55 protein-coding genes and 1 other RNA gene (1 of these 56 only partly in view) are annotated in these 57,671 nt (G+C 49.4%); 25 read left to right on the forward strand and 31 right to left on the reverse strand.

What is annotated here, in order from left to right; translation table 11 throughout:
- Window positions 1-168 precede the first annotated feature (168 nt).
- From H6750_07960 to H6750_07980, 5 genes are all read right to left on the reverse strand, one after another.
- Window positions 169-1,488, reverse strand: coding sequence for a hypothetical protein (locus H6750_07960; GenBank protein MCB9774247.1), 1,320 nt, complete (start codon window positions 1,486-1,488; stop codon window positions 169-171).
- Window positions 1,485-2,093 carry a prepilin-type N-terminal cleavage/methylation domain-containing protein gene (locus tag H6750_07965; GenBank protein ID MCB9774248.1) on the reverse strand — a complete coding sequence of 203 codons (609 nt, stop codon included), beginning with the start codon at window positions 2,091-2,093 and terminating at the stop codon, window positions 1,485-1,487. The genes H6750_07960 and H6750_07965 overlap by 4 nt, the downstream gene beginning before the upstream one ends.
- A gap of 14 nt (window positions 2,094-2,107) precedes the next feature.
- The gene (locus H6750_07970; protein ID MCB9774249.1) at window positions 2,108-2,524 is read right to left on the reverse strand and encodes a prepilin-type N-terminal cleavage/methylation domain-containing protein; all 417 of its coding nucleotides are present in this window, start codon (window positions 2,522-2,524) and stop codon (window positions 2,108-2,110) included.
- Window positions 2,524-2,985, reverse strand: a complete 462-nt coding sequence (locus tag H6750_07975; protein MCB9774250.1) for a GspH/FimT family protein — start codon at window positions 2,983-2,985, stop codon at window positions 2,524-2,526. The genes H6750_07970 and H6750_07975 overlap by 1 nt, the downstream gene beginning before the upstream one ends.
- A gap of 77 nt (window positions 2,986-3,062) precedes the next feature.
- Window positions 3,063-3,836 carry a prepilin peptidase gene (locus H6750_07980; GenBank protein ID MCB9774251.1) on the reverse strand — a complete coding sequence of 258 codons (774 nt, stop codon included), beginning with the start codon at window positions 3,834-3,836 and terminating at the stop codon, window positions 3,063-3,065.
- 125 nt (window positions 3,837-3,961) lie between these two features.
- Here H6750_07980 and H6750_07985 point away from each other — a divergent pair, with 125 nt between their 5' ends.
- Window positions 3,962-4,222: a response regulator transcription factor gene (locus H6750_07985; protein ID MCB9774252.1), complete on the forward strand. Its 261-nt coding sequence runs from the start codon at window positions 3,962-3,964 to the stop codon at window positions 4,220-4,222.
- A 14-nt stretch (window positions 4,223-4,236) separates the two neighbouring features.
- Here H6750_07985 and rlmB read toward each other — a convergent pair whose 3' ends face one another.
- The 21 genes from rlmB to H6750_08090 form a co-directional block, all read right to left on the reverse strand.
- The gene (gene rlmB / locus H6750_07990; GenBank protein ID MCB9774253.1) at window positions 4,237-5,001 is read right to left on the reverse strand and encodes a 23S rRNA (guanosine(2251)-2'-O)-methyltransferase RlmB; all 765 of its coding nucleotides are present in this window, start codon (window positions 4,999-5,001) and stop codon (window positions 4,237-4,239) included.
- Window positions 4,976-6,511, reverse strand: a complete 1,536-nt coding sequence (locus H6750_07995) for a cysteine--tRNA ligase (protein MCB9774254.1) — start codon at window positions 6,509-6,511, stop codon at window positions 4,976-4,978. The genes rlmB and H6750_07995 overlap by 26 nt, the downstream gene beginning before the upstream one ends.
- Before the next feature lie 3 nt (window positions 6,512-6,514).
- Entirely contained in the window at window positions 6,515-7,126 is a 612-nt protein-coding gene (locus H6750_08000) for a DedA family protein (protein ID MCB9774255.1), read from the reverse strand.
- 5 nt (window positions 7,127-7,131) lie between these two features.
- Window positions 7,132-7,980 carry a 5'/3'-nucleotidase SurE gene (surE, locus tag H6750_08005; GenBank protein MCB9774256.1) on the reverse strand — a complete coding sequence of 283 codons (849 nt, stop codon included), beginning with the start codon at window positions 7,978-7,980 and terminating at the stop codon, window positions 7,132-7,134.
- Between the two features lie 149 nt (window positions 7,981-8,129).
- Complete coding sequence (locus tag H6750_08010; protein ID MCB9774257.1) at window positions 8,130-9,482, reverse strand: ferredoxin oxidoreductase; 1,353 nt, start codon at window positions 9,480-9,482, stop codon at window positions 8,130-8,132.
- 43 nt (window positions 9,483-9,525) lie between these two features.
- Window positions 9,526-10,287, reverse strand: a complete 762-nt coding sequence (locus H6750_08015) for a 2-oxoglutarate:ferredoxin oxidoreductase (protein MCB9774258.1) — start codon at window positions 10,285-10,287, stop codon at window positions 9,526-9,528.
- A gap of 55 nt (window positions 10,288-10,342) precedes the next feature.
- On the reverse strand, window positions 10,343-10,666 hold the full coding sequence (locus tag H6750_08020; GenBank protein ID MCB9774259.1) for a pyruvate ferredoxin oxidoreductase: 324 nt from the start codon (window positions 10,664-10,666) through the stop codon (window positions 10,343-10,345).
- 25 nt (window positions 10,667-10,691) lie between these two features.
- Window positions 10,692-11,426 (reverse strand): 2-oxoacid:acceptor oxidoreductase family protein, encoded by a 735-nt coding sequence (locus H6750_08025; protein MCB9774260.1) that lies wholly within the window; start codon window positions 11,424-11,426, stop codon window positions 10,692-10,694.
- 69 nt (window positions 11,427-11,495) lie between these two features.
- Window positions 11,496-12,386: a ferredoxin oxidoreductase gene (locus tag H6750_08030; GenBank protein ID MCB9774261.1), complete on the reverse strand. Its 891-nt coding sequence runs from the start codon at window positions 12,384-12,386 to the stop codon at window positions 11,496-11,498.
- 409 nt (window positions 12,387-12,795) lie between these two features.
- The gene (locus tag H6750_08035; protein ID MCB9774262.1) at window positions 12,796-13,698 is read right to left on the reverse strand and encodes a M23 family metallopeptidase; all 903 of its coding nucleotides are present in this window, start codon (window positions 13,696-13,698) and stop codon (window positions 12,796-12,798) included.
- Window positions 13,699-13,883: 185 nt separating this feature from the next.
- Window positions 13,884-14,210, reverse strand: a complete 327-nt coding sequence (locus H6750_08040; protein MCB9774263.1) for a divalent-cation tolerance protein CutA — start codon at window positions 14,208-14,210, stop codon at window positions 13,884-13,886.
- A gap of 221 nt (window positions 14,211-14,431) precedes the next feature.
- Entirely contained in the window at window positions 14,432-15,184 is a 753-nt protein-coding gene (locus H6750_08045) for a hypothetical protein (GenBank protein ID MCB9774264.1), read from the reverse strand.
- Window positions 15,185-15,508: 324 nt separating this feature from the next.
- Window positions 15,509-16,129 carry a bifunctional phosphoserine phosphatase/homoserine phosphotransferase ThrH gene (thrH, locus tag H6750_08050; GenBank protein ID MCB9774265.1) on the reverse strand — a complete coding sequence of 207 codons (621 nt, stop codon included), beginning with the start codon at window positions 16,127-16,129 and terminating at the stop codon, window positions 15,509-15,511.
- Between the two features lie 167 nt (window positions 16,130-16,296).
- Entirely contained in the window at window positions 16,297-16,944 is a 648-nt protein-coding gene (locus tag H6750_08055; GenBank protein MCB9774266.1) for an HAD-IA family hydrolase, read from the reverse strand.
- Entirely contained in the window at window positions 16,941-17,495 is a 555-nt protein-coding gene (locus tag H6750_08060; protein MCB9774267.1) for a hypothetical protein, read from the reverse strand. The genes H6750_08055 and H6750_08060 overlap by 4 nt, the downstream gene beginning before the upstream one ends.
- Before the next feature lie 83 nt (window positions 17,496-17,578).
- Window positions 17,579-18,055 (reverse strand): response regulator, encoded by a 477-nt coding sequence (locus H6750_08065; GenBank protein MCB9774268.1) that lies wholly within the window; start codon window positions 18,053-18,055, stop codon window positions 17,579-17,581.
- Window positions 18,056-18,117: 62 nt separating this feature from the next.
- On the reverse strand, window positions 18,118-18,807 hold the full coding sequence (locus H6750_08070) for an outer membrane lipoprotein carrier protein LolA (protein MCB9774269.1): 690 nt from the start codon (window positions 18,805-18,807) through the stop codon (window positions 18,118-18,120).
- A complete protein-coding gene (locus H6750_08075; GenBank protein MCB9774270.1) occupies window positions 18,804-21,185 on the reverse strand; it encodes a DNA translocase FtsK 4TM domain-containing protein in 2,382 nt (793 codons plus the stop codon). The genes H6750_08070 and H6750_08075 overlap by 4 nt, the downstream gene beginning before the upstream one ends.
- An 80-nt stretch (window positions 21,186-21,265) precedes the next feature.
- Window positions 21,266-22,081 (reverse strand): ribosomal RNA small subunit methyltransferase A, encoded by an 816-nt coding sequence (gene rsmA / locus H6750_08080; GenBank protein MCB9774271.1) that lies wholly within the window; start codon window positions 22,079-22,081, stop codon window positions 21,266-21,268.
- Window positions 22,082-22,139: 58 nt separating this feature from the next.
- A complete protein-coding gene (locus H6750_08085; GenBank protein ID MCB9774272.1) occupies window positions 22,140-22,457 on the reverse strand; it encodes a hypothetical protein in 318 nt (105 codons plus the stop codon).
- 81 nt (window positions 22,458-22,538) lie between these two features.
- Window positions 22,539-23,522, reverse strand: coding sequence for a methionyl-tRNA formyltransferase (locus tag H6750_08090; protein ID MCB9774273.1), 984 nt, complete (start codon window positions 23,520-23,522; stop codon window positions 22,539-22,541).
- 222 nt (window positions 23,523-23,744) lie between these two features.
- Between H6750_08090 and H6750_08095 the strand changes: the two genes are divergently transcribed.
- Window positions 23,745-24,500 (forward strand): YebC/PmpR family DNA-binding transcriptional regulator, encoded by a 756-nt coding sequence (locus H6750_08095; GenBank protein MCB9774274.1) that lies wholly within the window; start codon window positions 23,745-23,747, stop codon window positions 24,498-24,500.
- Window positions 24,501-24,769: 269 nt separating this feature from the next.
- Complete coding sequence (ruvA, locus tag H6750_08100; GenBank protein MCB9774275.1) at window positions 24,770-25,381, forward strand: Holliday junction branch migration protein RuvA; 612 nt, start codon at window positions 24,770-24,772, stop codon at window positions 25,379-25,381.
- Between the two features lie 960 nt (window positions 25,382-26,341).
- On the opposite strand, the gene H6750_08105 is transcribed toward ruvA, so the two are convergent.
- Window positions 26,342-27,526 carry a VCBS repeat-containing protein gene (locus H6750_08105; protein MCB9774276.1) on the reverse strand — a complete coding sequence of 395 codons (1,185 nt, stop codon included), beginning with the start codon at window positions 27,524-27,526 and terminating at the stop codon, window positions 26,342-26,344.
- Between the two features lie 265 nt (window positions 27,527-27,791).
- Between H6750_08105 and H6750_08110 the strand changes: the two genes are divergently transcribed.
- Window positions 27,792-28,109 carry a hypothetical protein gene (locus H6750_08110; GenBank protein ID MCB9774277.1) on the forward strand — a complete coding sequence of 106 codons (318 nt, stop codon included), beginning with the start codon at window positions 27,792-27,794 and terminating at the stop codon, window positions 28,107-28,109.
- 482 nt (window positions 28,110-28,591) lie between these two features.
- Here the strand turns inward: H6750_08110 and H6750_08115 are convergent, their stop codons facing one another.
- Window positions 28,592-30,118 carry a fused MFS/spermidine synthase gene (locus H6750_08115; GenBank protein ID MCB9774278.1) on the reverse strand — a complete coding sequence of 509 codons (1,527 nt, stop codon included), beginning with the start codon at window positions 30,116-30,118 and terminating at the stop codon, window positions 28,592-28,594.
- Between the two features lie 208 nt (window positions 30,119-30,326).
- Between H6750_08115 and murJ the strand changes: the two genes are divergently transcribed.
- From murJ to H6750_08145, 6 genes are all read left to right on the forward strand, one after another.
- Window positions 30,327-31,946 (forward strand): murein biosynthesis integral membrane protein MurJ, encoded by a 1,620-nt coding sequence (gene murJ, locus H6750_08120; protein MCB9774279.1) that lies wholly within the window; start codon window positions 30,327-30,329, stop codon window positions 31,944-31,946.
- A gap of 72 nt (window positions 31,947-32,018) precedes the next feature.
- The gene (locus H6750_08125) at window positions 32,019-32,516 is read left to right on the forward strand and encodes a D-tyrosyl-tRNA(Tyr) deacylase (protein ID MCB9774280.1); all 498 of its coding nucleotides are present in this window, start codon (window positions 32,019-32,021) and stop codon (window positions 32,514-32,516) included.
- A gap of 55 nt (window positions 32,517-32,571) precedes the next feature.
- Window positions 32,572-33,135: a hypothetical protein gene (locus tag H6750_08130; protein MCB9774281.1), complete on the forward strand. Its 564-nt coding sequence runs from the start codon at window positions 32,572-32,574 to the stop codon at window positions 33,133-33,135.
- Window positions 33,136-33,589: 454 nt separating this feature from the next.
- The gene (locus tag H6750_08135; GenBank protein MCB9774282.1) at window positions 33,590-35,110 is read left to right on the forward strand and encodes a GGDEF domain-containing protein; all 1,521 of its coding nucleotides are present in this window, start codon (window positions 33,590-33,592) and stop codon (window positions 35,108-35,110) included.
- 55 nt (window positions 35,111-35,165) lie between these two features.
- A complete protein-coding gene (locus H6750_08140) occupies window positions 35,166-36,086 on the forward strand; it encodes an isoaspartyl peptidase/L-asparaginase (GenBank protein ID MCB9774283.1) in 921 nt (306 codons plus the stop codon).
- A gap of 113 nt (window positions 36,087-36,199) precedes the next feature.
- Window positions 36,200-36,643 carry a VOC family protein gene (locus H6750_08145; protein MCB9774284.1) on the forward strand — a complete coding sequence of 148 codons (444 nt, stop codon included), beginning with the start codon at window positions 36,200-36,202 and terminating at the stop codon, window positions 36,641-36,643.
- 40 nt (window positions 36,644-36,683) lie between these two features.
- Here H6750_08145 and bcp read toward each other — a convergent pair whose 3' ends face one another.
- Both bcp and H6750_08155 read right to left on the reverse strand, forming a co-directional pair.
- Window positions 36,684-37,355 (reverse strand): thioredoxin-dependent thiol peroxidase, encoded by a 672-nt coding sequence (gene bcp / locus H6750_08150; GenBank protein ID MCB9774285.1) that lies wholly within the window; start codon window positions 37,353-37,355, stop codon window positions 36,684-36,686.
- Between the two features lie 537 nt (window positions 37,356-37,892).
- Window positions 37,893-38,279 carry a hypothetical protein gene (locus H6750_08155; protein MCB9774286.1) on the reverse strand — a complete coding sequence of 129 codons (387 nt, stop codon included), beginning with the start codon at window positions 38,277-38,279 and terminating at the stop codon, window positions 37,893-37,895.
- A 304-nt stretch (window positions 38,280-38,583) separates the two neighbouring features.
- Here H6750_08155 and H6750_08160 point away from each other — a divergent pair, with 304 nt between their 5' ends.
- The 7 genes from H6750_08160 to H6750_08190 all read left to right on the forward strand — a co-directional run bounded on the left by H6750_08160 (window position 38,584) and on the right by H6750_08190 (window position 46,641).
- Window positions 38,584-39,042: an Rrf2 family transcriptional regulator gene (locus tag H6750_08160; GenBank protein MCB9774287.1), complete on the forward strand. Its 459-nt coding sequence runs from the start codon at window positions 38,584-38,586 to the stop codon at window positions 39,040-39,042.
- Window positions 39,043-39,143: 101 nt separating this feature from the next.
- Window positions 39,144-41,654 carry a sulfurtransferase TusA family protein gene (locus H6750_08165; GenBank protein MCB9774288.1) on the forward strand — a complete coding sequence of 837 codons (2,511 nt, stop codon included), beginning with the start codon at window positions 39,144-39,146 and terminating at the stop codon, window positions 41,652-41,654.
- Between the two features lie 6 nt (window positions 41,655-41,660).
- Complete coding sequence (locus tag H6750_08170) at window positions 41,661-42,377, forward strand: phosphoadenylyl-sulfate reductase (GenBank protein MCB9774289.1); 717 nt, start codon at window positions 41,661-41,663, stop codon at window positions 42,375-42,377.
- Window positions 42,378-42,456: 79 nt separating this feature from the next.
- A complete protein-coding gene (locus H6750_08175; protein MCB9774290.1) occupies window positions 42,457-42,870 on the forward strand; it encodes a DsrE/DsrF/DrsH-like family protein in 414 nt (137 codons plus the stop codon).
- A gap of 14 nt (window positions 42,871-42,884) precedes the next feature.
- Window positions 42,885-43,973 carry a hypothetical protein gene (locus tag H6750_08180; GenBank protein MCB9774291.1) on the forward strand — a complete coding sequence of 363 codons (1,089 nt, stop codon included), beginning with the start codon at window positions 42,885-42,887 and terminating at the stop codon, window positions 43,971-43,973.
- Window positions 43,970-44,770 (forward strand): sulfate adenylyltransferase subunit 2, encoded by an 801-nt coding sequence (locus tag H6750_08185; GenBank protein MCB9774292.1) that lies wholly within the window; start codon window positions 43,970-43,972, stop codon window positions 44,768-44,770. Before H6750_08180 ends, H6750_08185 begins: the two co-directional genes overlap by 4 nt.
- 2 nt (window positions 44,771-44,772) lie before the next feature.
- Window positions 44,773-46,641, forward strand: a complete 1,869-nt coding sequence (locus H6750_08190; GenBank protein MCB9774293.1) for a GTP-binding protein — start codon at window positions 44,773-44,775, stop codon at window positions 46,639-46,641.
- A gap of 193 nt (window positions 46,642-46,834) precedes the next feature.
- Here H6750_08190 and sugE read toward each other — a convergent pair whose 3' ends face one another.
- Window positions 46,835-47,155, reverse strand: coding sequence for a quaternary ammonium compound efflux SMR transporter SugE (gene sugE / locus H6750_08195; protein MCB9774294.1), 321 nt, complete (start codon window positions 47,153-47,155; stop codon window positions 46,835-46,837).
- Between the two features lie 410 nt (window positions 47,156-47,565).
- Here sugE and ssrA point away from each other — a divergent pair.
- The 8 genes from ssrA to H6750_08235 all read left to right on the forward strand — a co-directional run.
- Window positions 47,566-47,894: a transfer-messenger RNA gene (gene ssrA / locus H6750_08200) on the forward strand.
- A gap of 348 nt (window positions 47,895-48,242) precedes the next feature.
- Window positions 48,243-48,695: an LAGLIDADG family homing endonuclease gene (locus tag H6750_08205; protein MCB9774295.1), complete on the forward strand. Its 453-nt coding sequence runs from the start codon at window positions 48,243-48,245 to the stop codon at window positions 48,693-48,695.
- 796 nt (window positions 48,696-49,491) lie between these two features.
- A complete protein-coding gene (locus H6750_08210; protein ID MCB9774296.1) occupies window positions 49,492-51,606 on the forward strand; it encodes an N-6 DNA methylase in 2,115 nt (704 codons plus the stop codon).
- Window positions 51,603-52,742 carry a restriction endonuclease subunit S gene (locus tag H6750_08215; GenBank protein MCB9774297.1) on the forward strand — a complete coding sequence of 380 codons (1,140 nt, stop codon included), beginning with the start codon at window positions 51,603-51,605 and terminating at the stop codon, window positions 52,740-52,742. The genes H6750_08210 and H6750_08215 overlap by 4 nt, the downstream gene beginning before the upstream one ends.
- A gap of 23 nt (window positions 52,743-52,765) precedes the next feature.
- Window positions 52,766-54,868, forward strand: coding sequence for a hypothetical protein (locus H6750_08220; GenBank protein MCB9774298.1), 2,103 nt, complete (start codon window positions 52,766-52,768; stop codon window positions 54,866-54,868).
- A gap of 179 nt (window positions 54,869-55,047) precedes the next feature.
- On the forward strand, window positions 55,048-55,338 hold the full coding sequence (locus tag H6750_08225) for a nucleotidyltransferase family protein (protein MCB9774299.1): 291 nt from the start codon (window positions 55,048-55,050) through the stop codon (window positions 55,336-55,338).
- The gene (locus tag H6750_08230) at window positions 55,331-55,678 is read left to right on the forward strand and encodes a DUF86 domain-containing protein (GenBank protein ID MCB9774300.1); all 348 of its coding nucleotides are present in this window, start codon (window positions 55,331-55,333) and stop codon (window positions 55,676-55,678) included. Before H6750_08225 ends, H6750_08230 begins: the two co-directional genes overlap by 8 nt.
- An 11-nt stretch (window positions 55,679-55,689) precedes the next feature.
- Window positions 55,690-57,671, forward strand: the 5' portion of a protein-coding gene (locus tag H6750_08235; protein ID MCB9774301.1) for a type I restriction endonuclease subunit R. Its footprint extends 1,246 nt past the window's final position; the window shows 1,982 of its 3,228 coding nt (coding positions 1-1,982); it begins with the start codon at window positions 55,690-55,692; its stop codon lies off the right edge, out of view.

Below are 57,671 nucleotides of genomic sequence, written 5' to 3' on the forward strand. Positions count from 1 at the left end.
AATCAAAAGTCTCAGAAACGATGTGGTAAAAGGGGAAGTTTACGAAAACATTTTGCCCGAAAAAGTAAACTCAACTAGAAACTGGATGTGAGAGGAATTATGGAGAGGAAATCTTGCAAGCGAATTTTTGAGATTTATCAGTCGAGAAATAGAAAAGTCTTAGAGTGTTTAGAGAAGTTGTTGCCAACTGAGGGTCGTAACCGGAAGCACCCGAAGGGACGCGGCAATCGGACAGGTATCCAGAGTCATCTTCACCTCGCCATTCAGTATCTGCACCTGGTCCGCCAAGAGCGCACCCTGAATGACTGAACTCCCAATTCCACCATCAAACGTCACTTGCCCAGAGACAATGATGAGCCCTTCCCAATGAAAAGGCGCGGAAATGTTTAGATTTCCCATTACCAACAGTATGCCATATCCATTGAAATTCTGAGCGGAAAGTCGGCTCAAAAATCCCCCTGCAAGCGATTCGGTGTACAATAGGGCAGGATTCCCAGGCACCCCAAGATTCAGACCGAGAAGATCTCCTGAAATGACCTGGGCGCCTCCCTTCAGGCCATCTAAAGCCTTGACCAAATCAAGGATTTCCGTGCCCACTTGTGGCGTCGGAGGATTTCCTGTGAAAGTGGCAGTTCCTGTCAACGCACCTGCAGGCCCCAGCTGCACTGGGGGCCGGCCCCCTTCCAGGAGCCCACAATTATCAAATCCTTCTATAACTGCAGTTCCGCCAGCGAATACAACCTGACTATTCGCATATACGGGTGCCAACAATGGGGGGCCAGACGGGTGTGCCACCTCCACTTGAATCAGGGAGGTGGCACCTTCTACCTGACCCTGGCTGATGATGATTTCGACCGGGGAATATGGTGTTGGAGTTGCTGACGTAAATGAGGTGGGAATGAGTCCATTTTCTGATGCAAATCCAAAGTAGACTAAACTTCCTCGGTTACCTATTGAATGTGTCGCGGTACTTCCATCCCCATCTTGATAGTGAGGGGTCAGAGAACTGTGTCCCGCCTGTTCCGCATCATACTCGGTTTTATGACGAATTTTAGTCCAGTACGGAAGAGCAGTTTGCACACTATTTGGAAGAACTGCCATATTGGTGAGATTTCCACTCAAAGGAAAATAGTTGGTGAAAACCCCTGAATATTCAGGATCATCCTGTAGTTTCCACTCAGGGGAGGACAACACATAGGCGGACCAATTTGCTTGCAGGCTGGGAGAAGGATCGCCGAGATACCCTGGATTTGAAAAAGAAGATCCACTTAAACGAACGACAGTTTCTGCGATGCCCGCCTCTGCGGCATAGAACGTAGCCATCGCCCTTCGGAAATTTCCACTGATTTGTAAATCGGTGGATGTGGCAAACAGAATCGTCGCACCCATAATTGTGGAAATAGCGACCAACAACAAGGCCGCAATGAGCGCTCCACCATTGGAATTGCGACAAAGGCTTCTTCCTACCTGGCTATTGAATCCGATCATGATTGGATATTTCTCATCGTGATCCGGGAATGGAGAGTCAGCGTTCGATATCCACCGTTTTTGGCATACTGTGGATCAGGCTGTGACGTCCGGGCTGTAACCGAAATTTTCACTTGTCGAATAGCTCTGGAATCTGTGGTCGGGCTCCCACGCTGATCAAGGTAGTCTATGACAAACGCTTCAATGTTCTCACCAAATGGTTGATTGCCTCCACCTGTATTACGCCGAAGCATGTGGGTTGTGGCATCATAGACAAAAACAATCGATTCATTGGCATCGCTGGTGATGCCATTACCATTCATATCCGCCTTGATAGAGAGCTTTTTGGGATCATACGTAATCCCCTCAAAATCATTGGTAAGATCGGCATCACGATTCACTCCACGAGGGTCATAACCGGCCATCAGAATTTCCCGGGTCACCAAATCCACCACCACGCGAGCCTGTTGCTGCATGTCCAAAATATGCTCTCGCACGCCCTGGGCTTTGAGTTCTTGAATATACAGGGCATAGACCACACTCACTGTCAGGAGACTCAGGCCCAGGGCCACCATAACCTCAACAAGTGTATACCCCTGAGGGGACCCTATCGAAACATGTGACATCCGCGCATTCACTTTTACTTTGTGAGATAAGTGGTAAGTGTGGTGGTATGCGCATCGTGATCCCACCGCACTTCGACCGTGACAGTGTGTAACCCGGATATTGGAAAATGCGGTTGAATAGTGAGCGTTCGTTGATGATGACTCGCACCGGCAATGGAGCCATAGGGTTCCGTGTTAATCCATACACCCGTTAGCGAATTGGGCATTCCATCCCGGCGCACGTCTTCCAATTTTTCCTGGGCGAGGGTGACGGCTCTGGTCATTTTTTCGCTGGCGGTGATGCCGGTATGGGCAACAACGGAATAACCTGCAAATCCAAGGAGCGCCAGGAAAACCACCACCAGAGCCATGAGCACTTCTAACAAAGAGAACCCTCGGTTATTTCGCAGACAACTCGTCAGTCGATATCCCTCACGAATCATGATGTTCATTAAGACTTCACTTTTACCCGCCCGGTTATGCTCACCGTAATGATCCGTTTCCCGGCTGAATTGGACAAGGTAATAGATGCCAGGCTGGACGCCGTTCCTCTTGGCAGGAAGGAAGGATTGTTGGATGCCGTCATCATGACATCTCGATAACTCTCCTGAATATCGCGAGCTATAAGATGTTCGCCCGGGTCGGACTTTCCATTATTATTATCATCATCCAATAACACATACCGATGATTATCCTGAAAGAAGACTCGTTGCCTATTCCGCTCAATCACAGCCTTCATTTTTGCCCCTAAAAGGTCAGAGGTCACCTGCCTGGCTGCTCCATTCAATCGCCAATGAGGTAATTGGGACACCACCCAGGTCTGAGCGAACATCAAGATTACCCCGATAATGCCAAGCACGATGATTAATTCAGTGAAGGTAAAACCTCTGGTACATAAAAGAAATCTCTTCAATCGTCTTATCCTTGTCTCAGTAAGGTCTTCAACCGACTCCGTGTGATCGCACCTGCCTTCCTGAATTCGTTGGGTACTTATAGCAAGCCATGAAAATACCAGTGCCATAATTCCGTTCCCCATACCACCGCGATCAGGCCCCCAAGCGCTAAATAAGGTCCGAAAGGAATGTATTGGCCTTTTTTAAGGACCTTCGTCGCAAGTAAGATTATCCCGACAACCGCTCCCACCACTGATCCCACCATCAAGGTAAGTATGGCCTGTTGCCACCCCAAAAAGACTCCCACCATGGCCAAAAATTTAATATCACCACCCCCAATGCCTTCTTTCCCGAACAAGAAGGGACTGACCCACGCGAGAGCTAGCAAGACCCCGCCTCCCACCAACAGTCCGATAAGCGAATTGACCCAGCCCGTCGGTAGTAGAAAGGATGCGCAAAAAAAGCCAACCACTATTCCAGGTAATGTAATCACATCTGGAATAATTTTGTGGTCCCAATCAATCCAAGCCACTACAAGGAACACCGACACCAATCCCGCATACACGATCGTGGGCCATGTGAGTCCAAACCGCCAGACCACCAGCAGATAGCCTAAGCCATTTGCCAACTCAATAACGGGATACCTTCGCGGAATACGCGAATGGCAAAATCGACACCTCCCCAGTAGCCAGATAAAACTCAAAAGAGGAACATTGTCATACCAGCATATCTGCCTGCTGCAATGAGGACATGCCGACCGAGGAGCCACCACAGATTGTCCCTTTGGCACTCTGTACACACATACCGTCAAAAAACTTCCAATGACCGCTCCCAGAATAAAGACGCTCGGCCAAACAATCCAGTGAGACATAAAGGTCACATATTCCGTAGTTAATTCGACTAGGGTGAGTTTACGTATTCTTTCGGTTTACAATCCTAAAATGACCTGATATTCTCCCTTAGATAATTCGCCTAGAGAAAATGCCTGAGGTACCCATGACCAACCAACTAAAGCCGGATAAATTGGACATGCCACCTATTAAGCGAAAACGCCCAGAGGCCCTGACTCAACGCGAGCAAGAAATCCTACAACTCATCTGGTCAGGGTTGAAGAATAAAGAGATTGCACAGCAATTAAAAATTAGTGTCAAAACCGTCGAAGCCCACCGGGCTAATATGATGAAGAAGGTTCGGGTTTCTAATGCCGCCCAACTGCTCAATGCCGCAATTCAAGAAGGCCTGATTCAGATAAAATAATTTCCGCAAGGCTCTTATAGCTTCTGAGTGCGTTGCCGAACTGCTTCAAAGAGTGTCACTGCTACGGCAACTGACAAATTAAGCGAGTTCAGCCTTCCAAACATCGGAATCTTTACTTGTTGATCGCATTTTTTTAGGACAATCGGCCGGATCCCTTCTCCCTCACTTCCAAACACCAGCGCAACGGGTTCTGTGAGGTCTACCTCTGTATAGGATTCAACTCCTTCCGGGACTAATGCGACAGTCCTGATGGCCCGCTTCCGACATGTTTCAAGAAACTTTCCCGTATTGGCTACTCGGGCAATGGAAATATGCTCTAAAGCCCCAGCCGATGCTTTGGCCACTCCACCCGTCAGACCCACGGCACGGTGCTTGGGGATGACAATCCCATCTCCACCGGCCGCCTCTACCGAACGGACAATCGCGCCCAAATTATGTGGATCCTGGATTTGGTCTAACACCACTAATAAAGCAGAGATCGGGTTAAGAGAAAGTTGGTCCAGCAACTCCTCTCCCTCCAGATATTCCTTGGCGGAAACTTGAGCCACCACGCCCTGATGATGTCGATCGCCGGCTAAGCGATCTAATCGTTCCCTTGATTCGACAGCCAGGGAAATACCACGCTCCCTTGCCAATTTCACAATGGGAAGAAATCGACCATCAGCCCGAAGAGTCCAAATTCGTTGGACGGGCCGAGACTGCGAATGGAGAGATTCTAGAACCGCATGAAACCCGTACACCGTTGCCTGGGATTCATCGTTTCCATCGTGTGGTGCCATCGTGTCGGTCTTCCAGAATGATGCCTTGTTCGGCTAATTCATTTCTGATGGTATCAGCGGTAGAAAAATCTTTCTGAGCACGAGCTTCATTGCGAAGGCGAATTTTTTCCTCGATCCAATCCGAACTTACGAAACGAGAGGTCTCCACAGAACCACCACCACTTATTATTGTAGAACCGTAAGCGGTTTTCGTTCCTTCTGCCTTCAAAGAACCGCCACCCCCTATCGTTGCAGAACCGTATGCAACAAACGGCCATTCTTTAGGATTCAACTGGAATAACCCGAGCGGTTCGCCGAACTTTTTCAGTGCCTCTTTGACTTTTTGTTTAGCCTGGCTGGACAACCCCTTTCCCAATAATTTATTGATCTCTCCTCGAAGTTCGTGAAAAGCTCCGAGCACCTTGGGCGTATTGAAATCATCATCCATACTTTCCTGAAATTTTTTGGCAAAATGATTCGAGACGCGCCCCCACTCTTCGTGACCTTGATTATCCGCTTGAGTATCGAATTCCTCCAGTCGCCGAATGAGTCCATAGATGGAATCCATAGCCGATTTGGCTTCGGAAATCGATTGGTCAGAAAAATTGATATCGCTCCGGTAATGCGTGGAGAGGAGGTAATAGCGAAGACATTCCCCGGTTACGATTTCTGAATATGGTGACTTCTCAAAGATCTCTCGAATCGTAAAAAAATTTCCCAATGACTTGGACATTTTCTCTTGATCAATTGTCACAAACCCGTTGTGAATCCAATACCGCGCGAATTCCTTCCCCGTATAGGCACAAGACTGAGCCACTTCATTTTCGTGATGCGGGAAAATGAGATCCTTCCCTCCCCCATGGATATCGAATGTTGGACCCAAGTGCTTGATCGACATGGCCGAACATTCGATATGCCAACCCGGTCGACCTTTACCCCAAGGGCTCTCCCACCCTGGCTCATCCGGCTTTGCTGATTTCCAGAGAGCAAAATCCATGGGATCTTTTTTCCGATGGTCGACTTCAACGCGAGCACCGGCCAATAATTCTTCCAGATTCCTACCGGATAATTGGCCATACTGACTGAACTTTCTGACTTCGAAATACACGTCACCTTTCACCTCATAGGCAATGCGCTTCTCAACTAATCCGGCAATCATGTCCACGATATCCTGGATATGGTGAGTCGCTCGAGGCTCTATTGTAGGGGGAATAATTCCCAATCGCCCCATGTCTCGATAAAAGGCTTCGATATATTTTTCCGTCACCTGAGTCCAGGGAATACCTTCTTTGTGAGCTCGTTGGAGAATTTTATCGTCCACATCGGTAAAATTTCTGACATAGGTGACCTGGTAACCGCTGTATTCCAAATACCGCCTGATGGTATCGAAAACTAACGCGCTCCTGGCATGTCCAAGATGACAATCATCGTATACCGTGACTCCGCAAACATACATTTTAACCTGATTCGGCGTCAGCGGGAGAAACAGTTCTTTCTTTTTTGTTCGGGAGTTATACAGGGTGAGAGGCATAACTTACTGTTCTCGAGTGGGTGCGGGATGTGTGATTTTTTTTCCATGATGTTGGACCAGCCAAAATCCAAGAACCAACATCACCACAAAGATGATGGAAAATATGTTGAAATACTTCTCTATGAGTTCTTTGACCCATGGGCCCATGAATTGGATAGCACCTGCAACGAGAAAAAACCGACCGCCCCGACTGATAAGTGAGGCCACCATAAATGTTCGAAAGTTCACATAAAACGCTCCTGCCCCAATGGTAAAAATTTTGTACGGAATAGGGGTGAACCCTGCGATAAGAATAGCCCAGGCTTCATACCGTTGAAAATACTGATGCACCAAATCCATTCTGGCTTGCCCCATAAACTTAAGCAGAAGAGGCCGCCCCCCAAACCATCCGATTCCATATCCAAATGCTCCTCCAAGCACAGACCCCATCGTCGCGACCGTTGCGTACCACCAGCCCAGGCTTGGATTGCCAAGAGTAAGCGCAATGACTAGCACATCAGGAGGCAGTGGGAAAAATGAAGATTCGGCGAAAGCCAGACAGAATAGGGCAGGAACTCCATAGGGAGAGTCAGACCACGATAACATCCACTCGTATAATTGTTTGCCCAATTCCATATTTTTCAGGAAAAATTGCTCGCACTCCGTCGCTTACCTTTCCTAGAAACCATTTTGGGTTTTTGCAAGGGTTGTGTTGGGGCAGACAAATCCTTCTCCCACCCCTTAAGCGCCTGCATCGCAGAATAATCGGTTAGATCCAAATGAAGTGGAGAAATTGAGACCATTTGATTGGAAACGGCGTCATGATCAGAATGCTTCCCTCTAGCCCATGATTCTCGCTGGCCCGCAATCCAAAAATATCGATTCCCCCTAGGATCTGTCTTTTCGACTACGGGATTGAGATAACGACGTTGGCTCAAACAAGTTATTTGAATACCGGCAATGTTCTCCAATCGACGACTCGGAACATTCACGTTTAATATGGTCTCTTCAGGAACCCCGTATTCTAAAACCCGTTTCGCAACCAAAAAGGCAAAATGGCCGGCGACGGCATATTGGCATTTTGGTAAGTCTTCCAGGGAAATAGCAATAGAAGGGATACCATGAAGCATACCTTCAATAGCACCGGCAACCGTTCCGGAATTAGTCACGTCATCACCCAAATTCCATCCCTTATTAATTCCTGACACCACCAATTTTGGCAGGCACATCGGTAGAAGATGACACACGGCTAGTGTCACACAATCCGCTGGGGTCCCATTAACGGCATACCATCGTTTTTTCAGAGCACGCAGCCTCAATGGTTTATGCAATGTCATAGACCGCCCAACGGCATTTTGGGCCTTTTCTGGGGCCACAACCCAAACTTCCCCCAACGGGCTCAGAGCCTCAGCCAACACCTTGATGCCAGGAGCACTTATTCCATCATCATTGGTAATCAAGATTAGTGGTCTGGCAGAAGAAACGATCATTTAAACCTGTTACTTTACCAGGAGCTTCTACTAACCGACAGCCTTCCCCTTAATCAATCCTCAAACTTTTCCTGATGGCAAAGAAAAGCCCGCCCCAATTTTTTTGGGACGGGCTTTTGGTCTTCCTATTCTTCGCTATTGTACCGATCCTAAATGCTCTTCATAAAATGAGCAACTGCTGCCGGATCCACGGTTCCCATTATATGAGACTCTGGAACAGTGTTCGACTTCTTACCGGTCAACCCACATTCCACTTCGTCAGTAATCATCTCAACCGGCATGGACATTCCTCCATAGACATGTGGACCGGCCACAATTTTTGCGTTGGAAAACCCATAAATTGCCGTGGCCACATCTTTGGCCAACCATCCAACATAATTAAATTCGGGAATAACAATAAGCTTGGCTTTGCCGCAAAGCTCCCTTAGTTCGTTTGTTGGAAATGGTCGCAAGGAACGAATTTTGATTAATCCTGCCTTGATGCCCTTTTCTTTACATTGGCGGACCGCCTCGCGGGATTGCGCCGCAGCACTCCCGGAAGCAATAAGGAGAACATCTGCGTCTTCCACATCCTGAGCTTCTAACAATCCATCCATATACTGATTAATATATTTCCGTGATCGTTCCACGCCAGCCCATACTTCCTGTTGCCACACAGCATGAATGTTGTAGGCCATAAAATTAGATTTTTGAACTGGAGCATCACGAGACAATCGAGCTGGAGGGTTCTCCGCATCTAAAACTGGCACTGACCCTCTGTAAGGATCTCGAGGTGGAAGCTTGAGCCCACGATCCTGCATTGCACAATATCCTCGAGCATGTGTCACAAAAAACCCATCACAACAGACACCTACTGGCAGGGTCACATCATTTTTTTCGCTGATGATAAAACCTTTCATAATAAAGTCGAACAGGTCCTGTTGATTTTCTGCATGGAAGACCAACATTCCGCTGTTCAAAAGGTAGGCAATTTCAATATTATCCGGTTGGATGGCCAAGGGAGCATTGACGACCCTGCACGTAAACATGCAAACAGCGGGAAGGCGGTGACCGGCCCACGAGACAATGGGCTCAAGACCTCGCAATGTTCCAGGACCAGCTGTGGCAGTAAACGCTCGAACACCTGCGCGAGATGCGCCAGCAATTGCCGACATGACGCCATATTCTTCTTCGCCTCGATAGAATTCCTTCACATACCCTTCCCCATACAATACTCCGATTAATTGCAATGTTTCACTTTGTGGGGTAATAGGATATGCCACGGACATATCTACATTTGAGCGCCTCACCGCCTCTTTTGCACATTCACTCCCCGTAATGAATTCGCGTTCACGAGGAGCCTCAAAAAACATATACTCTGGAGAGACAATCCTCTGCCGTTTGGCTTCTCCATGAGGGTCCTTTCTTCCCTTTTCGCTGTCAACTGCTGGTGCAGCGGGTGCGCTCGTAATTGGATCACCTTGAGGATTGGTTTTAACTTCTGATTCAAGGGCTTCGCTCATGGTTTGACCCCCCTATAACTTAAATAAAATTTCACGAATATACTCATGCTTCCTTTTGCATATGTTCTGCTTTATGACCAAACGCTGCCGCATTTCCATCAACCGGGCTTTCAATACTAAAATCCAGGGGATTGGTGTGTGTTTTGCCACCATGGACCTTTGACTGTAGTCCAGTAAAACGAACATTATTGCCATTTTCTGGTAATTTTATCCCCATTTCTTCTCGGACCCTCTTAAACACTGCCGCAACCCGACGGATCTTTGCAGCATCAGAATCTCGAACCGTGAACATGGCATCCTCATGCCCTTGTTCCGCACAAATTGCAGATGTCCAACAATTGGTTCCAGCGCGAATCATTTTGAGTGTCAGATTAGCGTAGTGACAATGGACCCCGATAAAAATACAGGCTTCAATCTTATTCCCCCATATTGTCAAATTGGGATGATTCGGGTTGATCACTTCCTCCGGTTCAACCTTCGGGTACTTGGGGCGATAATCCGGCATTGGGATGACGAGCACATCGGGTAATTGAGCTGCAAGCTCTAATACAGCCTTAGCCTTTTCCGCTGCATGATCATTCCAATTCCATAACACCATCGGACCAGGGAAAATGGTTGCATTCTTTCGAGTCAACATTGCACGCGCCATGGCTTCCATTGCCAGCTCTTCCGCAACTACATGGCCAAATTTCAAACCAAATCCGACTTCAGGCGTCAGTACACCAAGCTCCGCAGCCGATGGTGGATGAAAACCTTGTGGCCCTGGTGCCACGATTGCTTCTTCTAGCTCTTTCGTTAATTCCACGTTAGACTCCGATTGATGAATATGAAAAGGCTAAAAAATAGAAAAACTTTTAAAATTATCCCCTTAGCGGGTTGGCAAGGACCGCTTTGGTATTTTTTTCCACATAAGAAATATTTTCAGTGAGTGCGGCATCCCCGATTTGATCGATCATTTCCATTTTAATGGCATGATGCTTCGCCATATTGTCACACACCCATACGCATTGCGCACAACCCTTACAACGATCGACGGCGACATAGGCCGATCCATACTTTAAGCCCCTGTCCTTCCCCGCTTCCGTATCATATTGAATCGTATTGGCTTCCGGACAGTACTGTGTGCACAATTTACAGCTGGTTGCCGCGCATATGTTTATATCTATATTTGCAACAAGATACATCCCTCACCCCTTTCAATTTCCTTTTTTAGACCGAAACCTTAGCTGCTTTATTTGCGGCATTAGTTGTCTGGTCAGCCATTGAGGAAGCTCCCAATGTCCACCCATTATCGACCGCATAATCCCACCCAGCTTTTACAACTGCTAGGTTTTTCTCAATCAATTCTGCCTTTTTCTTGAATTTTCTTTCCACCACACTATCCAGTGCGGCAGTTCCACCTGATACCACAAATCCTTTTCCGAGAAATCGATCCTTTACCGCTGTACCCGTAGCCTCTATAGTCGAGAGTCCCGTAATTGCGCCGATGGCTCCAACCATAGCCATATTGGTAGCTAAATCGATTCCTGCCACATCCAGGGACATTTGGGTAGCTGGGAGGTAATATATTTTGGCACCCAGGTCTTTCAATTCAGCCGCTTGATCCGGTTCAAGATTCATTGGAGTATTGCTATTGATAAGAACGACTCCCTCTTTTTTTAACCCATAGTAAAATGGATTTGTGTAGCTCTTTCCGTGAGTAATGCACTGTGGATGAAAGACCATGAGGATATGGGGAAAGGTAATTTCTCCAATTTCATAAATTGGTTCATTTGAAACACGGACATAACTTTCTACCGGAGCCATTCGCTTTTCAGACCCATAAAACGGAACGATGGTGCTCTCCCCCCCAGCATTGATGACTGCTGTGCTAAAAATATGGGATGCAGTCACCACACCCTGACCACCAACGCCTGCCATACGAATGTTATAACGAATAGCCATTTTCAACCTCCTCCATTTTCATCCCTTTAAGAGCATCACAACCAAGCACGCAAAATATCTGGGAGACAACTACCCTTTTGTTACTGCAGCTGCAGGCTTCGGGAGATATTCTTTGTACCCATACAATTCCCCTAAATACTGCTTGGCTTCGTCTGTAAGATATTCAGAAAATGCATAACGATCATTCTCGACATCTTTGGCATCTTCCATCACTTTATCTGTTGGAATCGCATATTCAATATTACATGAGGTATAGGCTTGGATATATGTTGGGCCTACTTCTCGCGCAATCAAAACGGCCTTCTTTATGACACTTTCTACTCTTCTAGGGTTGTTGGGAACCACTGTTGCCACATACGCACACCCTGCAACCTTGGCCATTCCTAACATATCCATCTTTTCAAATTTTTTCCCTAAGGGTGCCATCTTTAAAACCTGGCCCTTGTTGGTCATACCACTTTCTTGACCGCCAGTATTCCCATATACTTCGTTATCCAACATGATGGTCGTAAATTTTTCTTTTCGAAACCACGAATGTAAAGTTTGAGCAAAGCCGATGTCTGCCATTCCCCCATCTCCCGCCATCACTACAACATCTTTGGGGCGATCTCCAAACCTCAAGCGAAGTCCACGTGACAACCCACTTGCAACCCCATTTTGATCGCCGTAATTTCCATAAACAAATGGGATAGCTGCCTGAGAAATGGCTAGACGCCCGCATCCTGCAGTACCAACTGTAATCGTGTCTTCTGGATTAGGGAATGCAATAATAGCCAAACGGATAAATAAGGTCATCGCACATCCCGCACACATAGGATGTTCCTCTAAGATTTCTTTAAACGTTCCCACTTGCGAAACAGATGTTTTCTTACCAAATGGACCATGCTCGACCATATCCCTATATTCTTTGGGCATAAATTTTCCGAAACCTGGCGTGAATTTTACATAATCGAGACTCATATCGGGCCTCCTCCTTGGTTAGAAGCAAAAGTAACCATTACCATTAATTTTTTGAACCAACTTTAAGCTAGGTAAAATACCCCAGCAAAACAAGAAACTAACAAAGAAAACAAATTATTGTCAATTTAACCGATCCGATAGGATTAAATTTCCAGCAATGTCTTAATCATTTCCAAAATTTCACACAAACCAAAATTCCTTCGACGCCTTCCGTGCTAATTTAGGCAATTTTTTTTGATAATTCAACACAAAAGAAGGCCCACCCTTTATAAAAGAAGACCCAGTCTCGAATCATACAGCTTAGGTCTTTTGTCCCAGAATTTTCAAGGGAAGGTGAAAGTGGAAGTGAAGCAAGAACACGATCAGGCCTGGCAGATGACTAAAAATCTCCAAGGCCCGACAGGGCAGGCTAATCCAAAATGTAATGAACAGGATCTACAACTCTATCGTTCACAGCCACTTGATAGTGAAGATGGGGTCCAGTTGAAAACTTCCCCGTGCTCCCCACAAGCCCGACAAGATCACCTCTACGAACCTTGTCACCATACTTCACATGGATTTTTGACAAATGCCCGTAGGTCGTCTCAATGCCATATCCGTGATCGATGCGAATAAATTTCCCCATCCGACCATCATATGCGGCGACAACAACTTTCCCTGCCGCAGGAGAACGAACTTCTGTACCAGTAGGAGCACCGATATCAATACCTGCATGCAAAGCTTTTTTACCTGTAAAGGGGGAGACCCGTGGACCAAACTTTGAGGTTAAAGCACCTTTTACCGGCCAGATGGAAGGGATGGAGGCCCATTGATCAGCTTTTTGCTGAGCGGCGGCTGAAAGCTCTTCCAAAATTTGGCTTTCCAATTCAGTTTGTTGGTTTAGCCACTCTAGCCCAGCCTTAATCTCGCTTATTTTTCGATCCATGGTTGATTTTGAACCAGAGACCTCTGGGGATATCCCGGTTTTTTCAATTGAAGACTTTAACTCCGAGGAGCCCTCTTCCTGTAACCCATCGTATGGCATCTCCTCATAAGGCAATTCCTCTCCTCCCTGACCAGGCAGACCAGAAGGCAACCCCTGAATCTCATCCGCCTCAAGACCAAACATGGTTTGTAGCTTACGATTGAGGGTCTCCAACACCAACATCCGCTTTTTCATTCCATCTACTTCTGTTGAAAAATTGCTGGTTCGAGCACGCGAGGTCGTTAATTCTTGTTTTATTTCTCCTAACTCACTCAGTTGGCTCCACTGGTAAACATAATGCGTAATAACCCCACCCTGAACGAGCAGCAACACAAACCCCACAATCATTGCATACTTCACAAGAGATTTTCGGAATTTTAGGCGCCAGGGATTCGATCGGGCTCCACGAAAGATTATGACCGTCAACGTATCTTCAGACTCTTTCATAATTCACCAAAATTATAAAATTAAGAGCATCTAAGGTTTTTATTTATGACCATTCGGCCCAAAAACACCTTGCCCGTACCCTCCAGTCATACCGATTCGATCTTAATTGCATCTCGAATCCAGTCTAAATATTCTTCGCTCCCAAACTGAATTGGGAGAGCAATGATTTCAGGAACCTGATAACTATGATGGGCTTTCACCGCTGAAAGCAATTGGTCATAGGCCCGTCTCACAGTTTTGGCCAATAGCAAAAATTCCTGTTCCTCAGCAATTTGCCCATCCCATTGGAAAATTGATCGCACGCCCGGGATGATATTAACGCATGCGGCCAATCCGTTCTTCACTAACATCCTTGACAGATTTACAGCCTCTCCTTCGGAACCTACCGTCACCATTACAACGATTTCTTCCATTTAAACATAGCACCAAGTGCTTGAAATCTTGCATGAAAGAAAAAGATCTCATGAATTCATGAGAGACAACAACGAACGTCCTTGCAAGATATCAGTGTTTCCTAATCATTATCGGCCGTTTTTTCAGCTCCTGAAGTTTAAAATAATCTTCTGCTTACTAAATATCAACCAGATATTTCATAATTTTTTACGATTCTTCACATGACAATAAATTCAATCACTTAGCGTGGCATTAGCCGGGTTGGGTCCTCGTTGGCCAAGCCGATTAAATCTGCAATTGCGGGTTTTAAGGCTTCTTGCATGGCCTCAGGATAACTTTCGACAGCATTCTCAAGACCATAATATGGTCCATCAAGCTGCTTCCCTTCAAATTCCATTGTCATATTCCATAACACCTGCGACGGATCATTTATGGGTGTTAATCGAAGATCAAGCTCAAGAGCAGTGGTGGTTTCACTCATGGGAAGACCTAACATCCAAAAAACCACTCCCACGGGAGCTAATAGATACGAGTACAATCGACGGTTCCAGTCAGTAGAGCGGAGACGACCTCGAAAGGCCACATCCGCTGGCTGTTGCCCTTCGTCTTTGGCAAAACTAACCGAGGAAAAAATTGCTGCATGCTTTAATTCCGCAACAATGGATTGAGCAAGATCATTAGTCGGATCAAATTTGACGACATCGACCTCCTCAGGGTTTGGTGCGGCCTCAGGGCGTTGATATCGAGTGTCCCCATAAGGAACCAGAGGGATAGCGGCCTTCCAATATTCCTCTTTTACCTCATTTCCCCTCAAATCTTCTAAGGGCAGAACAATGGCTTTAGCCGGGATGGGGGCGGCGGCTTTTTCACTCAGAAATGACCCCGTAGAGGCTGGGGGGTATTGCCATTCCCGTTTCCCAAGACAGCCCGTTAGGGTAGTGAGACAGAGAATTGCTGTTACCAATAGAGACAGGCGAATGCGAGAGACCCTCATGTAAATGCTCCTTTCAAGTTTGTCAGTGCTCTTGGGATAAAAAATTTGCAGCCAACAGTCCCAGAGGATCCAGAAAAATTTTCCGGAAATTTTTTGAGGATTACATCTCTTTTCTTCAAAAAATGATTCTTTGACACTTTTTTCCCTTTATCATCAGGACTTTTCTTCACCCACCTATAAAACGCCATACATCTAACAAGTACAATTCGGAAACGCAACAATGGTTTTCTCTCAGAAAAACCTCCATAAATTTTGGCATTAGCCAGAGGCCTCTTGAACGAAAACAGGGGGAAAGGAATTCAAGCCTATCTCAGCATGACCACGTCAGGAAGGGAAGCCGCCTGCCCGACCAATGTGTTCCTGGAATTCTGCATACGAGCGAGCTACCGGGAATTGGGGAAATTCCTGGACAATCGAATCAGGTGGACAGAAAAAAAATCCGGCGTCGGCCTCCTTTAACATTGAAACATCATTATAGGAGTCTCCTCCCGCCAACACTCTGAAACCGATCCCTTTTAACGCACTGACAGCATGTCGCTTTTGATCATGTTGGCGTAAGAAATAATCCGTGATAAACCCATGGGAATCAACTCCCAAGGTATGGCAAAAAATCGTAGGGAATTCGAGCTTCTTCATAAGTGGTCCGACAAACTCATAATACGTGTCCGACAATATAATGATTTGACATCGTTCACGCAGCCACCCGATAAAATCAGGAACACCAGGGAGGGGAGAAATCGTACTGGCAACCTCCTGAATATCCCGAAGAGTAATCCGATGCACTTTCAGGACTTCCAGTCGTTTTTTCATTAAGACATCATAGTCCGCAACGTCCCTGGTGGTCAGACGTAGCTCTTGGATACCAACTTTATCCGCCAAAGCTAGCCAGATCTCAGGAAATAACACCCCTTCCATATCCAAACAGGTAACAACCGGCTGCGCCATCAAGACCTCTTCTCGTGGTTAATATTCAAAAATGTTCCTCGCCATCAAAATTCTCGATGGATCATAAAAGAATTCCCGGGGCAGCCACAACTAAAAAAATCACGGGGTGCCAAGCTCCTTTTACCGGGTGCCGTCACTCGAAAAAAATTCAATAGAGGGAGGAGGAATTAAAACAGCCCAAGAAGATCTTTCGGATTTTCACAATAAAAGTCAGGCCGTAATGCTGCGACTTTTTCTCGATTCCCATACCCATACCCCACGGCACAAGCTCGAATGCCCGCCGCCTGGGCTGCTCGAACATCATTCGTACTATCCCCAATCATCACCGTCTCAGAGGGATCGACGCCCAATCCCTCAAGTGCCCGCAACAACATCACAGGCTCGGGCTTCAATTCCATCGTATCCCGAGGAGCTTCGACATGATGAAAGAGATCCTGTGCATGTAACCCATCCACAATTGAAAGCGTATACTCTAAGGATTTATTAGTCACAATAGCTTTTCTTCGGTCCTGATAATGATGAAGCACTTCCCAAATCCCGGGATAAAACCGTGTGGTTTCCACGCAATGCTCTAAATAATGTTTTCGAAAAATCTCCAAGGCTTTTTCATATTGATCAAGGTTTTCTTCCCCCACCGATAACCGCAATAGCCGCTTCACTCCATCACCCACAAAGCTAAAGATTTCCTCCCGTGTTCGTAAGGCCAATCCCAAATCCCTCAGCGTCAGGTTTACCGAGGTGGCAATATCTATTTTCGAATCGATCAAAGTTCCGTCAAAATCAAAAAACAGCACTTCCGCACGCCATGTAGTCATTTCTGAGCATCTTTCTCATTTGTAAGCTCTAATTGTAGTTTCAAAGAATTGAGCAGAAATTTTCTTTCCGGCTCAGATTCATTTAACTCCGCCCAACGAACAAAATCGACGAGACGTTGACGGCCCACATGGGGAGGCAATTGAGGTCCAACAATTTGCCACCGGTCCCCAACCGCCTTCAGATGGAAATATTGTATTTCACGGTGTGGACTGGTCACAAACGTTACGCCTTCCCAGTGCATCGTTCCTAACACCTCAAAAATTACGGGAATTCTTGCCTCTAACCCATTAATAACTTCCCATTGCGACACATCATCCACCACCTCATACCGAGAAATCACGACGACATGCCCCCAGACCGGCTCTTCCAGCCAAGCCACAAAGGGCCTCACCACCTGCCAGGAATGCGCCTCCAACCGAACGCCTTTTTTATCGAGGGAAAGATATTTCAGTAAAATTTTGGTGGGATCTTCAGTGATGTGGCCGCCAATGGCCTGAAGAGAGGTTGCACTGAACACCACAATACCCAAAACACACAGTAAAACCCGCATGAACCACGACAACAGGCTCACAATGAATTTGGGATTGGCGATTGAGCCATGACCACACAAAAACCACTGGAAGAAACAGCGACTTATCCTTTAAACAAGATAACCAGAATAATTCCCAATAAAAGCCAAAGAGGTATGGACAACATTAAACCCCAGGCCAAGCCTTGCGCTGTTTTTAAGCGGCCTTTTAAGGTTTGTTTTTCCAACGCTTTCGATATCCGCAACCTGACGTCCTCGAGATGAAAGGGTTTGGTAATATAATCATCGGCCCCACGATTAATAGCCTCCACAGCTGTGCCAATGGAAGGATGTCCAGTGATCATCAGAAAAATCACCTCATCATTTTTGACGTCCCGAATACGCCTCAACAACTCCATCCCATCCATATTGGGCATAATCAAGTCCGCCATTATCACGTCAAAGTCACCCTTCCGATATTGATTCAAGGCCTCTTCTCCATTTTCGGCCATGACGACGGTATAACCCAACGATAGTAAGAACTCTGACAAGGCTTCCCGAACTCCCTTGTCGTCATCCACAACCAAGATGCGTTCAGCCATTTCTTTCCACCTTTTCCTTATCAGAGAACTCCATCTAAAAACGACAGACCTAATTGTTGAAATCAGGGTAATTCGACCACCACCACATCCGGCGGGACATCGAAAGTCAGCTGACTGGACGGAAGGCCCGTATTCGCCTGAATATGGTCAAACATCACGTGGGAGATATTCCCGCTCACCTCAAACAAGGTAATACCCTGAATAAAATACGTATCAGGAAAGAGTTTGAGCACAATCTTCTTGATAGTTGGTGGGGTTTGGTCGACAGGCTTAGGGACCAGGGTGAGACTTGGGAACTTTTCATTATCCTTCGAGCCATCTGCGGATTCCAGAATCGTAAATTGCTGAGAGAGATTTCCTGCCCCCTGAAGAAGAGCTAGGGGCCCCTTGGACGCAGCCATTTGCGTAAGGACCCCTTTGACCACCTGCTGATGCTCAGGGACATACATCATCACCTGATCACCATTCACATAAATCTGCTCTTCCGATGGGTGAAGATAATCCCATCGAAGCAATCCAGGTTTTTTTAAATAGAGCCGCCCTGAAGACGTAAACCCCGTCGTAAACCCCTCAAGAATGGTTTCCTGAACAAAGTCAGCTTGCAAATCTTTGGTCTGAGCATAACGAGCATCGACTTTCTTAACAATTTCCTGCGTAACGGATACCGATGCAGCCGAGGCGTCGAATACAGGCATCATAAAGCAAGCAATGCCTAGAAAGATGGCCCCTCGCAGGAACAGCAGTAACATCATCCTATCTCCGCGATAGCCGTACTTCGAGCGAGGACCTCTCGTCTCCCATCACGCCCTGGAGCGCTCACCAGACCTTCCTCCTCCATTTGCTCAATCATCCGGGCTGCTCGGGGATACCCCACACGCAAGCGACGCTGGATAAACGAGGCCGAGGCTTGCCCTGTGGTCATTACCAATTCTCTTGCTCGCTCATAGGTCTCATCGCGATCCTGCTCATCCACCGAGGGTTCTTGAACGGACTCTAAGGCCATAGGGTCATAGACGGGAGTGGCTTGAGATTTCACCCATTCCACTACCCCCCGCACTTCCTCATCCGAGACATAAGGACCGTGCAGTCGGTTTATTCCACCGGTGCCCGAGGACAAAAACAGCATATCACCTTTTCCCAAAAGACTTTCTGCTCCATTTGCATCTAAAATGGTCCGGGAATCAATTTTGGAAGAAACCTGATAAGCGATACGTGCAGGAAAATTAGCCTTGATCAATCCGGTCACGACGTCAACTGATGGTCTTTGAGTCGCCAAAACAAGATGAATGCCTGATGCACGGGCCATCTGAGCAAGTCGGGCTATGCGATCTTCAATATCCTTAGGAGCCACCATAATTAGATCGGCAAACTCATCAATGACCACAACAATGTAGGGCAACAGAACCCGCTCTTCATGTGAAGACTCCAACAGGGGTGCCCCTTCCTCCACATTCATCGATTGGCCTTTGCTCAGCTTCTTCACAGTCTGAAGTGGAGAACCGGTCTTTTGAGAATCGGTAACCTTTTTATTATAAGCATCAATATTTCGAACCCCCAATTCCGCTAACACCTGGTAACGACGCTCCATTTCTTGTACGACCCACCCAAGCCCACGAGCAGCCTCCTTGGGATTTGTGATGACCGGGCGAATGAGGTGGGGAATCCCATCGTACACCTGCAATTCCAACACTTTGGGATCAATTAACAGGAGTTTTACTTCATCGGGATGGGCGGTAAAAAGGATATTCAATAACAAGCAATTCAACCCCACACTCTTCCCGGACCCCGTAGCGCCCGCTACCAACAAATGGGGCATGGTACGGAGATCCGTCACAACCGGTCGCCCAAAGATATCTTTCCCTAAGGCCAATGCCAGCTTTGAGCGGGCCCGCGTGAAGGTTTCTGATGTCAACATCTCTTTCAATCCAACCGTTTCCCGCTGAGGATTGGGCACTTCAATACCTACGGTGGATTTCCCTGGGAGAGGAGCCACTACTCGAACTTTTAATGCTTTTAGGGCCATGGCCAGGTCATCAGCCAAATTCACAATACGGGCGACCTTAATGCCGGGACCGGGAGCAAACTCATACATGGTAATCACCGGTCCGGGATGCACATCCGTGACGCCCCCCTCAATCCCAAAACTTGCCAAGGTGTTCACAAGAACTTCGGACTGAGATTTCAACACCGCATCAGTCTGATGAGCCGCCCGCGCAGCATGGGTATCCAGCAGGTCGGTGGGGGAAGGCATTTGATAGGACTTGGAAATTTTCGTGCGAGAGATAAAGCTGTCGTCGACTTCCTCAATAAATGGAAGAGTAGAGGCTATCTCAATTGTGGCTGGCAAATCATCTCTTTTCATCTTGGATGATTTAGACTTGGGCTCCAAAGTTTCCAATACCAGCGCACCAATACCACCACGTGCAGCCAATTGACGATTAATTCGAATTGATTTATTCATTTTTGGTTGGGAGTCCGAGACCCACCAGTCTCGTTCTCTCACCGATTCCACCACGGTATTTTTGAGGCGCCCCATAAAATTCAAGAGAGTTCGGACAATTTGCCCAATCGATACCGGCACAAGCAAAAGAAAGGCAATCAGTAACAGGGCCGCCAATATGATCGTGGCACCGGTGACCGCCAGATAGGACCCGAGTCCGGCCGCTACCCACTGCCCCATGACTCCACCCTGGCTTACCCCTAAGACATCCATCTCAGATACTTGAGGCCCGGCTGAAAACCGAAGATGTAGCAGTGCGCTGAAAGATAGAACACCAAGCAGCGATCCCAGAAGACTGCCTGACGTTATACGAAGTTTTTCGCCCCATAGGACGCTTAAACCCAACACGATGAGCAAGCAGGGCACCACATAAGCCCCCCCTCCCGCCATAGTAAGGAGGGAAAACGCGAGAGTAGCCCCAATCAGACCTACAGCATTTTCGGGAATTGAATTTGAGGAAGGTTGCTCGGCAAAAAGGATCGGGTCGGAAGGAGAAAATGTGGCTAGGCTGAGCAGCCCCAGAATGCCCAAAGTCGCGACTAAAATTCCTACAACTTGTGTGGTTAAGACAGAAAATCCCTTAGGTTGGTCTTTAGTTGGCTTGCTCTTTGAACTAGGGAAGACACTCATCAAAAAATCCTACCATAAGTGTTTCTATCGAGCAAACAACCCTTACGCATATGACTAGATTATACAAAGTCCTGTAGATGTTACGAAGCGGAGGGCAGCATTGGGTCATTGAGAGCTTCACTTAATTGCTGAAACTCCCCCACTGAAAGCGTTTCTGCTCGCCTAGTTAATGGGATGCCTGTGCGCTCTTGAGCACTTTCTAGGCAGGTCAAAGAAAAACCTGCTCCTCGTAGTGCGTTGAGAAGAGTTTTTCGGCGTTGCGCAAATGCTGCCCGCACCACTAAAGCAAATGCCTCTGCTTCTTGAGTAGAATAAGTCTGATGAACAGAAATATCCAATCGTACCACTCCCGAATCGACATCAGGAACGGGGCGAAAGCATTTCCGAGACACCGGGAAACCGAAACGGACATCAGCCAGGCGTTGCGCCATGACGGATAGCACTCCATAATCTTTAGTATTGGGCCGGGCGGTTAACCGCTTGGCAACTTCCAGTTGTACGGTTAAGACCATTCGACGGATCCTGGGCCGGGCTTCTAACAACCGAAACATGATGGGGGTTGAAATGTTATAGGGCAGATTAGCTACCACCACGGCAGGTTCTGGGAGTTGATCAAAGGAAAAGCGAAGCGCATCATGCTCCTGAATATCAAGGTTCGAATACTCAGCAAATTCTTCCTTCAAAAAAACTACCATCCGAGGATCGACTTCCAAGGCTAACACCTGCTTCGCCGATTGGCACAACAATCTGGTCAACGCCCCGCCACCCGGTCCAATTTCACAGACATAATCATCAGGCTGGAGGTCCGCCAGATGAATAATTTTTCGGAGCAAATTTTGGTCAATAAGGAAATGCTGACCGAGCCGTTTGCGCGGATAAGGAGGGAGGGGTGCCATTATAGGCAGGGAAGAAAATGAAAAGGGTCAAACCGGCGCTTCATATAGGAAGGAGGCATCAGGGTATACCGGTAGTCTGAATATCCTTAACTAACTTCTTAAGATGCCGACGGCACATGTCCACTTCATCGGCTAATTCATCAAACACATCGCCCACAAAATAGGTGGTCTCCAACCATTCCTTGGTAATGTGCTGAAGATATGCCTCGCTCACGTAGGGCTCTAGACCATTAATCACTTTTCTCTTCCATTTGGTGACGTGGTCTTTCCCCTGCACCGCATTGAGGGCCTTCTCCGCCTGTGCGTGAATAGTCGTGATTTCCTCTATTTGGCTCTGTATATAGGCCAATAGTTCTGATGTCTGATCAGTCATCATAGTATCCTTTTCCATCAAAACAGGTCATACGAAAACGCCTGATACCAGAACCTTCCGGTCCCACACATTTTTACCACGCAATTACACCGCACAATCGTCCTGCTTCCCCATTGAAAAGGTCATGCCGATGGTAACTCGATGCCCGGCTACATAGTCGGAAACCTGCATGCGTTTTTTATTTTCAGGTTGAATCTCCAAAAGATTCAAACTTCCCTGACCAGTTTGAACACGGATGGCCTGTTTCGTGACGGCAGTAATAGTGCCTGGGGCCTGAGAAATGTCAGGGGCAGGATGCCGGATACCTGGCTCCTGATCTTCAATCTGAACTTTCCAAATCCCCCATCGTTCGCCCTCCAGGAAAGTATACACACCTGGCCAGGGCGACAGCCCGCGAATGCGATTGGCAAGGGTTCGCGCCGGCCGATCCCAATACATCAACCCATCTTCTTTGGTTAAGAGGGGCGCCATAGTGGCCGCTGAATCATTTTGGGGAATAGGCGGTATTGTGCCCGCAACCCATCCACGCAGAGTCCTGACCAGTAGGGCTCCGCCAACCTGAGCCATTCGTGGAACTAACTCTCCTGAGGTTTCGTCCGGACCAATAGAAATTTCTTCCTGTTGAAGAATGGCCCCCGTATCCATTCCTTGGTCCATAAGCATAATGGTAACCCCGGTCTTCTCCTCTCCCTGGATTACAGCCCATTGAATGGGAGCAGCCCCCCGATATTTCGGGAGAAGGGAACCATGAACATTCAGGCATCCTTTCGGGGGAAGATCAAGAATGGGTTTTGGCAAAATCCGGCCAAACGCAGCAACCACCACCACTTCAGGCTCCCATGCTCGAAGAGTTTCAAGCAATTTGGGATCCTTCATTTTTTCAGGCTGCACCACCGGGATATTTTGTGACAATGCCAGTGCCTTTACCGGCCCCACTTGAACTTTCTTCCCACGCCCACTCGGTCGGTCAGGCTGGCACACGACACCGACGACGGAAAATTCTGTCTGCAATAACTGCTGAAGCGTTGGAACCGCAAAGGCCGGGGTGCCCATAAACACAATGCGCATGACCAGTTTCCTTAACACCGGATAAAGAAGAAAATCAATTGCTCAGAATATAGCTTGCTGACTCTTCAGGACAACAACTATCCACCTTGCGCGCCATTCCAAACCACTCAAACGGCCATAGCCACATGCATTGACTCCCTTTCAATTACTGTGATAGAAGCCCACGCGGGGGCGCATTTCGATATTTTCGCTGACTTAAACTGTAGGAAATGGATCGCGAGCATGGGTGGACATAGTCATTGGTCAACAATTAAGCGCCACAAAGGTGCACAAGACGCCAAGCGGGGGAAAATTTTCACGCGCGTGATCCGTGAAATTTCCATTGCCGCTCGTAGCGGGGGCGATCCCGACGGCAATCCGGCCTTACGCCAAGCTATTGCGAAATCCAAAGAAGTGAATATGCCTGCCGATACGGTCAAACGGGCTATTCAGCGAGGTACCGGAGAACTTCCGGGAATGCAATTCGAAGAGTTTATGTTGGAGGGCTATGGACCAGGAGGCACGGCACTCCTTCTCGAAATCTCGACCGACAAACGTAATCGAACGGTAGCCGAAGTTCGAAATATTCTCACCAAAAATAATGGGACGATGGCCGAAGCCGGCGCCGTCGCCTGGCAATTTCAAAAAAAGGGGTTACTGGTCATCGAGAACCAGGGGGTGACTGAAGACCAACTTTTCGAGCTGGCACTGGAAGCCGGAGCTGAAGACGTAAAACAAACTCCCACAGGATTTGAGGTCATTTCGGAACCGGCAAATTTCGAAGCCGTCAAGGAAGCCATACAGAAGGCTCAGATTGAAACCAGTCTGTCCGAGCTGACCTTTATTGCACAAAACCATATTCAACTTGAAGGCAGAGATGCAGAGCAAGCCTTAAAACTCATGGATCTCCTAGAGGAGAACGAAGACGTGTCCAAGGTCCATGCCAACTTTGAGATATCTGACGAATTGATGGAGAAAATGGCTGCCGAAAGTGCCTAGGAGGCCGTCCACCGCTCGACTGACCTATTGGGGAAACGCTGGGTTTATCCAGCCTTTCAGATCCGTCTCGACCAATTCGGCTCAAAAGTTCACAACCCCTGACTCAAACAAACAGAGCGTCGTTATGAGCGCCAATCTCGGGCAGGCTCTCTGCCTTCCGGGTTCCACTCTGCTCTTCCTTGGCATTCTCCTTAATAATTTCTACTCTGCCCCTTCACAGTCTTTGAAATCCCTTCACGATTTGCAGAAAGTTTGAGTTTCGCACAATCATGATCGCCTCCCTGTCAGGAACCCTTTTCTCAAAAACCCCGCAGGAGGCTGTAATTTCTGTACAGGGCGTGGGCTATCATGTGTTTATTGCCCTTTCCACGTATTTCAGCCTTCCTGAAATCAATTCCACAGTGCAGGTTTTTGTCTCCACCCACCTGCGGAATGACACCATTCAGCTTTTTGGATTTTCCACCATGGAAGAGAAACAAGCTTTTTCACTGCTTACCACCATCAGCGGCATCGGACCGAAACTCGCCTTGAGTGCGTTATCGACCCTTTCCATCCCTGATTTGTGTACAGCTATTGAAACCGGTGACCTTGAAACCCTAGGCTCCATTCCCGGAGTCGGGAAAAAATCGGCAAGTCGAATCATTCTGGAGTTAAAAGACAAAACCCAACGGATCATGCTTCCGGGTTCCCACAAACCCTCACCAGCCCCGACCCAATCCACCAACTTTCTCCGGGAAGAAGCCGCCTCCGCCCTCATCAATTTGGGATATCGCGCCCCAGAGGTCAAAAATGCCATGAATCTCGCAACGGCCAAATTGGACGAAGCTTACGAACTCGAAGACCTCATCCGCACCACTCTTAAGGAGTTAGCTAAAGGTTAATTAAAAAAGTTCCTTTTTTAAGGAACCACACGTTTTGGCCTCACAGGAATATTGGGGTATTGGCCAAGGGCAAAGGCCATGAAATTCTTGATCAAAAATTGTGATCATAATGTTGAATCAGATATTGGGAGAGCAAAGGAGTGTTATTCCTGAAACCAAGACAATTAAGTGATGCCCTCAGAAATACAAATCCAATACCCCCACGGCAATCCTCAGAATTCACTCAGATGTTTACCATCCCATAGGAAACCGACAGGTACCCAATCGTGTCTATTTTTTTTGAGTTACAGAGTTGAAAGGACGGTGGGAGGCCTTAGACAGGCTAGAGGGTTTCGCGGATTTTTTGACCGTTGTAGCCGCTTTCAAGAACCCGCTTAAAAAAGCGCAACACATCTGCTAAATCAAACCAAAATCCGCAATTGATACATTTTGCATTGAACCGGCGTGACACTAGGGTGTACTGACGTTCAACCAGCATGGTTCCTTGGCATCTGAGACACGTCATATCAATACAGACCTACTTTCGGATAAGAGACTCACGATGGGCGGATAGGACCATCTCACCACTTTTCCCTCGTCAACCCCGAAGCCCAAAAAGACTACAGCCCCTTTCAACCTTTTTTTTGAAGCTTTCGAGTTATCTAGCGAAGTCGATTTAGAATCACCGCCACACAACCCGCAAGAACTCCACCTCCCAAAACCGTCAGTCCCATGGAAAGTATCCCTTCCCATGTCCCAGAATATGATGAACCATAAATCAGATCTCTCATGCCTCCCTGAACAAGCAAGACAGCTAAGGTCAAGAGAGACCCCATTCCAAACCACCAGCCAAAAGTTCGCACATTCTCCTCACAAGGCTGAATCACGCTTTGGACTGGCGTTACGCCTCTTTCTGAAAGGCAAAGTAACTGTAAACATTGCAGAAATCGGGTGTCAAGAAAATCATATTTGAAGAAGTGTTCAAGATGGAGTGGCCGGAGATTGGCCTTTCCGGATATTTAACCCATGATGTAAAAAAATAGAGACATTACTTGAAGCATTATTCACGACCGCCAATCCCGGTTCTTCCCCTCGACCGGTTGCAATCGATAGGGTGGTTAATGCAAAGGGGGCATGCGGAGTGGGATAATCTCTTGGAGGATAATGAAAGGTCCCATCGCCCTTTCCAAATAACAACGAAATACTTCCGGATTGAATATTGGCTACAGCCACATCCGGCACTTTGTCGCCGTCAAAATCCTGCGCCACTCCAAAATTTGGACCGGCATCACCCCCCGATTCCCTTCCCTCTTGAAAAGTCCCATCCCCATTTCCTAAAAACACGGTAATCGTGTTCATTTCACCGTTAATCACAAGAAGATCTATGGCTCGATCAGTGTTGAAATCTCCAAAGGAGACCCCCAATGGCCGTTTGCCAGTTCGATAGTCAGTTGGAGCCTGGAAAGTGCCATCCCCCAAACCCAGCCAGATCGACACCGCATGACTCATCGGCCCTCCATTGGTCACGGCCAAATCCAAATGTTTATCCCCATTCAAATCCTCGGTGGCCACAGAAGTAGGCGTATCTCCATATTCATATAACGGTCCCAACCGAAATTTTCCGTTCCCCATACCCAACAGGATTTGGATTTTGTCGTTGCGAAGGGCCACTGCTAAATCAGGAAGAAAATCTTCATTAAAATCTCCTGTGGCGATACTCACTGGCGTACGGTGAACCAGGTATTGGGCTCCACGCAAAAAAGTACCGTCGCCTTGTCCCAAAAACACCAGAGCATGATTATCCCCGGAGCACGCCACAACGAAATCCGGAACGTGGTCAAGATTAAAATCATCCACAGCTACATTCCTGGGCTCCTGACAGGCAGAAATCGTTTTTTGGTCCTGAAAACTCCCGTCCCCCTTTCCTAGAAGCAGTGACAGGGAATTTCCCTGAATATTGCTAGTGATCAAATCCGTAAATCCATCGCCGTTAAAATCACTGGCATGGATTGAGGTAGGGTTTTTACCGACCGGAATGTCCAAATAATGATAAATCAGATCAGGAGGATGGTACTCCTCACGCGTAGGACAACCGAACAGAGACAGCAGGCCCAAAATGCCCAGAGGAATAACAAGCCGAGCCCACAAAGTTTGACTGGAATACAATTCTTCTTGCCTTTCTCCAGTTTATGTGGGTTGAGAGGGTGCAAATATAGACGCAGGATAAACCATGCTCAGCGCCTCGAGTATACGGATTTTCCCAAATGATGTAAAACCGGCTAGGAGTAAGAGAAAATCCTTTCCTCTAACAAGCTAAAAAAATTTTGCCGGAGACAATTTTGAAAAGGGAGGCCATAGCCCACTGGATGACACGACTCTCATTATGTTATAGAGACCCCTTGTCTTTTTGTCTGTCTGTAAGGAGGAAATCATGGCCGAAGAAAAGCAGAAAATTGATCTAAGCATGTACGGGGTAGCCGAAATCATAAAATGGTGCATTACCCGCAACAACGGACGTATCCCAGGAACTGATACCGCAGCCTTCAAAGCACTACAGGCTGCACTAGCGGAGAAGCCGGCCACAGGAGACTATTTTACGCTGGATAAATTTTGGAAAACACGAAAAGTCTTCGAATTTACCAAAGATGAGGTAGCCGTGGTTGATCGATGTCTTTATGATCTCCCGAATTTTGACGGCGCTCAGTTACCACAAATCCGTTACAAGTTTTGGCCAGCGGCTGTCTGTTAAAACTAGGATTATATCTAGGATCTAGGCCCCATACCTCTTGAACAAATTGTCATCTCCTTCGATTGCCTGTCTCCACGACAATCCTTGTCTTCAGGATCAGAATGGGAGCAACAGCCCTTCCAGACGGCTAGGATCAAGCTATGGGTGGATGGCTCAAACCAGCAATTCTGGTATTCACCTAATGTTGGAGATACAGACACCTGGCGCACGGGGGGAGTGAAAACCGCCTAAGCCAAAATAACTTTTTGCGATCAAAAAGGCCAAAGCAGCCCACCCCAGATGCCACATGAGTGGATCCCTTCTTTTGTTAGGGTGGCCTCTTTCCGTTTTTAACAATACCCGGATAATTCCCACCGTAACAACCAGGAACTGGTCACCTTTCTCGTGAAACTCTCCTCACCATGCGGAGAGGTATCTTATTATTGTGGTTTTCTTTTCATGAATGAAGGAAGGGCCCTGCTAACCCGAAGCGACAGTGATACTTACCCTTCCCCTTGAAGTAAATCTAGCGGGGAGAAATCATCGGTCAGAATCTGGCCAGGAGCGAGGAGGACCGGCTCCTGTGACATGAAAAATGCCAACCCCTCGGGTGGAAATCGATCACGGTTCATCTGACGAACCAGAAGATCCAAAAAGCTCGAATCACGCATAACGGAGACAGGTTTTCCACCAAAAAAAATCAGGTTCACAGATCCTTTTTTTGTACCTAACCATTCAGGGCCCGCGACACCGTAGGACACCACATCAGGAAATGCCAGGCGCATCGTGGTCAACACCGCTTGCGCACGGCGAACATTAGCGGGCGAATCGGAAGACGCCAGATTAACGGCAACCGCGCCTTCAGGGTGCACATGTTTCCGCAATTCCTCAAAGAATTCCTGAGTCGTCACATGGAACGGAATGAGATGCCTGGCAAATACATCGACCCACACCACATCATACTGGAAGGGATTGTTTCGTAAAAACGTGCGGGCGTCTTCCACATACACATGATGGTTGGGCGGTGCCGAATAACCAAAATACCGTTCAGCGGCCCGGACAACAGAAGGGTCCATTTCAACCACATCTAATTCCAAATCGGGCCAGTTCTTCCCCAGCCACTTTGCCAATGATCCTCCTCCATGGCCTAAAATCAATCCTCGCTTAGGATTCTCGACAATTGGCAACACACCCATCATGACCTGGCTATAGGGCAAGGCAAGAGATTCCGGCGTCGCTTTCCACATCACCGCGTGGAAGGTATTGTCCAAAATGAGATAGCGGAATAAATCATTTTCACTCACTCTAACCTGTTGGTACGGGCTATCCTCCTGATAAATGGCCGGTGGCAAAATGCTGACCGGATGAAACCCCATCCAAGTCATTCCGGCTACTCCCGCAAGAAGCAGGGCCTGGAGACTCGGCTGGAGTATTCCAACTCTGAATGTCCACCATAGACCAAGACATACCTGGACTACGCCAAGGATAGCGACCAATGCAGCACTACCCAGCCAGGTTAAAAGATAAAAGGACGTCCCCCAGGTTCCGATGAGGCTTCCGATGGTTGAAACTGCAATCATGCCACCGGTATGACGTCCGAGATGCCCCATATCGCCGATAGCCAAACGCAAAAGGGCCGGGAGAACCCCGCTCAATCCAAATGCCGGAACCGCCAACAGCACACTGGCTGCAAAACATGGCCCCCAGCGAGGATCCTGAATCCATTGGGCCACTCCAAAAACGACGGGCTGCCCTACCCATGCCAATAACAAGGTCCAAGTGCCGGACAGCAACAACAGCCCAGCCAAAACCCGCTGCGGAGCATAACGATCAGCCAGCCAGCCTCCAGCGGCATATCCACTGCTCATGGCAGCAAGTACAACCCCGATCAACGCGCCCCAGACAAACAGCGAACTGCCAAAAACCGGCGCGAGAAGTCGACTTCCTAAAATTTCCAGCGCCATTACTACCGCACCCGTCGAAAACGCTGTCGCAAAGCACCACCATCGTGGCAGACTGGATTGAGTCAACGAAGATCTTGTCATAAGATGGAGAATTGAATGGACAAAAGGGAATTGATGCTAAAGCATGATTTAAAGGGTGTCAATTCAGAAACAAACGAAAAAACCCGTATCCAGGCTCTCCGTGCAGACCCGTGCCCTTTTATAACACTAGAGCAAGACAATCGCCCTCTGACAGATGAAATAACTCACCCCTTCCGGTAACATTTCGATTCGGATGTCTCAATCAGCTCCACCTCCACCAGCGCCGTCATCTCCTCAAGGAGAGGCACATCGTATTAGCCGTGCGGCCGGGCTGATCGGCGGAGCCACTTTCTGCAGTCGGATTCTCGGATTTATTCGAGATGTCACTCTCGCCAATTTGTTTGGCGCCAACGCTTCAGCAGACGCCTTTTACATCGCCTATCGAATTCCTAATCTGTTGCGAGAACTTTTTGCGGAAGGGTCCATGTCTTCCGCCTTTATTCCGGTCTTCACCGAATATCATTCGACCCGCTCCAAGCAGGAAACCTGGGAATTAGCCAGCGCAGCATTCACCACGCTCCTGACTCTCGTGACCGCTGTCACCTTAATGGGCATCGTTGCCGCTCCGAGTCTCGTCTGGCTTCTTGCCCCAGGCCTCCGTGGACAAGCAAATCAACTCGCCACGACCACCCTCCTCACGCAGATCATGTTCCCCTACTTACTCTTCGTGAGCCTGGCGGCCCTGGCCATGGGCATACTCAATTCTCTCCATTCGTTTGCCGTTCCCGCCCTGGCTCCTGTCTTTTTCAATCTGTGCGTCATTTTCTTTGCAGTGGCCATTTCGCCCTTTTTTGATCAGGCGATTCTCGCTGTGGCCATTGGCATTGTGGTGGGAGGACTCGCTCAATTCCTCATGCAATTACCCAGTTTACACAAGCACGGCTTCCCATTGTCCTGGAATTTTCATCCGCGCCATCCCGGAGTGAAACGAATGGGCTTTCTGCTCATTCCTTCCTTATTAGGGTTAGCTGTGACACAAATCAATCTCACCATCAGCACAATTTTAGCTTCGTATTTTCAAGGGGGCCCCACGTATCTGTTTTATGGAATGCGCCTCATTCAATTCCCATTAGGGATATTTGGTGTGGCAATGGCTACAGCCATTTTGCCAACCTTATCCGCCCAGGCAGCCCGTGGAGCCATTCATGAATTACGGGAGACGGTAAATTTCGGGTTACGCATGGTGCTATTTATCATCCTTCCAGCAATGGTTGGGCTGATCCTATTACGCATACCGATTATTCACGTGTTTTTTGAGCATGGCGCCTTTTCGGCCATGGACACGATTGGAACCGCTTCGGCCCTTCTCGGATTCTCAATCGGATTGTGGGCGTTTGCCAGTTATCGAATTTTGGCAACCGCGTTTTATTCCCTTCAAGATACGAAGACACCCGCCATCGTGGCTGTAGTTTCGGTTGGCCTCAACATCGGGCTGTCATTATGGCTTATGCAATGGCTTCAATACACCGGATTAGCCCTGGCGGCCGCATGTGCCGCAATGGGAAATACCCTGATCTTACTGACCATTTTAGGAAACCGGCTTCAAGGGTTACTGTGGAAGACACTCGCCATATCCCTGGTCCGCACAGGAATAGCTCTTCTCCCTCTCATCGCCGTTTCTCTCTGGATTGCCGGATTCCCGCTATGGCAGACAACAGGAGGGACGCCTGAAAAAGTTGCCTGGTTGACTCTGGCACTTGTTGCAAGCACGATTGGATATTTTTCCGTTCACCATGTATTCAAGTCAGAGGAGCTCATGCACCTGACGCTCATGTTGCGGCGAAAGATGCGCAAACCAACTTCTACAATCTAAGCATAGGGACTGACAGGCCTCCCTTCAGCATGCCCGGCTGTCCTTAAGTTAAGCGGTATCAGAAAAGGGCTCATGATTGCCGTTATTCAACGCGTCAGACAGGCTTCAGTCACGGTGGAAAACCAAGTCATCGCCCGCATTAACCGGGGACTTGTCATTCTGTTAGGTGTGGCCCAAGGCGATACCGAACAAGACGTGTCCTTCATGGCCCAGAAAATTCCTCGCCTACGAATTTTTCCGGACCCGCAAGGGAAAATGACTGATGCCCTTCAAGACATCAATGGCGAACTCCTCCTAGTCTCCCAATTTACCTTACTGGCTAATACCGAAAAAGGACGACGCCCAAGCTTTGAATCGGCAGCGTCTCCTGAAGAAGCACGCATGCGATATCATGAATTATTGGAACAATTCCAAGCCCTCAATCTGTCTGTACAAGCAGGAATGTTTGGTAAGACAATGGTCGTGTCATTGGACAATGACGGTCCAATGACCCTCATCCTGGACAGCAGGGCAGACAAAGGAGTAAATAAGGTTAAGAACCTCTTACATCAGGCCGATAGACATACATAGAAACCGACACACCCAGAAGAAGGGTCATTCGGTGGAAAGAGAGGGAAGGGCATTGATGACACAAATCCCTGAACAACATCCTCTAAGGCAGTTATTTGGCCGGTTGACAGAACGAAACTTTTCCGAAGCGTTGGGATGGCCGGATTTTCAAGTGACGGAATATGTTTCAAACCTGCTTCTCGAATTTATCCATATCGATCAACTCTCCCGCATCAAGGACCATGAGGGAGAACCCGTCGAAACAGTGGTGGAACTCCTATATGCAGCCGAATCCCATAACCTACAGTCTTCCGCTGAAAAGGAGCGTGATATTCATCGTCATATTGGAGACCTGACTTTGTTCCTCGCCGGACTCTTCCCCGAATATTGCAAGCGGATAAAATGCTCCGGACTTATTCACCATAAAGACTTTTTGGTGGATTACGTCAAAGCCGGCAAACGCTCCTACAGTATTGTCGCTGCCCATCAGGATCCTGAGGGCAAAAACCCACCCGCACTCTTTCAAACGCTTTCAACCAATTTTGAACTCTGTGTCGCGGGCCTTGGTTTTGTCCGATTAGACCTGGATCGTTTTCAGGATCCTAGCCTGAAACAGGCGAAAAGCCACCTTTTTCACTAGGCGCTAGCCTTTACGGCTGTTTTCTAAGCTCGTTCCGCAATATGGGGACCCACCAGCCCTTTTCGCAGTCTCGCTGAATGTTGCGGGATGGCACGTCTCATCTTCCAGAGAATTTGCAAACCCGACAAAAACAGCCTAATCAAAATCAATGTGACAGAACATCACAATGATCTCTATCTCGAGGCTCTATGTTTTTCACTTACATTTTCCTTGAACTCGCGTTCTGGCTTCGAGCGGGTCAATCAGGAGGATGCCCTCCAAATTAAAAGGAGAGAAAACAATTTTCCTCTCCCGCCTATTCAGATGACATACAAATATGCCGAAATGCCAATGATCGGATAACACCATGAATATATCCTCGCGTTCATGGACCCCGGTAGTATGAGGATTTGTCGTTCCTCGGAAACAGAGTCTTTCGAGCCACTTCCGAAGGTCTTGTGACCAAGAGTCCTGTATGACACCAGAACTTGAAAAGAAACTCCAATCCTGCCCAAGTCTTCCAAGCCCGACTAACGTCGCCATACAAATCATCAAATTAGCCAACGAACCCGAAGTCGACATCGACCGTATCATTAAAATTCTGCATTGTGATCCGGCGCTGGCCAGCAAAATTCTACGAATCGCCAATTCTCCCTTATATCCTTATTCCAAAAAAATCGAGAATCTTCATCAAGCGGTCATGGTCCTTGGTCTCAACGCGACCATTTCTCTTGCCCTGTCCTTTTCGTTAATGAAATCGCTTCAGACCCATCGAAGGTCTGGCTTGGACTATTCGCTGTATTGGAAACGTGCCATCCTAGCTGGAACAGCCTGTCGTGTCCTTGGAGCGGCCTGTGGGTTGGCTGAAATCGAAGAGTTGTATCTTTCGAGTCTCATACAAGATCTGGGGATGCTCGCACTCGATCAGGTGTTCCTGGACCTCTATAATCCCCCGGAGCTGGATCAAACATGCCATGCCAGCATTATTGCTCACGAAAAACAATGTCTAGCGGTGAATCATGCCGCTGTGGGAAGTTGGCTCTTGACACAGTGGAACTTTCCAGACCGCATCCGATTAGCCATAGCCGGGAGCGATGACTCCTCCCGCATTCCCCCGCAAGATGAACGCGCGAAATTTGTCTATTGTGTGTCGCTGTCAGGGAAAATTGCGGAAATATTTCTACGCGAGTCTCATAGCGAATATCTCCAGGTTGTCAAAGAAGAAGCCCATAACTTACTGAATCTCACTCCAGAGGCGCTTATGGAGGTGCTGGAAAAGACCGAAGTCCTTATTCCAGAGACGGAGAAAATCTTTCAGACAGACCTACAGACGTGGACCGAACCTCAAGCCATTCTGGAAAAAGCCAGGGAGGCACTTCTCCTCCGAAGCCTTCAGACTATCAAGGAAGTTCAGGAACTCCAAATCAACAAAGCGACGATGGAAGCCCAATTCCAAAATTTGGAAGAAATCCACCGTAATGATCCCCTCACCGGCACCGTGGCAAGAGCTTACCTCGATCAATACTTAGACTCCTCTTTTAAACAGGCGCTCGCCAATGAAGAATGTTTGACCCTGGTATTTGGAGACCTTGATAAATTCAAATCCGTCAATGATACGTATGGACACCAGGCGGGGGATAGCATCCTTCAATCCACAGCACGTCTACTGCTTGCACAGGTTCGCACCACCGATATGGTCGGACGATACGGAGGAGAAGAATTCGTGCTCATTCTCCCGAAAACCTCATCACCCGCCGCTAAAATAGTGTGTGAAAGAATTCTCTCCGCATTTCGCAATACAACCCATGAAATAGCCAAAAATCAAAAGATTGGGGTCACCATTTCTCTGGGAGTCGCAACACACACCCCGGATATGCCCTATACCAATATCACCGCCCTGCTCCTTGCCGCAGACAAAGCCGCCTATCATTCTAAATCCCACGGTCGCAACCAGTGCACCTATTATGAGAAGATAAGAATTGAACAGCCGGCTTAACACTGGAAGCAGCATCGACCCGTCAGTCCACTTCATTTTTTAACTCCTTCGTCCTTTGGCTAATCCCACCATCATTCCGACTCCAAAAGTCCTGATCCATGGGGGTGCAGGCTCCCGGCAACCAACCCACAGTCAGTTAGTTTGCCTGACAGAGGCACTCATGAAGGGACATGAATGCCTCAAGGCAGGGCATTCATCATTAGATGCGGTAGAAACCATGATCCTCTACCTGGAAGAATCGGGACAGTTTAATGCCGGGCGAGGATCGCTTCGACAACTCGACGGGATTCAACGGATGGATGCATCGATCATGGACGGGCAGACCTTATCGGCTGGCGGTGTAGCAGGGCTGGAAGGATATCTTCATCCAATCTGCGCCGCACGACGGATCATGACCGATACCGACCATGTATTGATAGTTGGCCCACATGCCAATCGATTGGCTGGGCATTTTGGTTTAGCCCGATTGGTCCATCTGAAAAGTTCGACTCCACTGAGGAACAAACGGGGTTCACGAAACAGGATTAATCCTAAAACCCAAGCGCTTTACCGTCAGTTAGGATTGTATGACACCGTCGGGGCGGCCGCTCTAGACTGTGCCGGCCATCTTGCCGCAGGGGCCTCATCAGGAGGAGTGGCGGTCATGTTACCTGGCCGTGTTGGAGATACCCCCTTAATTGGCGCGGGCGTGTATGCCGATGATACCGCCGGGGCCATTTCCATGACGGGCTTAGGAGAATCCATCATACGAGCCGGCATGGCCAAACATTTGGCTATCCTGCTCGGGCTAGGCTGGACGCCAGTAAAAGCTGCTAACTATGCACTGAAGGCACTCGTCAGCCGAGTACAGGGAGAGGCCGGATGCCTCGTCCTCGATCGCACTGGAAGGTTTGCGATTCGGCATACCACTCCATGGATGAGCGCCGGGTATTGGAATGGCCGTGGTAAGCCTGTAGTCAAAAATCGCTTTTCCTGAAAGTGCTTCGTGCCCATTTTTTATTGACCGCTCAACCTTAGCCATCTATAAACAGCAACATATTTTCATTGATCATCCGAAACATGGGATAATTCCTTAAAGGAAGTAATAATATGGCTTCTTCCACCTTTCATCTCTCCATTCCGGTTAAGGATATCGATTCCACCAAAGAATTTTATGTTCAAGGCCTGGGATGCGGCTCGGGCCGCCAGTCTTCCGTCGCCATCACATTAAATTTTCATGGCCACCAAATTGTGGCCCATGTGACCAAGGACCTTGGCCCCCAACAAACCAGTATCTACCCCCGACATTTCGGATTAATCTGCCGGACAGAAGAGGAGTGGAATGAACTCCGGAATCGGGCCCAAACGAATAGCCTCCTATTTTTCCGTGAACCCCGTCGACGATTTTCTGGCACCCCTCTCGAACACTTAACGTTTTTTCTGGAAGATCCGTCGCATAATCTGCTTGAATTCAAATATTACCTCAATGCGAATGCCATCTTCGGGGAAGAGACTTTTTCCCAAATCGGGGACGCCCATGAAATGCATGGGTAGGAGGTTTTCCTTCATCTGTTCCTCATTTTTCAGGGCCACACTATCTGAGGGCTTGAAGCACTTCCGTAAAATGCCCGTTCACTTTGACCTTAGGGAAAATGTTCCTTATGGTCCCGTCCTCATTTATTACCACTGTTGTTCGCTCAATCCCCATATATTTTCGGCCATAAAGTGACTTCTCTTTCCATACCCCATAGGCCTGAATCATGGCCTTGGATTCATCACTTAACAAGGGAAAATTGAGTTGAAATTTATCGGAAAACTTCCGGTGGGAGGAGACTGAATCCGCACTCACTCCGAACACAATGGCACCGCTCTTTCTCAATTCCTGAATACCATCCCGAAACGAACAGGCCTCTGTCGTACATCCGGGGGTGTCATCTTTCGGGTAGAAGTACACAACCACTTTTTTCCCTCGAAGCTCAGATGAATTCACAATGCGTCCAGTATCATCGGGCAGAGAAAAAGCAGGAGCAGGATCCCCAACCTGCAATTCAGACGTCGCCGCTGGGCGTGGACTCTGTTGCGCGGGTTTTTTCGTTTTAGGGGTAGATGCCGTTTTGATTTTTGTTGATGGATTTCGAGACCCTGATAGCCCCTGACTCTTTGATGGGGAACGCTTGGGTGCTGCCTTCTTTTTTGTAGCCACCTTTGGTTTTGATGGTAACGATTCCTTCTTCTTAGGCTGGGGTTTTTTCACTTTGGATGCCATAGGATCCTCCTCTCATGACTAGTGGGTAAAACGTGCCGTGATAAATCTTTTGCTGAATGAAACTACCTTGACTCAATACAGGACAATCTTCGCATCGTTTTGGTAAAGAGGTTTAGTGTACAATGAATAAGAGGTTTTATTCCTCCATTTTTTTTCAAGGAAGCGGGCCACATGGCCCCCATCCCTGCGGAGGAATGGATCGCAGATAGGGTTGATGTCCTTCGAATTCTTTGGGCAGACTATCCCTTGAACCCCCACCTCATTAGATTTTTTCTGACAGTTAATTTTGATATCACCGCGCTCAGACTTGGAATTTCAAACCTATGCGTATTACTCTTTATCGCTCACCAGCCCCTATCGGGCATTGGCAAAGTGGAGGGATCCCCACTTTTTGGCCCTTTAAAGGCGCCATAATACCAGGAAGGAAAATGCTGACCGGGGTTAACAATTAGACTCAGGAAAGAACCAACGCAGCATCGGGGTTTCAAGACATCTCTCCACAAACGGAGGATTTGAGTTGGAAGGTATCCCCCGAGCTTAGCCGATGGGCTTTTCAGCTCGGAAGGATGAAGAAGTTAAGGAAGTGTATTCTCGAAGGCGCAATTCTAATGCTTTTATTACTTCGTCTTTCTGCTTGAGATCCATAACCAGAAGATTATTCTGCACTTTGGTATTCTGCAGCTCATTTTGCAAACTTTGTATCGCCGGATGCACCTGATCCAACTTTTCTTTTGTAGCTTGTAGTTCCCGTTCGAGTCTTTCCTTCGTTTCCTGTAGATCACAAGCAATAGACTTTTTCGCTTTCTCCATGGTCGATAAGTCATTCTCCAACGATTTCAGCCGATCCTCAAGCATCATCTTCTCTTCCCGGATAGACTGCACAATGGTATGGACTTCTTCAAGCAGATCAGAAAGGTCTTTCATCTCATCCGTCCTCACAGCTCCCAAACATTGCAACCGGCGACTCTTGTCCGGGGCTTTCCCCAGTCATGGTATCGGCCTATTTTTGCCCAATATTTAGTGGCCCTACGACTATGATTGTTGTTTAGTTTTTAGCTTAAATTAATGCCTCCCTGCTGTTAAATCCCTCCAGGAGGCAAAACTTCAGACACCCTTTTTTACCCGCCCCATCTTTTTTGAGTAAAAGAACGACTCATATTTCTTGACAAATGTTTTCTACAAATTTTATATTGCCCATTATCCCTATCGTTTTAGTATGAATTAAAGAATGAACAAGTTTCCGATCAAAGTCACCTATGGAATTATGGCCACAATTGAGCTAGCAAAGCAGGACAGGTCCATTCCCCTTCAAGCCAAAATCATCGCTCAGCGACAGGGGATACCATCTCGCTTTATTGAGCAAATCCTTCAGCACTTGAAACAAGCCGGGATTATTAGGAGCCTTCGAGGTGCGCAAGGAGGGTATACCCTGGCACAACACCCCGGTCAGATTTCCCTGGCGGATTTAGTCAATTCAATGAATGGGTGGGCGACAGAACCATTGCTGCAGCATGGGCACACTAACGGCCATTCGGACAGCCGCCAGGTTCCGAACGTCTTACTTTCAAATATCTGGCAACAGGTTCAAGAGGCGGAGCAGGCAGTTCTGCGGGGCATTTCCCTACAAAAATTGGTCGAACAGTATGAAACGCTCGAAACCCAGCGCTGCCTGATGTATCATATTTAGCTTTGGCAAAGGACGGACCATTCCAGGGTTGGACAGAAATCAGGGCATTTTTTTTGCCACCCTAGAAATTTACCCCTCTATACGGGATTTGGAGAATTACCATGAACACCTCACCGGTCACCACCCGCCCTCCTGTTCACACGGTTCCGATACCCCAGGAAATTCTTGAAGAAATAGAAACTTTCGAAGATGAGGTCAATCGCCTGCAATCAGGTGACACTCCAGCCGACGTGTTCAAACCGTTTCGACTCCAATACGGCATTTATGGTCAGCGCCAGGCGGATGTTCAGATGGTCCGAATCAAGATTCCCTTTGGGGGTCTGAATGCCAATCAACTACGCCAAGTGGCAGACATTGCGGATACCTTTGCCACCGGCGTGGGACATGTCACGACGCGGCAGGATATTCAACTGCACTTTGTTCCACTCCGCCACGTTGGGACCATCATGCGAAAACTGGCGGAAGTTGGACTCACTACTCGGGAAGCCTGCGCCAATACCGTCCGGAATGTCACAGCCTGTGCGTTGGCAGGAGTATGCCCCGGCGAAGTGTTTGACGTGACCCCCTATGCGAAAACCGTGGCTTATCATTTATTACGGAATCCTCTCAACCAAAGTCTTCCCCGCAAGTTTAAGATTGCGTTTTCCGGCTGCAAGCAGGACTGCGCCCTCACCCCCATCCACGATGTCGGACTTCTGGCTGCTCGCAATAGCGAAGGGGTTCCGGGATTCAAAATGGTCGTTGGAGGCGGATTGGGGTCCACTCCGCGCCTCGCCAAGGTGCTTCATGAATTCGTGCCCATGGAAGAATTAATTCCCGCCATCGAAGCCATGCTCAAGGTGTTTGATAATTTAGGCAATCGAAAAAACCGAAGCAAAGCCCGGATGAAATTTGTCATTGACAAATTAGGGTTTGAGGAATTTTCTCAACGATGGAAAGAGACCTACGATGCCATGTTGCAATCCGGCGCCACCAAACTTGGATTGAAAACAGCCCCGTATCCTGATGATCCTCCCTTAGTAATGCCGACGAAATCCGGGAACGGCACCTCCACCCATGGCAATGGGAACAACCGCCCTCATGGCTCATCAACACATGAAGATCCCTCATCTCAAGAGGCGTTCGATCATTGGTGTGCAACCAATGTGATTACGCAACGCCAGTCAGGCTATAGAACAGCGGTAGTGAGACTTCCCTCCGGTGATATCACGTCTGAGCAAATGTTTGAACTGGCCGATCTCGCCGAACGGTATGCCAACGGAAACCTTCGTACCACCATCAATCAGAACATCATGGTGCGATGGCTTCCCGAACTGCGTCTCCGGCAATTCTATGACGAATTAGTCGCTCATGGGTTGGGCGACCCTGGAGCTGAAGGCGTCGCAGATATCGTCTCCTGCCCAGGGACCGACACCTGCGGACTGGGAATCACCTCTTCTAAGGGACTGGCCCGAGCGCTGGCAGAAGTGTTCCCTGCCGGAAAAATCGCAGAAGACCTTGAAGGGGTGAACGTAAAAATCAGTGGCTGCCACAATTCCTGCGCTCAACATCATATCGCCACAATCGGATTGCATGGAGTCGGCAAACGCATTGGAGACCATGTGGCGCCAGTGTATGAATTGCACCTTGGGGGACGGGTCAACGGCACAGCCAAAATTGCCCAACTCATTGTGAAGGTTCCCGCGAAGAATGTCCCCGCTGCCGTCCAGCATCTGCTCGATCTTTACCGCCGGGATAGAAAAAATGGGGAATCCCTCCTGACCTTCATTGATCGCACCGGAAAACTCCAACTGAAAGATGAACTGATCCCCTACACCATTCTTCCCACATATCAAGAGGATCCACAATTCTATGTTGACTGGGAAGGCGATGAGGAATTTTCGGTTGAGGACCTCGGACCCGGCGAATGCGCCGGGGGCGCATTGGAGATGATCGACAATCGGATCCTAGAAGCGGAACAAGAACTCTATCAAGCACGCCTGCTGGCTGAAAAACACCAATACGCGTTTGCCATCAACAAAGCCTATCGAGCCGTGGTGGCAGGAGCAAAAGCCATCCTTGTCACAGAAGGGATTGATCCGAATACGGATGCCGACACCTTAGCGGAATTTGACAAGTTGATTGTGGCCAAGGGTCTCATGCCGGCGGAATACCACAATCTGGCCATGACCGTGGGCGATCTGGGGAACAAAGACGCCTCGGCTGACCTGACACAAGGAAAAATCGCATTTACCAAAGGGTTCGTGGACCTCTGCCGGACCGTTTCGGACCAAATCGGCCAGGACCTCAAGTTGGCTCCTGCTGAACCGGAACAAAAACCCACTGAATCAACCAGGACGGTACCCACGTCACCTGAAAAGGGATCCTCCCCATCAGGCGTGCCCGTCTACGACCTGCGGGGCGTGGCTTGCCCCATGAATTACGTGAAGACCAAGTTGAAATTAGAAATGATGGACCACGGTGACCAGTTGGAAGTATGGTTGGACAGCGGCGATCCGATTCGCAACGTCCCAGTGAGTCTTCGAAACGATGGCCACAATGTACTCAAACAGGAACCCATAGACCCCGACGAGCGGCATTTCCGAGTGTTAGTGGAGAAAGTGGAACTGTAAAACGACATGGCTCTTTTCCTCAATACCCATCCGACTCCGGAAGAACTGATCGCCGTCAATCGATCCCTGGAGGACCAGACTCCTCGGAAGATTGTCGAGACCGCAATTGCGGAATATGGGGGAACGATTATTCTGGCCTGTAGTTTTGGGGCCGAGGATGTTGTTCTGGCCGATATGATGTTTCGCTCGAATCCGGGCAGCACACTCTTTTATTTGGATACCGATTTTTTATTTCCTGAAACCCATGCGGTTCGGGATCGGATAATTCAACACTATCAGTTAAAGGATGATCAGATTATCCAGGTCAAATCAACGCTCAGTCCTTCCGAACAAGCCACAAAATTTGGGGAAGCCTTATGGCTTCGGGACCCCAATCAATGTTGCGCACTCCGAAAGGTTGAGCCTCTCACATGCATCCTGGCAAAGTATGCGGCGTGGATGACGGGTATTCGTCGTGATCAATCACCCACTCGTGCCAATGCCGCTATTGTCGAGTGGGATACAAAGTTTGGCCTTGTAAAATTCAACCCCTTAGCCGCCTGGTCATGGGAACAGGTCTGGGAATACGTTCGCACGAATGCCGTTCCCTATAATGTATTACATGATCAACACTATCCCAGCATTGGATGTACCCATTGCACGGCACCAGTCATGCCAGGAGAAGACCCACGCTCCGGCCGATGGAAAAATTCGGAGAAAACCGAATGTGGGCTTCATCGATGATCATCCGGCCACGTGACCATGCCGTCATTCATAACCTCATAATTATTTTTCTCAATCAAGTAGCTATTGGAGACCGCCAGTGAAAAAAATTGCCGTCATTATTACGAGAGGGGGTTGGAATAACCTTTTCCAAGCCTGTGAGTGGATCGCCCTGGCAGCAGCCAGTGGCACCGAGGTGAGTGGCTATTTCCGTGACGAAGCCGCCGGTCGAATGACCAAAACCAAGATCAAAGAACTGACCATGTCCCCGGAGTTTAAAGGGCGGGAAGGCTTTGTTCGTGAACTCTTGAAAAAGGAGGATAAAGCGGACCTCTCCAAACTCATGCAAACCTCTAAAGAAAAAGGAAACGTCAAATTTTCGGTGTGTAAGGATTCTCTCAAATATTTTGGAGTGAAAGTCGAAGAACTCATTCCGGAATTAGATGAAGTGCAAACCGCCGAAGCCTTCTGGAAAGAAGCGGTTCTTCCCGCTGACCAGGTTTTGACCTTTTAACCCGGAATCATGGCATGGATCATCTGATTGCAAAAATTGGAAAAGGGCTGAAGGGTGCCAAGGATTTGACCTGGGACGAGGCCAAGTTTGCTCTGAACGCCATCATTGAAGGGCAAGCCACTGACGTTCAGGTGGGAGCGTTTTTGATGGCCATGCGTATCAAAACGGAATCCATCAGCGAACTCGCCGCGTTCACCACAACGGTCCGCAGGTGGGCGCCACCGATTCCTCTCCCGCATGCCGAAAACATTGTGGATCTTCCTCTCTATGGAGAAAAGCACAACACCATCCATGTGGTCATCGCCGCAAGTCTTGTCGCGGCTGCAGCCGGCGCAGGTCTTTTCATGCATGGCGTAGAAAACCCCGACCTTCCCTACGATCTTCCGCAAGTCCTCCGTCACTTACAGCTTCCTATCGCCAATACTGCGGCTGAAGCCATTGAACATGGCACACAATCGCCCTGGGTGTACATGGATTTAGCAGGATATCATGCACCATTAACCAAATTACTGGATCTGCGTCAGGCATTCGGATTGCAAAATCTGTCCCATCAGGTGTCCAGACTACTGAACCCGGCCAGGGTCGGCTCACAAGTCATTGGGATTTCCCATCCTCCATACCTGGATAAAATGGTGGAAGCCTTGGACATGCTGGGCACGAAGCGGGCCTTGATTATTCAAGGAGTCGAAGGATTTCCCGAACTGTCCCTCTCGGCCCCCTCCATGGCGCGCGAATTACGAAGCGGGCATATTTCATCGTTAGTCTTTCGTCCCGATGATGCCGGATTCCGATCCGGACCATTTCAAGCCATGAGTTCCACCATCAATGGGCCGGGATCCGGGAACCCGCAACATGAAGCCCACTTGATAACGCAATTACTCGTCGATCGCCAGAAAGGCGACCGCCGGAACTGGGTAATCATGAATGCCGCCTTACTGATGTATGCCGCAGGGTTGGCTTCCTCTCTCGCCCAAGCCACACCACTTGCCCAGGATACACTGGATTCCGGCAAAGCCGGAGCGTTCTTTACCGCCCTGGCCCAAGGGCGCCCTCCACAGTCCAAATTCGTTGTTCCCCCTTCACCGGCGGTGGTGCCCGCATGAACCATATCCGCCAGTTAGAAGATCAAAGCGTCTATATCCTGCGGGAGGCCTACAAAAACTTTGACAACCTGGCCATGCTGTGGTCTATGGGCAAAGATTCTACCGTGTTATTGTGGCTGGCCAGAAAAGCATTTTTTGGCCATGTGCCCTTCCCCTTACTCCATGTCGACACCAGCTATAAAATTCCCGAAATGATTGAATATCGGGATCGCCTCGCACGCGAATGGCGATTAAATCTGGTCGTGGGCCAAAACAAAAAGGCCCTGGCCGAAGGGATGAATCACACGAAGGGACGAGTGGAATGTTGCACGGCCTTAAAAACCCTTGGGTTAAAACAATTGCTGGAAGAAAAGGGCTACACGGGGGTCATCTTGGGTGTGCGATCGGACGAAGATAGTACCAGGGCGAAGGAGCGGTATTTCTCCCCGCGGGACAAAAACAATGAATGGGATTTTCGCGATCAGCCCCCCGAACTTTGGGATCAATATAAACTTTCGTTTCCTCCCGGCACCCATATCCGGATCCATCCCTTGTTGGATTGGACGGAGATCAATATTTGGGAATACATCAAATTAGAAAATATTCCCTTTCTGGATAATCTCTATCTGGATCAAGGCACCGGCAAACGCTATCGCAGTCTGGGGTGCGCCCCATGCACGACACCAATTGATTCCACCGCGAAAAATGTGGATGAGGTCATCATTGAATTACGCAACACCAAGGTGGCGGAGCGGGCAGGACGCGCACAGGACGAAGGACGAGGCATGGAACAATTACGCAAAGATGGATACATGTGAATATGACGGTCACACCAGCCATAGGCCAATCTCAGAACACTCCCCAGGACAATTCCATCCGGGAGAGAATGAATATCGTGATCGTGGGTCACGTCGACCACGGCAAATCCACGCTGTTGGGTCGTCTCTATGCCGACACCGGAACCTTACCAACCGGCAAGATCGAAAAAATCCAGGCCATTTGCAAGCAACAAGGCAAAGAATTCGAATACGCCTTTCTTTTTGATGCGTTTTTAGAAGAGCAACAACAGGGAATCACCATCGACACGGCCCGGACCTTTTTCTCCTGGGGAGGACGACAATACATCATTATTGACGCCCCAGGACATAAGGAATTCTTGAAAAACATGGTGTCAGGGGCCGCTCGTGCCGAAGCGGCGCTATTGGTCATTGATGCCCTGGAAGGCGTGCGCGACCAATCTAAACGGCATGGGCTGTTGCTCTCCATGTTAGGAGTGAAACAGGTGACGGTGGTCGTCAATAAAATGGACCTGGTCAATTACCGGGAAGACACCTTCCACGCCATCGAAAAAGAATACCGGGAATTTCTCACCCAATTGAACGTCATTCCCCAATACGTCATCCCCGCGAGCGCCAAACAGGGGATCAACATCATCAAACCAAGCCCGGAAACTCCGTGGTACACCGGACCATCCGTCTTGGATTCCCTGGCACATTTCCATCTGGAATCCAAACGTGCCGAACTCACGCTTCGTCTTCCCATCCAGGACGTGTATAAGTTCGATGCCCGCCGGATTTTAGTCGGCCGGATCACGGCAGGAAAACTCAAAATTGGGGACCGGCTGGTCTTTTCCCCCTCCAACAAGTCCGCCAATATCGAAACAATTGAAGCGTTTAATATCGATCCACCGCCAACTCAAGCCGAAGCCGGCCAATCCGTCGGCATTACCCTGGATGAACAAATTTTTGTAGAACGAGGGGAAATTGCGACACACGAAAATGCCAGGCCGCTGGTCTCCACCCGCATTCGTGCCAACTTATTCTGGTTAGGAGGGCGTCCTTTAGAAACCCGCCGGCCCTATGTCTTACGACTGGCCACCAGGGAAGTCCCCTGCGAAGTGGCAAACATTCATCGCATTGTGGACGCCACCAATTTAGACGACCGACAGACGCAGACCACCGTGAAGCGGAATGAAGTAGCCGATATCACACTTCGGACCAAATCTCCCCTCGCCTTTGATCTCTATGCGCAGTTCGAGACAACCGGCCGCTTTGTGTTGGTGGACGAATACGATGTGGCAGGAGGGGGAATCATCACGGAACTGGTCCAGGATGACCAGGAAGATTTTCGAACGGAGGCACGCGAACGGGATTCCGCATGGGTCAAGGGAGATGTGGGAGCCGAAGACCGGGCCCAACATTATGGACATCGAGCGGCTGTGGTCTTACTCACCGGGCCCGATGTGACTGCGAAAGGATTTCTGGCTCGGAAACTGGAAACCGTGCTCGTCGCGGAAGGCCGGCATGCCTACCTTCTCGCGCCGGAGAACCTGCAACGGGGACTTGATGCTGATCTCGTTGACACGAAACCGGATGAAATCATTCGACGGTTTGGCGAAGTCGTGCGGTTGCTGACCGATACAGGCTCACTGGTGATTTCCACAACCAATGCCCTCAAAGAACCGATGAAACACATCGTACAAACCGTGCAAACGTTGGTGAACCCGATCCCGGTCATCACCATCCACATGGCCAAAGATATACAAGGGCCTCAACCGGATACCGATCTGATCTTTGCAGGGCCGGAAAATTTCGACGACTGCACTCACCAAATCATTGATTTACTCAAATCCAGGGGGATTCTCACTGAACCTCCCAGGGGCCGTGCCGACTTTCAGTACTCCATTTAAGCACCCCCCCACCCGAACCGAAGCATCTCCCGTTTTCAGCCTTCCTACCGGCAAAATGGTAAACATACCCCCTTTCTTCCGATGCGGGCTCTTTGCGAAAACGGGAAACCCACCCCTCACATATTCCTAGCCGCCTCCCTTTACATCTGAAATCACAGGGCGATAAGAAAAAGAACCCAAAAAGCTTCTTTGATCAAGAAGGATCAGACAACTTTAATCCCGCAATGCCCACAATAATGAGGGTAATACAGACTAATCTGACAGCATTTTTCGGCTCATCAAATAACAAAATACCCAAGAGAACCGTGCCCACAGCACCAATTCCCGTCCATACCGTGTAAGCGGTTCCCATCGGGATTACCCGGAAAGCCAACGACAGGCAAATCATACTGACGGCCATGGCCACCACGGTGCCAACACTCGGCCATAACCGGGTAAACCCATCCGTATATTTCAATCCCGTGGCCCAGATGATTTCAAAAATTCCTGCCACCACCAACAACGTCCACGCCATAGGTCTCTACTCCTTCCTCTTCTCCGCTCATGAAATTGAATGGCATCACCCACCCTAAAAATCATTCTCCACCCCATCCCACAGGGTACGAGAAAAATCACAACTGAAGGAGATTATCCCAAAAGAAGGATCCCGGAACACTGAAAAAATTTTAACCTGGAATGAACGGAGCGTGAGAGTGCCTCAAACTTCAACGGGCTCCAGGGTTGCAGCAGCAAAAAAATCAGGACGGAATTGAAGGTCTTGGCCGCTTGCCACACATTTGCTTGATCTTTCTTCTATAGTGGCTATCTTATCAAGAGAACAACCTTCCCAAAGATAATGTTTATGAATTTAAAGGGAGGATCAGTGTATAATAAAAAGACTCTCCGATTGTCAGAGAGAAAAGGTTGAACGTTAACAAGGGGGTGACTGGCTTCGACGGGAATCAAGAGGTCAACAGAGCGTGTCGAGCTCTCGGAGTCTCGTAAAACCTTCGGGAAAACATTAAGTGCCAACGATAACTTGGCTCTCGCGGCTTAATTGACCGCGACGTCCCTCCTCTCTTTGCCTGCGGGTGAGGAAGGGGCGTCACACTGCAGGCTGGTCCAAGGCCGGTGCTCAGCGGCGGCGGACGAGAACATTCTGGGCTAGCGGGTGCTCTAAGCCGGTCGGTGGGCGTGGGCAACTGCGAATAACAAATCATCGGCTACACACGTAGGGCTGTTGCGCTGAATGTTCTCGGACAGGGGTTCGATTAACAAACATGGTCGCCCCGGGGAGCAATCCTCGGGTGAACACGGGGCTCATTCGGTGAACCCTACCGCCTGGACACACCGGGCCATGGCAACGCCGAGGGGTCGAAGGAGGCTAACTTCTTTGGCCCTGTAGAGACTCAGAGACCCGCTGGTCCTTAGATGAGCGGGCACTCGGAGCATCATCTGATGCTAAGACGCCCCGCATCCCACGTGGATGAAGGCATAGTCCGGCCCACGCTGAAAAGCATGGAACATCCGTCCCCTCACCTCCACCAATCGGCCTCTGGATCACACGATCCGGAGGCCTTTTTTTTGTCCAGCCCACCTCCTACAATGGCACGGGAAATTTCATGACCTACCTAACTGTAAAAACACTGTCACCCCTGGATGCGGGCTATCTCGCAGGAATAATCGATGGAGAAGGCACCATCACCCTCACGCAAAGAAATCAAAATAAACAGCGAGGTTTGGTCGTAACGGTAAGCAGTACGGAAATGAGCATTCTCAAGCATGTCCAAGAAATCACTGGAGTAGGGAAAATCACCAACAAACGAGTTACCAAAGCCAACCACACTCCCAGCTTCACCTACCAAGTCGCCAATCGCCAGGCCCTGGACATCTTAAAACAAATCGCGGCCCATCTTAGATCATATAAAGCTGATCGTGCCCGCCTAGCCCTTCAAGACTATACCCGACTCACACCAAGAAATGGCCGATACTCACCCGTCCAGCTTCAAGAACGAACCCAGTTTATTGAAAAATTTTTGACCATACGAGCAGATACTGTGAGAGCATTGCCTTAGAGGACTAGAAAATTTTTCCCCGGAGGCGACTACACCCATCACCCTCCCATTTCCCTGACCATGCAAAAAAATCGCCCGGATTGGATGGCACCAGACCAGTCAAGTGGCATATTTCTTTAAACCTGTAAAAAGGAAACAGCGGGGCATACCCCAACCATGCGTTCTCATGGAGGCCACAGAAACAAGACCCGACAAACTCCAGAGTAGACCCGATATTTAGACGACCCGGAACATTTGCTATGAAAACCTGCAATAAGCTGAGTTTCCTTTCCTACCTTCATGTTCATGAAATTACCTTGTTCACGAAACATGAACAATTAAATTAAGTGAACGAAAAGCGCCCATCCCACCAAGCCTTCTGGATGTCCAGATCGAATTTTTTGGTGGAACAATAAGAGTTAAATGCTATAGTTCCCCAAACATTTCATAAGGATACAGCGTGGATACCCCTTAAACAGTTCACTTATGGCAGCAGAAACCAACACCGACAAATGCGGTAAGAACCCGATAACTGGACGCCCCAGAGCGTTGGCTATAGCTGCCCATAACGAGCTCCATGGGGACACGAACACACCGCAACATAACGAGGCCTGTTGAATATTTCATGCCCTGGCCTCATAAAGACGACAGGGAAGATGCCCTGCATCAGTGAGATGGAAGGTTCAAAAAAGTTCGTTCAGCAAGGCCGCAGCCATTTTGACGCGCGGAGCGTACTCTCGGTACGTGAGCACGGCAAAATGGCGAGAACGCCGCTGACGGCTTTTTTCAACCTTCCGTAACGAGAACCCAAACCGCCATGTCCCAACTCGAACACATCGAAGCCATTGAAACACGTCTCTGGAGCGCTGCCGACAACCTGCGCGCCAACTCCAACTACGCCAGCAATGAATACTTCCTGCCCGTGATGGGTCTGGTGTTCCTCCGCCATGCCTACAGCCGCTATCTCACGGTAAAAGCCAAGATCGAGCCGACGCTTCCCAGTCGGGGCGGCAAAACGCGTGCATTGACCAAGGAAGACTTCTCCCAGCAAAGCGCCATTTATCTGCGGCCACAGGCCCAGTTCGACTACCTCGTGTCCTTGCCCGATAGCGCCGATCGGGCCAAGGCCATCATCGAGGCCATGGAGTCTATCGAAAAGGATTACGACAACCTGCGCGGCATCCTGCCCAAGAGCGAATACCAGGAGTTGGAAAAGCAGGTGCTCGGCCAGTTGCTGCGCACCCTCAACCCCGAGGAGCTGAAAACCGTCAAAGGCGATGTCTTCGGCCGCATCTACGAATATTTCCTCACCCAGTTTGCCGACCAGAAGGCCCATGATGCCGGTGAGTTCTTCACCCCCCTTTCCCTGGTCTCGCTCATCGCCCATGTGCTCGACCCGGAGCGCGGCACCGTGCTGGATCCAGCCTGCGGCTCCGGCGGCATGTTCGTGCAGAGCGCCCGCATCGTCGAGGAGCACGGCGACAGCCCCACGGAAAAACTCACCTTCCGCGGCCTGGAGAAAAACGCCACCACCATCCGCCTGGCCAAGATGAATCTGGCCGTGCACGGCCTGGAAGGCGACATCCAGAAGGCCATTACCTACTACGAAGACCCGCATGAACTGGTCGGCAAGGCCGACTACGTCATGGCCAATCCGCCCTTCAACGTGGATGAGATCGACGCCGACAAGGTCAAATCCGACCCGCGCCTGCCCTTCGGCCTGCCCGGCGTCAATAAGGGAGGCAAGGTCAGCAACGGCAACTACATCTGGATCAGCTACTTCTACAGCTATCTAAATGACAAGGGCCGCGCCGGCTTCGTCATGTCTTCGCAGGCCTCCAGTGCCGGAGGCGGTGAGGCGAAAGTGCGGCAGAAGCTGGTGGAGACCGGCGACGTGGATGCCATGATTGCCATCCGCTCCAACTTCTTCTACACCCGCAGCGTGCCCTGCGAACTGTGGTTTTTAAACCGCAACAAACCCAAGGACCACAAAGACAAGGTGCTGATGATCGACGCGCGCAACGTCTACCGCAAGGTCACACGCAAGATCTACGATTTCTCGCCCGAGCAGCAGCAAAACCTGCAAGCCATCGTCTGGCTCTACCGGAAAGAGACCGATCGCTACCTGCAATTAATCTCGCAGTACCTCGGCAAGGTCGCCGACGAAGCGCAAGCCTGTTTCGAAATCAAGGACGACCTGGGCCAGACATACCAGCCCCTGCCCGCCTTCAGCACGGCGCTGAAGGCCTTGCGTAGCACCCTCGAACCATTTCTGAAAAGTCAGCCCAAAACCGGGCCGCAGACGGAAGTGCTAAAGGAATTGGAAAAGGAAACCTCCCTGTTCGAGCAGGACATCGACCAGTTCCGCAAGTCCGCCCGGCAGGCCGCCAAACAATGGGAAACCGCACCCGATACTAACGCCGCATTACTCAAGCTCGCCAAGACGTTCGAACCCATCGCCGAACAAAGCCGCGACCTCATCAAACAGACCGACCTCATCTACAAACTCGCCACACGCCTCATCGACACGTGTGAAAAGGAATGTAACACCAAAGAGAGCGAGGCCTGGGTCAGCCGCGACATCACCCGCGCCCGCAAGGCCGCCGATGAAGCACGCGTGCTGGCCATCGAACAGCTTAAACAGGTGCGCTACTTCTGGAAACAGGCCCACTGGCTCACCGAACGCTTCCCCGACGCCCAATTGCGCGACGTAGAAGGCCTGGTCAAACTGGTTGACCGAAAAGAAATAGAAGCCAACGACTGGAGCCTCACCCCCGGCCGCTATGTCGGCGTCGCCCCCGAGGAAGTGGACGAAAACTTCGACTTCGAGGAAACCCTGCGCGAGATCCATGTCGAGCTGGAAGACCTCAACGCCGAAGCCGTCACCCTGGCCGCCACCATCAAAAAGAATTTTGAGGAATTGGGGGTATGAAGTTCACTCCATACAAGCTGGGGGAATTCTGTCGGATGAAGTACGGTAAGATGCCACCAAAAGAAATTCTTTCTGAGGAAGGGTTTCCTGTTTTTAGCGGCTATCGAATAACTGGATATGCTAAAGAGTATTTATTTGACGAGCCTAGAGTCATCATAGTTGCACGTGGTGTTGGTGGAACTGGTGACGTAAAAATGTCGCCAGAGAAATCATGGATAACTAATCTGGCTATAGTTTTAGATCACGACCCAAAAGTTGTAGATAAAAAATTTCTCCTATATCGACTTGGTATTGAGCCACTGAAAGACAAATTGAATACGGGGGCAGCCCAAGCCCAGATAACGATTGATTCGCTTACTCCATATGTCCTTCCATTGCCTGAGCTAGAAGTACAAAGCCGCATCGCCTTCATCCTCTCCGCCTACGACGACCTGATCGAAAATAACCGGCGGCGGATACAGTTGCTTGAACAGGCCGCACGGCTCCTCTACAAGGAATGGTTCGTCCACCTCCGCTTCCCCGGCCACGAACACACCAAAATCCAAAACGGCATCCCGGAGGGGTGGAAAGCTGGGACGATAGGTGACCTAGGAGAAGTAATAACGGGAAAAACTCCTAGTAAAAAAGAGCCAGAGAATTACGGCAACGACTTGCCCTTTATTAAAACTCCAGACATGCATGGAAATGCGATTGTTGTTCATACAGAGGAGTCGCTTTCTGAGGAAGGGGCAAAAACCCAGGCCAACAAGACATTACCGCCACGTTCGATTCTTATTTCTTGCATTGGCACAGTTGGAGCAGTGGCATTCAACGCTTCGCCAGCTCAGACTAACCAGCAGATTAATAGCATCGTTCCTGCCAGCGACTCAGTTACATATTGGGCTTACTTCATGGCTAAGGATTTGAGGCCTTTGCTCGAAGGAATGGGTGGCGGTGCAACCATGGCAAACGTGAACAAGTCAAAATTTTCTGGAATCAAAATCGTTATTCCTTCTCGGCAATTACTTGAGCTTTACTTCGATTTCGCAAAGCCAGTTTTTGACCAAATTGAAAATTTGACGATCAGCAATGCGCGACTCGCCAAATCTCGCGACCTGCTCCTGCCCCGCCTAATGAACGGCGAACTGATCTTCTAACCTAGCCGCATGGAGCGTCGAAGATGAAATGGAAATCATTAATATCGACGCAGAATCTCAAACTCGCGTGGCGGCGCATCAATACCGGACGCAACCTTCAATACAAGCGTTTCTTTCGCGATTCATATCTGGTGTATGAAAGTTCCGTCGACGAACACCTCAAGGAGCTTCACAAGGCATTAGTGGCGAAGGCGTGGGAGCCCAGTCATGCAACACGAATATATCTTCCCAAACCCTCTGGTTTACAGAGGCCGCTATCGCTACTTGGAATCGAAGATCAGATTGTCCTTCAAGCCATCGCCAACCATTTCGCCACAAAACTGTATAAAAAGAGGCAGCGTGTCGAGCTGGATACGGTATTCAGCAACAAGCAGACGAGTCCTCAAGACTCCATATTCTTTATAGAACGTTGGCAAACGACCTATAGTGCCTTCCAGGTTAAATGTACCGATGCATTCAATAAGGGGCTAAAGTGGTCAGCGCATTTCGATCTGTCCGCATATTACGACACAATTTCCCATGACCTGTTGTTGTCCAATGTGTCTCCCAGCTGCAATGAACCAGGCACTTTATCCATCATAAAAGACTGGCTTCGGGTCTGGTCGGCGGACAATATTGCGGCCATGACAGGGCATGGTATTCCCCAAGGGCCTATAGCATCGGATTTTCTTGCTGAGATATTTTTCTTGCCGATCGACATTCAATTGCAGAAAGCCTCGTTTAGCTACCTCCGTTATGTGGATGACATACGACTGTTCGGGCGCTCTGAAAACGAAGTGCGTGAAGCGGCAATTCTGCTCGAACAGGAATGCCGCCATCGTGGCTTGATCCCACAAAGTTCAAAATTTGCGGTGCGTGAACTTAATTCCGCCGATGAAGCGATGGGTTCGTTGCCAAGTATTGCGCCATCTGACGGAAAAGATGCCGCAGAAAAGGTCATGGGTGCGGCCGAGGCGAGAAATATTCTGACGTCAGCGATAGGTGGGCGGCCGCAGCGAGTCAGGAATAAATCCAGGTTTCGCTATGTGATGTATCGTGCCGCTGAAGACACGCAAATACTGGATACAGTACTCAAGTTATTGCCGAGACACCCTGAACATATCGATGCATTTGTCGCCTACTTTTCAAGCTATGGCAGGAGTCTCCGCATCGCCAGGGCAGCGATCGATTACTTGGAGAGCGGGGTTCCTTATTCTTACGTCCGGGGTGAGCTTTGGCATATCGTCGCGCGCCTCGGCGGATCGGCGGAAATGCGACGCGCCCTTCCGTTGGCGCGTAAAGATGCCAGAACTAGGAAGCGCTGCGTGGTTCTGTCCTGGGGGGTGATGCATTTCCTGATAAATTGCGAGGCAAAAGAATTGATTTGTGATAGGCGCAAACTAGGGATAGAGCACCCAATCAGCAGGAGCCTGCTTACACCTGTTTTCCAGAATCGGGAGTTCGCAAAAGGGGGACATGCTGCTGCTTTGCTGAAAGGTACCCTAATGGAACAACTGGCAGGTTGCCGTGAGTTGCAGAGAAGAAAGGTAACACTTGGTTCGCTCGGGCTTAGGCAAAGAGACTTGCCGCATACTTGTAGTCGTACACTGAAGTCTCTTGGTGTCATACGGCGACAACATCGACGCATAACGAGAGACTGGATCGGTGAGGCCCTGGCGTCGCTCTATGGTTGTAGGCGTACTTTGATTTGGCGGGACCTGCTTGGGACTGAGTATGAACACGCTTGGCAGGTTCTTATAAATGCCAAAGCACACTTTCCTGGAGCCTATTCAGAGTGGCTTGGTTGGCAGGACAGTTTTTCTGATATTGTTACCCGACAATTTTTCGATTTCCTAAAGCGGAAAGGGTTGCCTGGCTATTCGAAAATTCAGGATAAGAACGGTAAATTGGTGAAATATGGGCAACTGATTTCAACAGACAGTCCATTGGATAAAACATATCCCGCTTTCGCAAAAGATCTTCGAGACATACATCGGCGCAGGAACCAATTGCCTGGATCCCACCCTTACGATGAGAAGGGTGGAGCCAGGAACAAGTGGTTAACCAAGAGGGAGCGAGGCTTGCTGGTGCCAAAGATAAAAAATGCCTTTGATGCCATTTCTACCATTGTTCAGGAGAATAATTAGATACTGGTGAAAATGTGAGCACCTACACCGAAGACACCCTCGTCCAGCAAACCACCGCCAATTACCTGGAGCAGCAGCTCGGGTGATAGTCGGAATTCGTCAGGAATTATGCGAATGTTGGGTAAAATTGGCGCTATGATACGGTAACCCATGAACACGAAGGCGATAAGGTGCAACAGATGAGAAGAGAACAGGTGATAACGATGCTGGAGGAGCACAAGGGGACCCTGTGTGAACGCTTCGGTGTCACGGCTCTCGCCCTGTTCGGCTCAATGGCTCGGGATACGGCTGACGAGGGCAGCGATGTCGATATTCTGGTCTCATTCGATGGGCCGGCCAACTCGAAGCGATTTTTCGGGGTACTGTTCTATCTGGAGGATCTACTGGGCTGTCCGGTGGATCTGGTGACAGACAAGGCGCCACGGCCGGAACTGCGCCCGTATGTGGAAAAGAATGCCATCCATGTCTGATTCGCGTGACTCGCAGAGAGAATGGCGTTTCTATCTTCAGGATATGATTGGTTTTGCGGAGAAGTGGTTATCGTATACCGATGGCATGGACCAGCAACAGTTTGTCGACAGCGGTATCACGTACGATGCCACGCTGCGCAACCTGGAACTCATTGGCGAAGCGGCCAGCCGAGTACCGGACAACATCCGTGCGGCGCATGCGGACGTTCCCTGGCGGATGATCATTGCCACCCGTAACCGATTGACTCACGCTTATCTGGGAATTGATGACGATATGATCTGGAGTATTATCCAGGATGACCTACCCGCTTTGATTCCAAAACTGAAAAAAATCGTTTAATCGGTTTGTCGATGCCCTACACCGAAGACACCCTTGTCCAGCAAACCACCGCCAATTACCTTGAGCAGCAGCTTGGGTGGCAGTCGCTGTTGGCCTGGAATAACGAGGACTTCGGGCCGGACAGTCTGCTCGGGCGGGCCTCCGACCGTGAGGTGGTGCTGACGCGACCGCTTCGCGCAAAGCTGGTGGCGCTGAATCCTGGCCTCCCGGATGCCGCCTATGACGATGCGGTGCGACAGATTACGGCCATTGTCGCCTCGCAAACCCTGGTTGCCACCAACCGCGAGAAGTATGCACAGATGCGCGATGGCGTGCTGATCACCTTCCGCAACGACAAGGGCGAGCGGGTACACCAGCGGCTATGGCTTTTTGATTTCAAAGAGCCGGAGAACAATGATTTTCTCTGCGTGCGCGAGCTGTGGGTGCGTGGCGATCTGTACCGGCGTCGGGCTGATATCGTCGGCTTCGTGAACGGCCTGCCGCTGCTGTTTATCGAGTGCAAGAACATCCACAAGAATCTCAAGACCGCTTTCGAGAAAAACTTCTCCGATTATCGCGACACCGTTCCGCACCTGTTTCACCACAACGCGATGGTGATGTTCGGCAACGGCCAGCAGGCCAAGATCGGTTCCATCACCAGCCGCTGGGAACACTTCAACGAATGGAAGCGGCTGGCCGAGGAAACGCAGGGCGCGGTGGACATGGAAACGCTGCTCAGAGGTGTGTGTGCCAAGCGCAATTTCCTCGACCTGGTGGAAAACTTCATCCTGTTTGATGAGTCCGCAGGGGAACCCAAAAAGATTATCTCCCGCAACCACCAGTTTCTCGGCGTGAATCGGGCGATCGACTCGGTACGCGACCGCAAGGCACGGCTGGGCAAGTTGGGTGTGTTCTGGCACACACAAGGCTCGGGGAAAAGCTATTCGATGGTGATGTTCACCCGGAAGGTCCACCGCAAGCTGGGCGGCAACTTTACCTTTCTGGTGCTGACCGACCGCGACGACCTCGACACCCAGATCTACAAGACCTTCACTAATTGCGGGGTGATCAGCGATCATGAGAATTGTCGCGCCGCCAGCGGCCATCACCTGAACGCGCTGCTGACCGAACACAAAGCCTATGTGTTTTCGCTGATTCAAAAGTTCAACCAGAAGGTGGAGCCGGAGCAGCCTTACAATCCACGCGACGACATCATTGTCATCACCGACGAGGCGCACCGCACACAGTACGGTACGCTGGCGCTGAACCTGCGCAATGCTCTGCCAAACGCCAGCTATATCGGGTTTACCGGCACGCCCTTGTTTAAAGACGACGAGATTACCCGCCGTGTGTTCGGCGAGTATGTCTCAACCTATGACTTTCAACGCGCCGTGGATGACCACGCCACGGTGCCCCTCTATTACGACGCCCGCGGCGAGAAGCTGGGCATTGCCATTGGCGACCTCAATGAACGCCTTGCCGAAAAGCTTGAAGAGATTGAAACCGACTGCATCGACGTGGAGCAGCGCCTAGAAAAGGAGCTGAAGCGCGACTATCACATCATCACTGCCGGGAAGCGCCTGGATCAGGTGGCGCGGGATTTTGTGCAGCACTATTCCACCGCCTGGGAGACGGGCAAGGCCATGCTGGTGTGCATCGACAAGGTGACCTGCGTGCGCATGTACAAGTTGATCGGCTTTTATTGGAATGCGCGCATTCAAGAACTGGCAAAAACACCCGCGGCCGATGAACAGGACGAGCTGTTTCGCCAGTGTCAGATTGCTTGGATGCGCGAGACCCGGATGGCCGTGGTTGTGAGCGAGGAACAGGGCGAGGTCGCCAAGTTCAACAAGTGGGACCTGGACATTACTCCGCACCGCAAGCTGATGAAAGACGGGATCGATCTGCCGGAATCCATGCGTGCCAAGCCCGAATACCGCAACATGCAGACCATGGTGCTGGATGATGCCTTCAAGGCCGAGGAACACCCGTTGCGCGTGGCCATCGTCTGCGC

Source organism: Nitrospiraceae bacterium (assembly GCA_020632595.1).
Lineage (GTDB): Bacteria > Nitrospirota > Nitrospiria > Nitrospirales > UBA8639 > Nitrospira_E.

What these genes read in the sequence shown, in the direction of transcription:
- H6750_07960 (MCB9774247.1), bottom strand. Translation starts at nt 1,488, where the DNA reads ATGATCGGATTCAATAGCCAGGTAGGAAGAAGCCTTTGTCGCAATTCC.
- H6750_07965 (MCB9774248.1), bottom strand. Translation starts at nt 2,093, where the DNA reads ATGTCACATGTTTCGATAGGGTCCCCTCAGGGGTATACACTTGTTGAG.
- H6750_07970 (MCB9774249.1), bottom strand. Translation starts at nt 2,524, where the DNA reads ATGAACATCATGATTCGTGAGGGATATCGACTGACGAGTTGTCTGCGA.
- H6750_07980 (MCB9774251.1), bottom strand. Translation starts at nt 3,836, where the DNA reads ATGTCTCACTGGATTGTTTGGCCGAGCGTCTTTATTCTGGGAGCGGTC.
- H6750_07985 (MCB9774252.1), top strand. Translation starts at nt 3,962, where the DNA reads ATGACCAACCAACTAAAGCCGGATAAATTGGACATGCCACCTATTAAG.
- rlmB (MCB9774253.1), bottom strand. Translation starts at nt 5,001, where the DNA reads ATGGCACCACACGATGGAAACGATGAATCCCAGGCAACGGTGTACGGG.
- H6750_07995 (MCB9774254.1), bottom strand. Translation starts at nt 6,511, where the DNA reads ATGCCTCTCACCCTGTATAACTCCCGAACAAAAAAGAAAGAACTGTTT.
- H6750_08000 (MCB9774255.1), bottom strand. Translation starts at nt 7,126, where the DNA reads ATGGAATTGGGCAAACAATTATACGAGTGGATGTTATCGTGGTCTGAC.
- surE (MCB9774256.1), bottom strand. Translation starts at nt 7,980, where the DNA reads ATGATCGTTTCTTCTGCCAGACCACTAATCTTGATTACCAATGATGAT.
- H6750_08010 (MCB9774257.1), bottom strand. Translation starts at nt 9,482, where the DNA reads ATGAGCGAAGCCCTTGAATCAGAAGTTAAAACCAATCCTCAAGGTGAT.
- H6750_08020 (MCB9774259.1), bottom strand. Translation starts at nt 10,666, where the DNA reads ATGTATCTTGTTGCAAATATAGATATAAACATATGCGCGGCAACCAGC.
- H6750_08025 (MCB9774260.1), bottom strand. Translation starts at nt 11,426, where the DNA reads ATGGCTATTCGTTATAACATTCGTATGGCAGGCGTTGGTGGTCAGGGT.
- H6750_08030 (MCB9774261.1), bottom strand. Translation starts at nt 12,386, where the DNA reads ATGAGTCTCGATTATGTAAAATTCACGCCAGGTTTCGGAAAATTTATG.
- H6750_08035 (MCB9774262.1), bottom strand. Translation starts at nt 13,698, where the DNA reads ATGATTGTGGGGTTTGTGTTGCTGCTCGTTCAGGGTGGGGTTATTACG.
- H6750_08040 (MCB9774263.1), bottom strand. Translation starts at nt 14,210, where the DNA reads ATGGAAGAAATCGTTGTAATGGTGACGGTAGGTTCCGAAGGAGAGGCT.
- H6750_08045 (MCB9774264.1), bottom strand. Translation starts at nt 15,184, where the DNA reads ATGAGGGTCTCTCGCATTCGCCTGTCTCTATTGGTAACAGCAATTCTC.
- thrH (MCB9774265.1), bottom strand. Translation starts at nt 16,129, where the DNA reads ATGGCGCAGCCGGTTGTTACCTGTTTGGATATGGAAGGGGTGTTATTT.
- H6750_08055 (MCB9774266.1), bottom strand. Translation starts at nt 16,944, where the DNA reads ATGACTACATGGCGTGCGGAAGTGCTGTTTTTTGATTTTGACGGAACT.
- H6750_08060 (MCB9774267.1), bottom strand. Translation starts at nt 17,495, where the DNA reads ATGCGGGTTTTACTGTGTGTTTTGGGTATTGTGGTGTTCAGTGCAACC.
- H6750_08065 (MCB9774268.1), bottom strand. Translation starts at nt 18,055, where the DNA reads ATGGCTGAACGCATCTTGGTTGTGGATGACGACAAGGGAGTTCGGGAA.
- H6750_08070 (MCB9774269.1), bottom strand. Translation starts at nt 18,807, where the DNA reads ATGATGTTACTGCTGTTCCTGCGAGGGGCCATCTTTCTAGGCATTGCT.
- H6750_08075 (MCB9774270.1), bottom strand. Translation starts at nt 21,185, where the DNA reads ATGAGTGTCTTCCCTAGTTCAAAGAGCAAGCCAACTAAAGACCAACCT.
- rsmA (MCB9774271.1), bottom strand. Translation starts at nt 22,081, where the DNA reads ATGGCACCCCTCCCTCCTTATCCGCGCAAACGGCTCGGTCAGCATTTC.
- H6750_08085 (MCB9774272.1), bottom strand. Translation starts at nt 22,457, where the DNA reads ATGATGACTGATCAGACATCAGAACTATTGGCCTATATACAGAGCCAA.
- H6750_08090 (MCB9774273.1), bottom strand. Translation starts at nt 23,522, where the DNA reads ATGCGCATTGTGTTTATGGGCACCCCGGCCTTTGCGGTTCCAACGCTT.
- H6750_08095 (MCB9774274.1), top strand. Translation starts at nt 23,745, where the DNA reads ATGGGTGGACATAGTCATTGGTCAACAATTAAGCGCCACAAAGGTGCA.
- ruvA (MCB9774275.1), top strand. Translation starts at nt 24,770, where the DNA reads ATGATCGCCTCCCTGTCAGGAACCCTTTTCTCAAAAACCCCGCAGGAG.
- H6750_08110 (MCB9774277.1), top strand. Translation starts at nt 27,792, where the DNA reads ATGGCCGAAGAAAAGCAGAAAATTGATCTAAGCATGTACGGGGTAGCC.
- murJ (MCB9774279.1), top strand. Translation starts at nt 30,327, where the DNA reads ATGTCTCAATCAGCTCCACCTCCACCAGCGCCGTCATCTCCTCAAGGA.
- H6750_08125 (MCB9774280.1), top strand. Translation starts at nt 32,019, where the DNA reads ATGATTGCCGTTATTCAACGCGTCAGACAGGCTTCAGTCACGGTGGAA.
- H6750_08130 (MCB9774281.1), top strand. Translation starts at nt 32,572, where the DNA reads ATGACACAAATCCCTGAACAACATCCTCTAAGGCAGTTATTTGGCCGG.
- H6750_08135 (MCB9774282.1), top strand. Translation starts at nt 33,590, where the DNA reads ATGACACCAGAACTTGAAAAGAAACTCCAATCCTGCCCAAGTCTTCCA.
- H6750_08145 (MCB9774284.1), top strand. Translation starts at nt 36,200, where the DNA reads ATGGCTTCTTCCACCTTTCATCTCTCCATTCCGGTTAAGGATATCGAT.
- bcp (MCB9774285.1), bottom strand. Translation starts at nt 37,355, where the DNA reads ATGGCATCCAAAGTGAAAAAACCCCAGCCTAAGAAGAAGGAATCGTTA.
- H6750_08155 (MCB9774286.1), bottom strand. Translation starts at nt 38,279, where the DNA reads ATGAAAGACCTTTCTGATCTGCTTGAAGAAGTCCATACCATTGTGCAG.
- H6750_08160 (MCB9774287.1), top strand. Translation starts at nt 38,584, where the DNA reads ATGAACAAGTTTCCGATCAAAGTCACCTATGGAATTATGGCCACAATT.
- H6750_08165 (MCB9774288.1), top strand. Translation starts at nt 39,144, where the DNA reads ATGAACACCTCACCGGTCACCACCCGCCCTCCTGTTCACACGGTTCCG.
- H6750_08170 (MCB9774289.1), top strand. Translation starts at nt 41,661, where the DNA reads ATGGCTCTTTTCCTCAATACCCATCCGACTCCGGAAGAACTGATCGCC.
- H6750_08180 (MCB9774291.1), top strand. Translation starts at nt 42,885, where the DNA reads ATGGATCATCTGATTGCAAAAATTGGAAAAGGGCTGAAGGGTGCCAAG.
- H6750_08185 (MCB9774292.1), top strand. Translation starts at nt 43,970, where the DNA reads ATGAACCATATCCGCCAGTTAGAAGATCAAAGCGTCTATATCCTGCGG.
- H6750_08190 (MCB9774293.1), top strand. Translation starts at nt 44,773, where the DNA reads ATGACGGTCACACCAGCCATAGGCCAATCTCAGAACACTCCCCAGGAC.
- sugE (MCB9774294.1), bottom strand. Translation starts at nt 47,155, where the DNA reads ATGGCGTGGACGTTGTTGGTGGTGGCAGGAATTTTTGAAATCATCTGG.
- H6750_08205 (MCB9774295.1), top strand. Translation starts at nt 48,243, where the DNA reads ATGACCTACCTAACTGTAAAAACACTGTCACCCCTGGATGCGGGCTAT.
- H6750_08210 (MCB9774296.1), top strand. Translation starts at nt 49,492, where the DNA reads ATGTCCCAACTCGAACACATCGAAGCCATTGAAACACGTCTCTGGAGC.
- H6750_08215 (MCB9774297.1), top strand. Translation starts at nt 51,603, where the DNA reads ATGAAGTTCACTCCATACAAGCTGGGGGAATTCTGTCGGATGAAGTAC.
- H6750_08220 (MCB9774298.1), top strand. Translation starts at nt 52,766, where the DNA reads ATGAAATGGAAATCATTAATATCGACGCAGAATCTCAAACTCGCGTGG.
- H6750_08225 (MCB9774299.1), top strand. Translation starts at nt 55,048, where the DNA reads ATGAGAAGAGAACAGGTGATAACGATGCTGGAGGAGCACAAGGGGACC.
- H6750_08230 (MCB9774300.1), top strand. Translation starts at nt 55,331, where the DNA reads ATGTCTGATTCGCGTGACTCGCAGAGAGAATGGCGTTTCTATCTTCAG.